Origin of the sequence: Occultella aeris (assembly GCF_902703175.1) — a bacterium.
GTDB lineage: Bacteria > Actinomycetota > Actinomycetes > Actinomycetales > Beutenbergiaceae > Occultella > Occultella aeris.
In genome coordinates this window covers 1-56,343 of record NZ_CACRYJ010000048.1, presented here as the reverse complement: position 1 = coordinate 56,343, position 56,343 = coordinate 1, and the positions used below count along the sequence as shown (strand labels likewise).

General features: G+C 69.9%; 55 protein-coding genes and 2 tRNA genes (1 of these 57 only partly in view). 29 read left to right on the top strand and 28 right to left on the bottom strand.

Features of this window, described 5'->3' with window-relative positions; translation table 11 throughout:
• Positions 1-102, top strand: the 3' end of a protein-coding gene (locus HALOF300_RS16510) for a LacI family DNA-binding transcriptional regulator (RefSeq protein WP_197522620.1). It extends 993 nt beyond the left edge of the window; 102 of the gene's 1,095 nt are visible here — the last part of the coding sequence; its start codon lies beyond the left edge, outside the window; it ends in the stop codon at positions 100-102.
• On the opposite strand, the gene HALOF300_RS16505 is transcribed toward HALOF300_RS16510, so the two are convergent.
• From HALOF300_RS16505 to ptsP, 9 genes are all read right to left on the bottom strand, one after another.
• The gene (locus tag HALOF300_RS16505; RefSeq protein WP_156742017.1) at positions 77-508 is read right to left on the bottom strand and encodes an HIT family protein; all 432 of its coding nucleotides are present in this window, start codon (positions 506-508) and stop codon (positions 77-79) included. The two genes, HALOF300_RS16510 and HALOF300_RS16505, sit on opposite strands and share 26 nt — an antisense overlap.
• Positions 509-515: 7 nt before the next feature.
• Positions 516-1,853: an ABC transporter substrate-binding protein gene (locus HALOF300_RS16500; RefSeq protein WP_156742016.1), complete on the bottom strand. Its 1,338-nt coding sequence runs from the start codon at positions 1,851-1,853 to the stop codon at positions 516-518.
• 45 nt (positions 1,854-1,898) lie between these two features.
• Positions 1,899-2,783, bottom strand: a complete 885-nt coding sequence (locus tag HALOF300_RS16495) for a carbohydrate ABC transporter permease (RefSeq protein WP_197522619.1) — start codon at positions 2,781-2,783, stop codon at positions 1,899-1,901.
• Position 2,784: 1 nt separating this feature from the next.
• On the bottom strand, positions 2,785-3,747 hold the full coding sequence (locus tag HALOF300_RS16490; RefSeq protein WP_156742015.1) for a carbohydrate ABC transporter permease: 963 nt from the start codon (positions 3,745-3,747) through the stop codon (positions 2,785-2,787).
• Positions 3,748-3,782: 35 nt separating this feature from the next.
• Positions 3,783-4,733: a D-2-hydroxyacid dehydrogenase gene (locus tag HALOF300_RS16485; RefSeq protein ID WP_197522618.1), complete on the bottom strand. Its 951-nt coding sequence runs from the start codon at positions 4,731-4,733 to the stop codon at positions 3,783-3,785.
• Entirely contained in the window at positions 4,730-6,811 is a 2,082-nt protein-coding gene (locus tag HALOF300_RS16480) for an alpha-amylase family protein (RefSeq protein WP_197522617.1), read from the bottom strand. The genes HALOF300_RS16485 and HALOF300_RS16480 overlap by 4 nt, the downstream gene beginning before the upstream one ends.
• A 233-nt stretch (positions 6,812-7,044) precedes the next feature.
• A complete protein-coding gene (locus tag HALOF300_RS16475; RefSeq protein WP_156742014.1) occupies positions 7,045-7,926 on the bottom strand; it encodes an acyl-CoA thioesterase in 882 nt (293 codons plus the stop codon).
• Positions 7,923-8,348: a globin gene (locus HALOF300_RS16470; protein WP_156742061.1), complete on the bottom strand. Its 426-nt coding sequence runs from the start codon at positions 8,346-8,348 to the stop codon at positions 7,923-7,925. The genes HALOF300_RS16475 and HALOF300_RS16470 overlap by 4 nt, the downstream gene beginning before the upstream one ends.
• A gap of 129 nt (positions 8,349-8,477) precedes the next feature.
• Complete coding sequence (gene ptsP, locus HALOF300_RS16465) at positions 8,478-10,166, bottom strand: phosphoenolpyruvate--protein phosphotransferase (protein ID WP_156742060.1); 1,689 nt, start codon at positions 10,164-10,166, stop codon at positions 8,478-8,480.
• A gap of 128 nt (positions 10,167-10,294) precedes the next feature.
• On the opposite strand from ptsP, the gene HALOF300_RS16460 reads away from it, so the two are divergent.
• Positions 10,295-10,534, top strand: coding sequence for a PTS transporter subunit EIIB (locus HALOF300_RS16460; RefSeq protein WP_156742013.1), 240 nt, complete (start codon positions 10,295-10,297; stop codon positions 10,532-10,534).
• Positions 10,535-10,563: 29 nt separating this feature from the next.
• On the opposite strand, the gene HALOF300_RS16455 is transcribed toward HALOF300_RS16460, so the two are convergent.
• Positions 10,564-11,427, bottom strand: a complete 864-nt coding sequence (locus tag HALOF300_RS16455) for a mechanosensitive ion channel family protein (protein ID WP_197522616.1) — start codon at positions 11,425-11,427, stop codon at positions 10,564-10,566.
• 180 nt (positions 11,428-11,607) lie between these two features.
• Between HALOF300_RS16455 and malQ the strand changes: the two genes are divergently transcribed.
• Genes malQ through HALOF300_RS16440 form a run of 3 tightly spaced genes read left to right on the top strand, consistent with a single transcriptional unit; the run spans position 11,608 to position 15,336 of the window.
• Positions 11,608-13,758 (top strand): 4-alpha-glucanotransferase, encoded by a 2,151-nt coding sequence (gene malQ / locus HALOF300_RS16450; RefSeq protein ID WP_156742011.1) that lies wholly within the window; start codon positions 11,608-11,610, stop codon positions 13,756-13,758.
• Positions 13,759-13,760: 2 nt separating this feature from the next.
• Entirely contained in the window at positions 13,761-14,261 is a 501-nt protein-coding gene (locus tag HALOF300_RS16445; protein WP_156742010.1) for a PTS sugar transporter subunit IIA, read from the top strand.
• A gap of 4 nt (positions 14,262-14,265) precedes the next feature.
• A complete protein-coding gene (locus HALOF300_RS16440) occupies positions 14,266-15,336 on the top strand; it encodes an SDR family oxidoreductase (protein WP_156742009.1) in 1,071 nt (356 codons plus the stop codon).
• 125 nt (positions 15,337-15,461) lie between these two features.
• Here HALOF300_RS16440 and HALOF300_RS16435 read toward each other — a convergent pair whose 3' ends face one another.
• The 6 genes from HALOF300_RS16435 to HALOF300_RS16410 form a co-directional block, all read right to left on the bottom strand.
• The gene (locus tag HALOF300_RS16435) at positions 15,462-15,716 is read right to left on the bottom strand and encodes a hypothetical protein (RefSeq protein WP_156742008.1); all 255 of its coding nucleotides are present in this window, start codon (positions 15,714-15,716) and stop codon (positions 15,462-15,464) included.
• Positions 15,717-15,720: 4 nt separating this feature from the next.
• A complete protein-coding gene (locus HALOF300_RS16430) occupies positions 15,721-16,875 on the bottom strand; it encodes an oligogalacturonate lyase family protein (RefSeq protein ID WP_156742007.1) in 1,155 nt (384 codons plus the stop codon).
• Between the two features lie 63 nt (positions 16,876-16,938).
• Positions 16,939-19,113, bottom strand: coding sequence for an ABC transporter ATP-binding protein (locus HALOF300_RS16425; RefSeq protein WP_156742006.1), 2,175 nt, complete (start codon positions 19,111-19,113; stop codon positions 16,939-16,941).
• 30 nt (positions 19,114-19,143) lie between these two features.
• Positions 19,144-20,313 carry an ABC transporter permease gene (locus tag HALOF300_RS16420; RefSeq protein WP_156742005.1) on the bottom strand — a complete coding sequence of 390 codons (1,170 nt, stop codon included), beginning with the start codon at positions 20,311-20,313 and terminating at the stop codon, positions 19,144-19,146.
• A gap of 11 nt (positions 20,314-20,324) precedes the next feature.
• Positions 20,325-21,317 carry an ABC transporter permease gene (locus HALOF300_RS16415; RefSeq protein WP_156742004.1) on the bottom strand — a complete coding sequence of 331 codons (993 nt, stop codon included), beginning with the start codon at positions 21,315-21,317 and terminating at the stop codon, positions 20,325-20,327.
• Positions 21,318-21,357: 40 nt separating this feature from the next.
• On the bottom strand, positions 21,358-23,346 hold the full coding sequence (locus HALOF300_RS16410; RefSeq protein ID WP_156742003.1) for an ABC transporter substrate-binding protein: 1,989 nt from the start codon (positions 23,344-23,346) through the stop codon (positions 21,358-21,360).
• A 450-nt stretch (positions 23,347-23,796) separates the two neighbouring features.
• Here HALOF300_RS16410 and HALOF300_RS16405 point away from each other — a divergent pair, with 450 nt between their 5' ends.
• Both HALOF300_RS16405 and HALOF300_RS16400 read left to right on the top strand, forming a co-directional pair.
• Positions 23,797-27,093, top strand: coding sequence for a carbohydrate-binding protein (locus tag HALOF300_RS16405; RefSeq protein ID WP_156742002.1), 3,297 nt, complete (start codon positions 23,797-23,799; stop codon positions 27,091-27,093).
• Between the two features lie 463 nt (positions 27,094-27,556).
• Positions 27,557-27,889: a hypothetical protein gene (locus HALOF300_RS16400; RefSeq protein WP_156742001.1), complete on the top strand. Its 333-nt coding sequence runs from the start codon at positions 27,557-27,559 to the stop codon at positions 27,887-27,889.
• A 125-nt stretch (positions 27,890-28,014) separates the two neighbouring features.
• Here HALOF300_RS16400 and HALOF300_RS16395 read toward each other — a convergent pair whose 3' ends face one another.
• Positions 28,015-28,965: a phosphotransferase family protein gene (locus HALOF300_RS16395; protein WP_231955472.1), complete on the bottom strand. Its 951-nt coding sequence runs from the start codon at positions 28,963-28,965 to the stop codon at positions 28,015-28,017.
• Positions 28,966-28,985: 20 nt separating this feature from the next.
• Positions 28,986-31,556, bottom strand: a complete 2,571-nt coding sequence (gene pepN / locus HALOF300_RS16390; RefSeq protein WP_156742000.1) for an aminopeptidase N — start codon at positions 31,554-31,556, stop codon at positions 28,986-28,988.
• Between the two features lie 268 nt (positions 31,557-31,824).
• On the opposite strand from pepN, the gene HALOF300_RS16385 reads away from it, so the two are divergent.
• The 5 genes from HALOF300_RS16385 (at position 31,825) to HALOF300_RS16365 (ending at position 35,636) form a co-directional block, all read left to right on the top strand.
• Entirely contained in the window at positions 31,825-32,475 is a 651-nt protein-coding gene (locus tag HALOF300_RS16385) for a mycothiol-dependent nitroreductase Rv2466c family protein (protein ID WP_269455300.1), read from the top strand.
• A gap of 135 nt (positions 32,476-32,610) precedes the next feature.
• Positions 32,611-33,186, top strand: coding sequence for a hypothetical protein (locus HALOF300_RS16380; RefSeq protein ID WP_156741998.1), 576 nt, complete (start codon positions 32,611-32,613; stop codon positions 33,184-33,186).
• A 90-nt stretch (positions 33,187-33,276) separates the two neighbouring features.
• Entirely contained in the window at positions 33,277-34,551 is a 1,275-nt protein-coding gene (locus HALOF300_RS16375) for a glycosyltransferase (RefSeq protein ID WP_156741997.1), read from the top strand.
• Positions 34,552-34,654: 103 nt separating this feature from the next.
• On the top strand, positions 34,655-35,035 hold the full coding sequence (locus HALOF300_RS16370) for a DoxX family protein (RefSeq protein WP_156741996.1): 381 nt from the start codon (positions 34,655-34,657) through the stop codon (positions 35,033-35,035).
• A gap of 208 nt (positions 35,036-35,243) precedes the next feature.
• The gene (locus tag HALOF300_RS16365; protein WP_156741995.1) at positions 35,244-35,636 is read left to right on the top strand and encodes a rhodanese-like domain-containing protein; all 393 of its coding nucleotides are present in this window, start codon (positions 35,244-35,246) and stop codon (positions 35,634-35,636) included.
• Positions 35,637-35,726: 90 nt separating this feature from the next.
• Here HALOF300_RS16365 and HALOF300_RS16360 read toward each other — a convergent pair whose 3' ends face one another.
• Entirely contained in the window at positions 35,727-37,733 is a 2,007-nt protein-coding gene (locus tag HALOF300_RS16360; protein WP_156741994.1) for a M13 family metallopeptidase, read from the bottom strand.
• 68 nt (positions 37,734-37,801) lie between these two features.
• On the opposite strand from HALOF300_RS16360, the gene HALOF300_RS16355 reads away from it, so the two are divergent.
• Complete coding sequence (locus tag HALOF300_RS16355; protein WP_156741993.1) at positions 37,802-38,251, top strand: ribose-5-phosphate isomerase; 450 nt, start codon at positions 37,802-37,804, stop codon at positions 38,249-38,251.
• Positions 38,252-38,327: 76 nt separating this feature from the next.
• Here the strand turns inward: HALOF300_RS16355 and HALOF300_RS16350 are convergent, their stop codons facing one another.
• Positions 38,328-39,080 carry a hypothetical protein gene (locus HALOF300_RS16350; RefSeq protein ID WP_156741992.1) on the bottom strand — a complete coding sequence of 251 codons (753 nt, stop codon included), beginning with the start codon at positions 39,078-39,080 and terminating at the stop codon, positions 38,328-38,330.
• Between the two features lie 27 nt (positions 39,081-39,107).
• Between HALOF300_RS16350 and HALOF300_RS16345 the strand changes: the two genes are divergently transcribed.
• Positions 39,108-39,452, top strand: coding sequence for an MGMT family protein (locus HALOF300_RS16345; RefSeq protein WP_231955470.1), 345 nt, complete (start codon positions 39,108-39,110; stop codon positions 39,450-39,452).
• Here the strand turns inward: HALOF300_RS16345 and epsC are convergent.
• Together epsC and cysK are read right to left on the bottom strand one after the other, a co-directional pair.
• Positions 39,443-40,024 (bottom strand): serine O-acetyltransferase EpsC, encoded by a 582-nt coding sequence (gene epsC / locus HALOF300_RS16340; RefSeq protein WP_156741990.1) that lies wholly within the window; start codon positions 40,022-40,024, stop codon positions 39,443-39,445. The two genes, HALOF300_RS16345 and epsC, sit on opposite strands and share 10 nt — an antisense overlap.
• Before the next feature lies 1 nt (position 40,025).
• Positions 40,026-40,961, bottom strand: a complete 936-nt coding sequence (cysK, locus tag HALOF300_RS16335) for a cysteine synthase A (protein ID WP_156741989.1) — start codon at positions 40,959-40,961, stop codon at positions 40,026-40,028.
• A 237-nt stretch (positions 40,962-41,198) separates the two neighbouring features.
• Here cysK and HALOF300_RS16330 point away from each other — a divergent pair, with 237 nt between their 5' ends.
• On the top strand, positions 41,199-41,843 hold the full coding sequence (locus tag HALOF300_RS16330; RefSeq protein ID WP_197522615.1) for a PadR family transcriptional regulator: 645 nt from the start codon (positions 41,199-41,201) through the stop codon (positions 41,841-41,843).
• Entirely contained in the window at positions 41,840-43,051 is a 1,212-nt protein-coding gene (locus tag HALOF300_RS16325) for an FAD-dependent monooxygenase (RefSeq protein ID WP_156741987.1), read from the top strand. Before HALOF300_RS16330 ends, HALOF300_RS16325 begins: the two co-directional genes overlap by 4 nt.
• 14 nt (positions 43,052-43,065) lie before the next feature.
• Here the strand turns inward: HALOF300_RS16325 and HALOF300_RS16320 are convergent, their stop codons facing one another.
• Together HALOF300_RS16320 and HALOF300_RS16315 are read right to left on the bottom strand one after the other, a co-directional pair.
• Positions 43,066-44,106, bottom strand: a complete 1,041-nt coding sequence (locus HALOF300_RS16320) for an SdpI family protein (RefSeq protein ID WP_156741986.1) — start codon at positions 44,104-44,106, stop codon at positions 43,066-43,068.
• A complete protein-coding gene (locus tag HALOF300_RS16315) occupies positions 44,103-44,459 on the bottom strand; it encodes a GntR family transcriptional regulator (RefSeq protein WP_156741985.1) in 357 nt (118 codons plus the stop codon). The genes HALOF300_RS16320 and HALOF300_RS16315 overlap by 4 nt, the downstream gene beginning before the upstream one ends.
• 379 nt (positions 44,460-44,838) lie before the next feature.
• On the opposite strand from HALOF300_RS16315, the gene rpsN reads away from it, so the two are divergent.
• From rpsN to rpmF, 3 genes are all read left to right on the top strand, one after another.
• A complete protein-coding gene (gene rpsN, locus HALOF300_RS16310) occupies positions 44,839-45,144 on the top strand; it encodes a 30S ribosomal protein S14 (RefSeq protein WP_154793389.1) in 306 nt (101 codons plus the stop codon).
• A 44-nt stretch (positions 45,145-45,188) separates the two neighbouring features.
• Positions 45,189-45,446 (top strand): type B 50S ribosomal protein L31, encoded by a 258-nt coding sequence (locus HALOF300_RS16305; RefSeq protein WP_154793390.1) that lies wholly within the window; start codon positions 45,189-45,191, stop codon positions 45,444-45,446.
• Between the two features lie 107 nt (positions 45,447-45,553).
• Positions 45,554-45,724 (top strand): 50S ribosomal protein L32, encoded by a 171-nt coding sequence (gene rpmF / locus HALOF300_RS16300; protein ID WP_154793391.1) that lies wholly within the window; start codon positions 45,554-45,556, stop codon positions 45,722-45,724.
• 164 nt (positions 45,725-45,888) lie between these two features.
• Here the strand turns inward: rpmF and HALOF300_RS16295 are convergent.
• Positions 45,889-45,962, bottom strand: a tRNA-Gly gene (locus HALOF300_RS16295).
• 67 nt (positions 45,963-46,029) lie between these two features.
• Between HALOF300_RS16295 and HALOF300_RS16290 the strand changes: the two genes are divergently transcribed.
• Positions 46,030-46,103: transfer RNA gene (locus tag HALOF300_RS16290), tRNA-Pro, on the top strand.
• A 97-nt stretch (positions 46,104-46,200) separates the two neighbouring features.
• Here HALOF300_RS16290 and HALOF300_RS16285 read toward each other — a convergent pair.
• Positions 46,201-46,809: a GNAT family N-acetyltransferase gene (locus HALOF300_RS16285; RefSeq protein ID WP_231955469.1), complete on the bottom strand. Its 609-nt coding sequence runs from the start codon at positions 46,807-46,809 to the stop codon at positions 46,201-46,203.
• A gap of 17 nt (positions 46,810-46,826) precedes the next feature.
• Entirely contained in the window at positions 46,827-47,417 is a 591-nt protein-coding gene (locus HALOF300_RS16280; protein WP_156741983.1) for a carboxymuconolactone decarboxylase family protein, read from the bottom strand.
• A 102-nt stretch (positions 47,418-47,519) separates the two neighbouring features.
• Between HALOF300_RS16280 and HALOF300_RS16275 the strand changes: the two genes are divergently transcribed.
• Positions 47,520-47,894, top strand: coding sequence for an ArsR/SmtB family transcription factor (locus HALOF300_RS16275; RefSeq protein ID WP_156741982.1), 375 nt, complete (start codon positions 47,520-47,522; stop codon positions 47,892-47,894).
• A complete protein-coding gene (locus HALOF300_RS16270; protein ID WP_156741981.1) occupies positions 47,891-48,433 on the top strand; it encodes an SRPBCC family protein in 543 nt (180 codons plus the stop codon). The genes HALOF300_RS16275 and HALOF300_RS16270 overlap by 4 nt, the downstream gene beginning before the upstream one ends.
• An 18-nt stretch (positions 48,434-48,451) precedes the next feature.
• On the opposite strand, the gene HALOF300_RS16265 is transcribed toward HALOF300_RS16270, so the two are convergent.
• The gene (locus tag HALOF300_RS16265) at positions 48,452-49,531 is read right to left on the bottom strand and encodes an NAD(P)H-dependent flavin oxidoreductase (RefSeq protein WP_156741980.1); all 1,080 of its coding nucleotides are present in this window, start codon (positions 49,529-49,531) and stop codon (positions 48,452-48,454) included.
• Between the two features lie 120 nt (positions 49,532-49,651).
• On the opposite strand from HALOF300_RS16265, the gene HALOF300_RS16260 reads away from it, so the two are divergent.
• The 7 genes from HALOF300_RS16260 to clpX all read left to right on the top strand — a co-directional run bounded on the left by HALOF300_RS16260 (position 49,652) and on the right by clpX (position 55,956).
• Positions 49,652-50,032 carry a VOC family protein gene (locus HALOF300_RS16260; RefSeq protein WP_156741979.1) on the top strand — a complete coding sequence of 127 codons (381 nt, stop codon included), beginning with the start codon at positions 49,652-49,654 and terminating at the stop codon, positions 50,030-50,032.
• Between the two features lie 35 nt (positions 50,033-50,067).
• Positions 50,068-50,865 carry a MerR family transcriptional regulator gene (locus HALOF300_RS16255; RefSeq protein WP_197522614.1) on the top strand — a complete coding sequence of 266 codons (798 nt, stop codon included), beginning with the start codon at positions 50,068-50,070 and terminating at the stop codon, positions 50,863-50,865.
• A 54-nt stretch (positions 50,866-50,919) separates the two neighbouring features.
• Complete coding sequence (locus HALOF300_RS16250; RefSeq protein ID WP_156741978.1) at positions 50,920-51,225, top strand: hypothetical protein; 306 nt, start codon at positions 50,920-50,922, stop codon at positions 51,223-51,225.
• A gap of 258 nt (positions 51,226-51,483) precedes the next feature.
• Positions 51,484-52,989: a trigger factor gene (gene tig, locus HALOF300_RS16245; protein WP_156741977.1), complete on the top strand. Its 1,506-nt coding sequence runs from the start codon at positions 51,484-51,486 to the stop codon at positions 52,987-52,989.
• A gap of 177 nt (positions 52,990-53,166) precedes the next feature.
• A complete protein-coding gene (locus HALOF300_RS16240) occupies positions 53,167-53,784 on the top strand; it encodes an ATP-dependent Clp protease proteolytic subunit (RefSeq protein WP_174791059.1) in 618 nt (205 codons plus the stop codon).
• A gap of 76 nt (positions 53,785-53,860) precedes the next feature.
• Positions 53,861-54,493 (top strand): ATP-dependent Clp protease proteolytic subunit, encoded by a 633-nt coding sequence (locus HALOF300_RS16235; protein WP_156742057.1) that lies wholly within the window; start codon positions 53,861-53,863, stop codon positions 54,491-54,493.
• Positions 54,494-54,672: 179 nt separating this feature from the next.
• Positions 54,673-55,956, top strand: a complete 1,284-nt coding sequence (clpX, locus tag HALOF300_RS16230) for an ATP-dependent Clp protease ATP-binding subunit ClpX (protein WP_156741976.1) — start codon at positions 54,673-54,675, stop codon at positions 55,954-55,956.
• Positions 55,957-56,343 lie beyond the last annotated feature (387 nt).

Sequence of the window (56,343 nt, the reverse complement as noted above, 5' to 3'; positions counted from 1 at the left end):
GCGTCGGATGAGCAGGTCGTCGACCCGGAGCTCGTGATCCGCGCCTCGACAGCGCCCCCACGTGGGGCGGCGACGGCTACGGCCACCGCGACCGCAGGCTGAGCGCGATCCGGTCCCGTTCCTCCTCGCCGAGTGGGGTGTCCTGCGCGTTGTAGGCACCAATCTTCGCGCCGCGCCGGTCGGCCGGCAGATCCGCCATCCGCGGAACCAGGCTGAAGTGCAGATGCCGGATGCCCTCGGAGAACTGCATCACATAGGAGCGGTCCGCACCCACGGCGTCCACGAGCGCCCGTGTCCCCGCCCGCAGCACCGCGCCGAGTTCGGCCGCCTCACCTTCGGTCAGGTCTGCCAGCGATTCGACATGCCGCCGAGGAAAGACGAGCATCCAGCCAGGGAGGGCGCTGCGGTGCGCTATCACCCGCCAGTGCTCGGTCACCCGGACCCGCTCCCGGGGAGGCAGGGCGGACTCCGGTCGGGCATTCCCGGCGCAGAGCGTGCACTCGGTCATCGTCGCGTCACGAGCCCGTGAGGTAGCCGGCGGCATCGGAGACGAGGCGTGCGACCGCCTCGGTGACCGTGGCCTCGCCGTAGGCGATCTCCTCACCGATCCTGGTGAGGGCGCCGTTGAACTGCTCGGAGCCCTCCGGCCGGATGGGGAACGGCCGGGCCGGGTGCTGCATCTCCCGCGAGATCTGTTCGATGAAGGCGGTCTCCGCACCTTCGAGGTCGGGAGTGAGCCCGTCACGGATCTCGGAGGAGGACGGTGCGCCCTGGTTGAGTCGGGTGACATCGGCCGCAGCAGCGTCGTTGATGAAGAAGTCGATGAGTGCGGCGGCGACCTCGGGGGAGTCGGTGTTGGCCGCTGCGCTGATCAGGATCGGCGGGAAGAACCACCAGTCGTCGGTTGAGTCGGCGAAGGCGGGGGTGCTGAACAGGCCGAGCGGTGCCTCGGTGAGACCCGAGACGATCGTGAAGTGGTTCGTGCTGGACAGCCGCATCGCGGAGGTCCCGAGGACCAGGAAGTCGCCGGACCAGCCGGCGCCGTTGGCCTCGCTCTGGGAGTCGGCAGGCGGCAGCACACCCTCGTCCCGGAGCGTCTTCCAGAAGACGAACCATTCCTCGATCGCGGCCGGGTCGGCCGCGAGGGTGCCTTCGGGGGTGAACAGTTCCCCGCCTGCCTGTCGGATCCACGCCTCGAGGTGCCGGTGCGTGTCATCGAGCGTCGGGTCGTTGATCCCGAAGACGCCGGCGGCGGGGTCTGCCGCCTCACGGGCGGCAGCAGCGAGATCGTCCCAGGTCGCGATGTCGCCGCCGGAGACGCCGGCGGCGCCCAGCAGGTCCTCGGCCGTGATGAGCGCCTGACCGACGTAGTGCGTCGGCAGCGCGAACACACCATCGCCGACCGTCCCGCTGGCGACGCCGGCGTCACCGATCGCGCTGACATCGATCACGTCGTCGAGGTACTCGGAGAGGTCGAGCAGCGAACCGCCGGCGCCGTAGCGGCCGACGTGCGTGTCCCGCATCCATAGGACGTCCGCGAGGTTCCCGGCCGCGGCGGCGGTCGCCATCCGCTCCAGGTAGGGACCGAGGTCGGCGAACTCGGATCGGGTCGTGACGCCCTCGTGGTCGGCTTCGAACAGCTCGAGGGCGGCGTCATAGAGCTCGGTCCGGCTAGCGTCGCCCCACCAGGTCACGGTGAGGCTCGCGTCGCCGTCGGACTCCGACCCGGAACCACCGCCGCCGAATCCGGCACAGCCGGCGGTGGTCAGGAGTGCGCCGGCTGCGGCGGTGCCGAGGAAGGAGCGACGGGACAGGGGTGGGTTCGGGTCCAACGGGTTCGACGGGTTCAACATGGATTTCCCTTCAGGAGCGTCGTTGCTGGTGGCGGGCCGAGCCGGTTACTTCAGCCCGGTGGTGGCGATGCCGTTGATCAGGTGCTTCTGGGCGAACAGGAAGACGAGGAAGAGCGGCAGGATCGACAGGATCGACATCGCGAACATCGGGCCCCACGAGGAGGCTCCGGTCGAGTCCAGGAAGGCGTTCAGCGCGATCGGCGCCGTGTAGAGGGCGCGATCGGAGATGTACAACAGCGGTCCGAGGAAGTCGTTCCAGGTCCAGATGAAGGTGAAGATCGCAGCCACTGCGAGGGCGGGCCGCATCAGGGGCAGGATGATCCGCCAGAACACACCGAACGGTCCGCAGCCGTCCACGGTCGCGGCGTCGTCGAGGGTCCTCGGCAGGCCCCGCATGAACTGGACCATGAGGAAGATGAAGAACGCATCGACAGCGAGGAACTTCGGCACCACGAGCGGGAAGTACGTGTTCGTCCAGTCGATCGACTGGAAGAGGATGTACTGGGGCACGAGGGTGACGTGGAACGGCAGCATCAGCGTGGCGAGCATCGCAGCGAAGAGTGTCTTCTTGAACCGGAAGTCGAGCCGCGCGAATGCGTAGGCGGCCAGTGAGCAGGACAGGAGGTTCCCGAGCACCGAGATCGCCGCGATGACGAATGAGTTCAGGAAGAATGTCGAGAACGGGATGCCGAGCGCGTCCCAGCCCTGCGTGAAGTTCTCCGTCGTGAAGGTCGCGGGCCACAGGCCGGGGTCGGAGAAGATGTCGGACTCCGGCTTGAAGGCGCTCGCCACCATCCACAGGAGCGGATAGACCATGGCGACGCCTCCGAGCAGGACGACGCCATGCAGGACGATCCGACGCCACGGGCGACGTTGCGGCCTCACGGCCGCGGCGCGCATCACGGCGGGTTGCGTTGTTGTCGAAGTCATGTCATTCCCCGTCGTAGTGGACCCAGTACCGGGAGGTGAAGAAGGCTGCGCCGGTGAACAGGCCGATGACGACCAGCAGGAACCACGCCATCGCCGAGGCGTAGCCCATGTCGAAGTCGGTGAACGCCTTCTGGTAGAGGTACAAGGTGTAGAAGAGCGTGGAGTCGACCGGCCCGCCGGAACCGCCGGAGATGATGTAGGACTGCGTGAATGCCTGGAAGGCATTGATCATCTGCAGCACCAGATTGAAGAAGATCACCGGGGTGAGCATCGGCATGGTGATTCGTCGGAACCGCCCCCACGCATTCGCACCGTCGACGCTGGCTGCGTCGTACAGCTCCTGCGGTACCTGCCTCAGGCCGGCCAGGAAGATGATCATCGGGGAGCCGAACGTCCAGACATTCAGCACGATCAACGTCCCGAGCGCCCATTCGGGTGTGGCGATCCAGTTCGGCAGGTCGGTCATCCCAAGGGCACCGAGCGCCGTGTTGACGAGCCCGGAGCCGCCGAAGATCTGACGCCAGAGCAGCGCGATCGCCACGCTGCTGCCGAGCAGGGAGGGCAGGTAGTAGACCGAGCGGTAGAAGGCCAGGCCGCGCAGACCCCGGTTCAGCAGGGTCGCGAGCGCGAGCGCGAACGTCAGCTGGAGCGGCACAGAGACGAGTACGTACTTCAGGGTGACCAGGCACGCGCTGAGGAAGCGTGGGTCGTCGGTGAACATCCGGACGTAGTTGTCGAAGCCGACGAACGACAACCGGCCGAGCAGGTTGTAGTCGGTGAAGGACAGGTACAGCGACGCGATCATCGGCCCGAGGGTGATCCCGAAGAGCCCGACCAGCCAAGGCAGCAGGAACAGCCAGGCGGCCCACCTGCGCTTGCGCCGGCGGCGTCCCCGCTCGGGGAGGTCGCCGGTCGGGGGGACGGCGACGGTGGTCCCCGGGGGTGATGCGGTGTTCACGCTCATCAACGCCTCCTTTGGCGTAGCGGTGCCGGCTCCGGTCAGTACCCGGCGGCCTTGTCGACGATGTTCGCCAGCGGAGCGCCGTCCAGGAAACGCTCGAGATTTGCGAGGAAGATCTCGCCGCCGCGTGCGGCGGTTGCCCCGGTGGTCGCTCCGTTGTGCGGTGTCACGACGACGTTCGGCAGGTCCCAGAACGGACTCTCCGGCGGGAGTGGCTCGGTCCCGTGTGCGTCCAGGCCGGCTCCGGCGATCCAGCCCTCCTGCAGTGCTCTCAGGAGTGCCGCGTCGTCGGCGATCCCGCCCCGGGAGATGCAGATGAAGTAGGCGTGAGCGGGCATCGCCCGGAACGCGGCTCCGTCGAACAGCCCTTTGGTGTCGGCCGTCAGCGGCGCCGTGACCACCACGAAGTCGGCCCGTGCCAGTACCTCGTGGAGCCGTTCCGGTGCGAACAGTTCGTCCACGCCGGGCACGGGGCGCTCGACCCTGCGGCGGACGCCGAGCACGTGCATGTGGAAGGCCTTCGCCTTCGCGGCGAGGTCCGCACCTGCGTTGCCGAGCCCGACGATCGCGACCGTGCGGCCGTTGAGCTCACCGTGGGTGAACCGGTCCCAGCGGTGCTCGGCCTGGGCGCGCTGCCAGCGCGGTACGTCCCTGCTGAGCATCAGCATCAGCAGCATGGAGTGCTCGGCGAGTGGGATCCCACCGTTCCCGGTCGAGCTCGTCAGGGTCACGTCGCTGGCGAGCATCTCCTCCGACAGGTCGGCGTTCGCTCCCGCGGCCCAGCTGTGCACCCAGCGGGTGTTCGCCGCGGCCGTCAGCTGGCCCGGTCGCAGGGTGCCCGCGATCGCGGTGGCACGTGCCAGTGTGTCTGGGCTCGCGTCGGTGGCACTCGACACGATCTCCAGGACGCCACGGCCGGCCAACAGGGCCTCGGCGCGACTGCGTACCTGATCGTCGAGCGATCCGAAGGCGACGATGTGCTCGGTCAACTGTTCTCCTTGGTTGTGATCGTGATGACGTCGAACGTCTCGATGGCTGGCAGCAGCAGCTCGCCGGCAGGCGTCACCGGCACGTCCTGACCTGCTACGAGGGCCGTCGCCGCGGCGATGTGCAGCCCGCGCGGTGGCGTGATCCGAACGCCGGTGATCGGGATCGGGGGTCCGTAGGACCGTCGGCGCAGCCCGCTGTGGTTGATCAGGTGCACGACGATGCGCCCGTCCGCCGCGCGGTGCACGGTGTGTTCGAGCTGCTCAGGTGCCCAGAGGCGAAGGCAGCCCCAGGGATCACCGTCAGGGCCGGTCCGAGCACCCGGCACACTGCTCAGCAGCACGTCGCGGATCTCCCCTGTGCCGAGCCTGTCGTAGGTGCGACCGGCGGTCCACGGCAGGTAGGTGGCTGAGCCGACCCCGTAGGAGCGGGTCGCGAGGCCCGGTTGGTCGGTGGCCCGCTGGCCATAGGCCAGCTCGGGAGGCCCGTAGGGGGCCGGGCCGATGATGGTGAGCCAGCGGTCGATGTCCGCGTGCCAGGCCATGGTGCGCCGGGCGCCGAGGATGGGGACGGTGGGAGCCGTGTAGACGCCACTGTCGGCGGTGGACTCCAGTCCCGCGCTGACATAGGTACCCTTCAGCGACTCGACGTCGCCGACCACGGCGAGCTCCGCCGTCGCCGGCATCGACTCCAGCTGCACCCGGCCGCCGCTCATGCCGCTCGAGCCGGTGGCGACGAGCGTGCCGCCGGCCTCGACGAACGCGTCCAGGGCCTCGGCGGCGGCGGGAGGCAGGGGCCCGACGTCGGGGAGCACGAGCACGCCGAACCGAGCCAGCGAACCGTCCACGGCGAGCCGCGCGACCTCCTCCAGGGCAAGCACGTCGGCGGCCAGGTGGACCTCGGCGAGGGCGTCGAACCAACCGTGGAACTCCTCCGTCGCCCCGGCGGCATCGGCGGCTTCCCGGCCGGCAGCCGGCGGTCGGATAAGGGCGAGCGGCGCGATCGGACGGATGCCGGCATAGAGGTCCTGGTGATCACGGTGGAAGCGGGTGATCGCCCGGGCCGCGGGGAGCCCGGCGTACGGGATGTCCCCGGGCACGCCCATGATGTACGTCGACGGGGTTCCACCACGCGCGATCGTCTGGGCGAAGTAGGTGGCGAAGTGATGGGGTTCCTCGGCGGCCATGCGGTAGGGCATGTCCACGAACGCGACCGAGTTCACCAGGACCGGGGTGTTCTCGTGGGCCGTGCGGGAGGCGCTCACCGCGGCGGACGTCGCGTACGGCCACAGCGGACGTCCGATGGCGTTGTTCGCCTCGTGGAAGACGATGTCGCTGGAGTCACCGAGGATCAGTGCGGCCTCCGGCCGGCGGGACTTGATGTGGTCACGGATCCGCTCGGTCAGGGTGGCGACCGTCTCCCGGGCGTAGGCACGCCAGCGCCCGTACTCGGCGTCATCCGGACCCGCCGGCAGCCGCGCGTCACCGGCGAAGGCCGCGAAGCCCGCCACACACGCGTCGCAGTGACAGACACCGTGGTAGGTGCCCGCGTAGTCCACCTCGTTGAAGCCGAACCAGTTGCAGAAGAAGCCGTCGACGTCGTAGCGGCCGAGCACCTCGTCCAGGACATCGAGGGTTCGCTCCTGGTAGTAGCCGGCACTCGGGCACGTGCTCACCAGCCCCTGGTAGAGCTGGCGGCCGCCGTCCGCGTTCCGGAAGCACCACTGCGGGAAGAGGTCCGCGATCCGTGGGGCGATCTTGGAGAAGTCCATCCGCGCCATGAGTCGGATCCCACGGTCCTGGGCGCCCCGGAGGCAGTCGCCGAGCAGGTCGCCGCCCGGCCGGCGGGCCAGCAGCGGGTTGCGCGTCTGGAAGTCGAGATCGGTGGGATAGAAGGACACGATGCCGCCGGCGTTGACGAGCCAGGTGTCGGCGCCGTGGTCCTCGATGGCGTCGAGCACGGCCGCCACGTCGAAGCCGACATCGGTCTCGCGCAGATTGGTCTGGAACATCCGGAACGGTGAGTGCCACCAGCGGGTGGTCGGCTCCTGGTGCTGCTCCAGCGTGGACGTGGTCGTCACTGACCGGCTCCCTGTAGATCGTCGCGGCCCTGATCGGGCACGCACCGAAACTAGATCGATCTAGTAGGGATGTCAAGCCCATGCGACGCATGAAGAAGGTGAATCGTCCGTCGGGTACTAGATCAATCTAGTTCCCGCTCGGCGAGAACGCGCCGTGATGGGTGAAGACGTGTGGCCCGCTGCACAGCGGCGCGCGACCGGGCGCCCAATGCGGGAGCGCGTACGGACCAGGCCTATTCGCTTGGGATCTCCGGGATCCTCAACATGCCCTCCTGGGCGATCGTCGCGACCAACAGGCCGGAACGGTCGAATACCTTCGCGACACCGAGACCGCGTCCACCGCTGGCGGACGGCGAGGACTGCGCGTACAGCAGCCAGTCGTCCAGGTCGACGTCGCGGTGCCACCACATGGCGTGATCGAGGCTCGCCACGCTCGCGCCCTTGGTCCGCCAGCTGAGTCCGTGGCGACGCATGATCGGCTCGAGCATCACCTGGTCGCACGCGTAGGCGAGCATCGCGCGCTGCTGCAGCTGGCTGCCGGGCACCTCGGCCCGCGCGCGCATCCACAGGTACTGCGCGTCGGTCTGTTCGGCGGCCGGCTTGGTGAACAGGGCGCCGTCGACATGCCTCATGTCGAAGGCACCGTTGCGGTAGAAGAACGCCGCGATCGGGTGGTCGAGCGCGTTGAAGAACTCGACGGAACTGGCCAGCTCCTCCGGCTGCGGTACCTGCGGCATGGCCTCGGCGTGGTCGAGGCCCTGCTGCGGTTCCTGGAAGGAGGTGATCATGGACAGGATCGGCTTGCCGAACTGGATGGCGTGGGTACGCCGGGCACTGAACGAGCGGCCGTCACGCATCCGCTCGATCGAGAACGTGATCGGCTCGTCGAGGTCGCCCGGGCGGAGGAAGTAGCCGTGCACCGAGTGCGGGAGCCGGTCCTGCGCCACGGTCCGCCCGGCGGCGAGCAGTGCCTGGGCGAGCACCTGGCCGCCGTAGACCCGTCCGTGGATCTGCGGCAGGGACCGGCCGGTGAACGTGTCCTCGTCGACCTGGTCCAGTTCCAGCGCGGACAGCACGGCCTCGAGTGGGCGGGCCGGCTCCACTTCCTTGGTCACTGCGGCCCCCCGGGCTCTGCGGTGTTCACCAGGGAGAAGGCCGCGCGCTCGAGGTAGTCGAGCAGGGTGGCCTCGTGCAACGGTGCCAGGCCGGCCTCCTTGACCGCGACGGTCATAAGCTTCAGCCACCGGTCGCGGGCCGTGGGAGTCACCGGGTAGGGCGCGTGCCGCATCCGTAGCCGCGGGTGCCCGCGGGTGTCCGAGTACGTGGTCGGGCCACCCCAGTACTGCTCGAGGAACATCCGCAGCCGCTCCTCCGCCGGACCGAGGTCCTCGGGCTCCGGGTACATCGGGAACATGATGTCGTCGGTAGCGACCTGCTCGTAGAAGCGGTGCACGATGCGGCGGAACGTGGGCTCGCCGCCGATCGCCTCGTAGAAGGAGTCCGGCCGGCGGGCCGGCGGCGCATCGGCGCCGCGCAGACCGAGGCTGCGGCGTCCGGCCGGCTGGGGCGAGGCGGGGGAGGAGGCGGTACTCACCCGGTCAGCCTAATGCTCGCGCGCTCGCCGGCTCGCTCTGGCAGCCTGCCCGACGGCGGTGGGTGGCAGGCGTCACAGGCCCAGTTCGGCGAGAGCCGGCAAGGCGTCGCGGGCGGTCAGGCGGGCCGCGTCGGCGTTGTCGGTGCCGAGGGCGAGGGTGGCCGCGCGGCGGCACTGCTCGAGGGACGTCGCGGCCAGGACGGCGGCGACGTCACCGAGGGCTCGCGGGGTCATCGACAGGCTGGTCACGCCCATGCCGACCAGCACGGCGGCCAGTGCGGGATCGGCCGCCGCCTCGCCGCAGACCCCGACGGGCCGCGACTGGGCCTGCCCGCCCTCGCAGGTGGTTCTGATCAGGGACAGCACGGCCGGGTCCCACGGGGTCGACAGTGGCGCCAGGGCACCGAGCAACCGGTCTGCGGCCAGGGTGTACTGCGTGAGGTCGTTGGTGCCGATCGACGCGAACGCGGCTCGGGCCAGGATGGGGCCGGCCAGCAGCGCGGCGCTGGGCACCTCGACCATCACCCCGGCGGTCTCGAGGCCGTGCCTGGCGCACGCGGCGACGAACTCCTCGGCCTCGCCGACCCGGGAGACCATCGGCGCCATCACCCACACCTGGGCGGAGTGGGCAGCCGCGGCCGTCGCGATCGCGGCGAGCTGGTTCTCCAGCACGTCCGGGTTCTTCCAGGAGGTGCGGAAGCCGCGGACCCCGAGCGCGGGGTTCGCCTCGTCCGTGGGATTCAGGAACGGCATCGGCTTGTCCGCGCCGGCGTCGAGCGTGCGCACCACGACCTTCTTACCGGCGAACGCGGCGAGCACGGTGCCGTACGCCTCGACCTGCTCGTCGATGCTCGGCTCGGTGTCGCGGTCCAGGAAGCAGAACTCCGTGCGGAACAGTCCGACACCCTCGGCGCCAGCCGCCGCCGCGGGCTCGGCCTGAGCCACCTCGCCGACGTTCGCGAGCAGCTCCACGCGGTGCCCGTCACTGGTGGCGCCCCGCCCGGAGAAGGTGCGGGCCTCGTGGTGCTCGCTCGCCTGGGCGACCTCCTCGGAGGTGGGCACCAGGACCACGGCGCCCGATCCGCCGTCGACCACGATCACGGCGCCCTCGACGATCAGCGCGGCCGCCTCCCCGAGGCCGACGACGGCCGGGATGCCGAGTGCCCGGGCGAGGATCGCGGTGTGGGAGGTGGGCCCGCCCTCGGCGGTGATCAGGCCGCGGACCACGGCGGGGTCGAGCTGCGCGGTATCGGCGGGCGCGAGGTCCTGCGCCACCAGGATGAACGGCTCGGTGCGGGCCGGCACCCCCGGCGTAGGGACGCCGGTGAGCCGGGCGACGATCCGGTCCCGGACGTCGTGGACGTCCCGGACCCGCTCCGCGAAGTACCCGCCGAGCTCCTCGAACTGGGCAGCGACGGCGGCCGCCGCCTCCCACAGTGCCCGTTCGGGGCTGACCCGCTCGGTCGTGATGCGCTGCCGGGCGTCCTTGATCAGCGTGGGGTCGGTGGCGATCTGGGCGGTCGTCTCCAGCACCTCCTTGGCGGTGCCGGTCAGGGTCTGCGCCCGGGCCCTGAGCTCGGTGGCGACGGCGTCCGCGGCGGTCGTGAGGGCCGCCTCCGAGTCCTCGGGGGCAGCCGGGGAACGCCGCAACGGCGGCTCCGGTACCCCGGCGGCGAGGCGCACGGTGGGCCCGGCGGCCCGTCCGGGGGAGACGCCGACGCCCTGCAGCCTGGTGCCCCCGGCGGCCTCGGCGCTGTCCATCTCGACGTTACTCACGGTGGTCCGCCTTCCGTCGCACGGGGTTCGTCATATTGTGGCCAGCGCGCTGGGGGGCGGGCACCGGTTGTAGAGTGTCATTCATCACAGGACGATGCTTGTTGGGAGAAGAAGTGAGCAAGGCCGAGGACATCCTCGCCGCACTGGGAGGCGACGCGAACGTTGTCGACCTGGAGCCGTGCATCACCAGACTCCGGGTCGAGGTGAATGACCCGGCGCTCGTGAACGAGGAGGACCTGCGCACCCACGGTGCGTTCGGTGTGGTCCGTTCCGGCCGCGTCGTGCAGGTCGTGGTCGGCCCGGAGGCGGACGACCTCGCTGCCGACATCGATGGGCTCCGCCCAGGCAACTGAAGCCGGCGGCCCGGCCCGGCGAAGGCGCCTCACGGGGCGAGTTCGATGCCACGCTCGGCGAACGCCACGGCGATCCGGTGGCGCAGTTCGCTCGCGATCGACAGGTCATGGTCGGCGCTGACTCGCACCCGCCAGGTGAGAGCGACCAGGTCGGCGGTGACCTCCTGGATCAGGCACTCCGGCTCGAGGTGACTGACGACGTCCGCGTAGAGGTCCTCGTTTCGCATCTGCGTGGTGAGCTCGCTCAGCGTGGTCCGCACCAGGGTGAGGTCGGTGGTGCGCGCGACCCTGAGCTCCACCACCGCGTAGGCCCAGCCCTGCGTCAGGTTGGCGACCCTCAGGATCTCGCCGTTTCGGACGTACCAACGGCGGCCGTCGTCGTCACGGATGAGGGTGACCCGCAGACCTACCTCCTCGACCACACCGGAGGCGAGGATCCCGCCGCCGGTGCCGAGTTCCACTCGGTCGCCCACACCGTACTGGTCCTCGATGAGCATGAAACCGCCAGTGATCACGTCCTTGACCAGTGCTTGCGCCCCGAAGGCGACGGCGATGCCGACCACGCCGGCGGAGGCGATCAGGGGTGCCACGTTGACCCCGAGGGTGGTCAGGATCATCAGCACCGCGACGCTCCCGATGAGCGCGGTGGTCGTCGAGACGAGCACCGTCCGGAGCGTCTCTAGGCGCTGCTTGCGGCGCGGGTTCGGGGCGACCCCGAACTTCTCGGGGGCCAGTCGCAGGCCCTTCGCCTCGGTGGCGATCAGCCCGCGCACGGTCCGGGAGATCAGGAAGCGCACGATGACCGTGGTCAGGCTGGCCACCACGATGATGATCAGGACCGTCAGCGGCGCACCGGTCAGCGCGGCGACGACGTCGGGTGTGGGGGTCTTCACGTCCGTCAGCCTAACCAGCACCTCCGAGGATCCTTCCGCACCAGGTCTGCCTCCCCAACCGGGTACCACCCCTCGGGTCCCGGGCGTTGCCACGCGGACTATTGCCGCGCGCTCTGGCAAGATCAGGGCAGGAGTCGTCCCGCCACCATCTCGCACTGACTCAGGAGCCTGGAAGCCCACGTGAACGATCAGGACAAGAGTGACGTCCTCAGTGACAGCCTGCGGGCTCTCGCGGCCGCGCATGGCGTCGCCACCGAGTTCTGGGACTTCCACGGGAACCATCGTGCGGTGAGCGCCGGCACCATCACCGCGGTGCTCGCCGCGATGGACGTGCCTGCCGGCAATCCGCGCGAGGTCGAGCGCTCCCTGGCCGCGTGCGACCTCGCGCCCTGGCGCCGCGTGCTGCCGCCGAGCGTGGTGGTGACGGCGGGCATCGAGTCCCGGGTGCCGGTCCACGTCCCGGACGGCGAGACGGTGCATCTGCGGGTGGACCTTGAGGACGGCGGTTCCCGCGCGCTGGAGCAGGTCGACGACTGGGTCGAGCCGCGGCTCGTGGACGGCCGCTCCATCGGGCGCGCCACGTTCCTGCTGCCGATCGACCTGCCGCTCGGGTGGCACACGCTGGTCGCGACCGTCGGATCCGGCGGCAGCGAGGTTGGTGCCGTCCTCGCGGTCACCCCCGCCGTGCTCGAGGTTCCGCCGCTGCGCGACGATCTCGGTCACCGCGCCTGGGGGCTGATGGCGCAGCTGTACTCGGTCCGCTCGCAGCGGTCGTGGGGAATCGGGGACCTCGCCGACCTCACCGAGCTGACGTCACTGAGCGGCGAGCTGGGCGCCGACTTCCTGCTCATCAACCCGCTGCACGCTGCCGAGCCGAGCACGCCGATGACGCCGTCGCCGTACCTGCCGGCCACCCGCCGGTTCGTCAACCCGATCTACATCCGCCCCGAGGACATCCCCGAGGTGGGCTACCTGCCCACCTCCCAGCGCACCCTGCTGGAGTGGGGCATCGAGGAGATCCAGGACACGAACACCGAACCCGGCCCCCTGGACCGGGACGCCGTCTGGGACGTGAAGAAGCCCGCCCTCGAGACCATCTACACCTCGGGCCGGTCCCGGTCCCGTCAGCGCGCGTTCGAGCGGTTCCGTCGCGATCAGGGCCAAGGACTGGAGGACTTCGCGCTCTGGTGCGCCGTGCAGGAGAAGTACGACGCGTCCAACTGGCCGCTCTCGGTGGAGCAGAGCAGCCCGGCGCGAACTCTCGCGCTGCGCCGGGAACTGGCGCACCGGGTGGACTTCCACTGCTGGCTGCAGTGGATCGCCGACTCCCAGCTGAAGCGCGCGCAGGAGACTGCGCTGGCATCCGGCATGCGGATCGGGGTGATGCATGACCTGGCCGTCGGCGTACACCCGGAGGGGGCCGACGCGTGGTCCCTACGCGAGGTGCTCGCCCGTGGGATCAGCGTCGGGGCGCCGCCGGACATGTACAACCAGCAGGGTCAGGACTGGTCCCAGCCGCCGCTGCGCCCCGACGTGCTCGCCGAGCAGGGTTACGCGCCGGTGCGGGACATGGTGCGGACGGTCCTGCGGCACGCGGGCGCGCTCCGGGTCGACCACATCATCGGACTGTTCCGACTGTGGTGGATCCCGCAGGGCGCCGGCGCGGCCGAGGGCACGTACGTGCGCTACGACCACGAGGCGACGATCGGGGTGCTCGCCCTCGAGGCGCACCGGGCCGGGGCGATCGTCATCGGTGAGGACCTCGGCACCGTGGAGCCTTGGGTCCGGGACTACCTGAGCGACCGGGGCATCCTCGGCACCTCCGTCCTCTGGTTCGAGCGCGAGAACGACCGACCGCTCCCGCCGGAGCAGTACCGATCCCTCGTGCTGTCGACCGTGACCACCCACGACCTGCCGCCGACCGCCGGATACCTGGCCGAGGAGCACGTGGACCTGCGGGACCGGCTCGGGCTGCTGACCGAACCGGTCGCGACCGTGCGCCTGGCCGCCCAGGTCGAACGGGAACGGATGCTCGAGGCCTTACGGCAGCGGTTCCTGCTGCCCGAGGACCCCACCGAACGGCAGATCGTCGAGGCGCTGCACCGGTACGTCGCACAGACGCCGTCGGTGCTGATAGGGGTGGGCCTCGCCGACGCGGTGGGGGAGCGCCGCGCCCAGAACCAGCCCGGCACCGACACCGAGTACCCGAACTGGAAGGTGCCCCTGGCCGACGGCGGGGAGAAGGTCGTGTTGGTCGAGGACCTCGCCGGCAATGCCCGGTTCGCCTCACTGGTGGCCGCGCTGACGCAGGAACTGCGCGAGCAGGCCTAGCGATGGCAGCGACGGACGCGAACCAGCCGGCCACGCCCGCCGTCGGTGCCGTCACGGTCCTGGCGCCGCTGCCGGGTCGCTCGGTCGCGCTGGCCGAGGTGCCCGATCCGGTGTTCGCCGATGCGATCGTTGGCCCCGGGGTCGCGATCGACCCGCACCGTGAGGGGGAGGTCGAGGTGATCGCCCCGATCGGCGGAACCCTCGTCAAGGTGCACCCCCACGCGTTCGTGGTCGCGGACGGCAACGGTCACGCCGTGCTGGTGCACCTGGGGATCGACACCATCCAGCTCGCCGGCGACTCCTTCACGGTGCACGTCGCCGAGGGCGCGGACCTGGTCGCGGGACAGCTCGTGATCACCTGGTCGCCGCAGGCCGTCGTCGACGGCGGCCGTAGCCCGATCTGCCCGGTGATCGCCCTGGACACCAGGGCCGCGAGTCTCACCGAGCGCGTGGAGCTCGGCGACGTGCTCGACGCCGGGGATCCGCTCTTCGACTGGGCTTGACGCCATGCGGTGCCTGCTCACGGGTTTCCCCGGCTTCATCGGAACCCGGCTCGTCCGGGCGCTGCTCGAGGATGACGACGTCACGGTCGACGCATTGGTCGAGCCACGGATGCTCGACCGAGCCCGGGCCGCGGCACGCGAGTTCGGCGGCCGGGTCCGGGTGCTCGAGGGCGACATCACGGTGGCTCGGCTCGGGCTCGACGAGGCCACCTACGTCGACCTGGCCGCGACCGTGGCGCGGGTCTACCACCTGGCCGCGGTCTACGACCTCGCCGTCTCCGAGGCACTCGCCACCCGGGTCAACGTCGAGGGCACCAGGCACGTCCTCGACCTCTGCCGTGGCAGCGCCCGGCTGGAGCGCCTCCACTACGTCTCCACCTGCTACGTCGGGGGCGAGCGGACCGGTGTGGTCCTCGAGTCCGAGCTGGACGAGGGTCAAGGCTTCAAGAACCACTACGAGGCCACGAAGTTCGCCGCGGAGGCCCTCGTCCGGGCGTCGATGCCTCGGGTGCCGACGACGATCTACCGGCCTGGCATCGTCGTCGGTGACTCACGCACGGGCCAGACGCAGCGGTTCGACGGCCCGTACTTCATCCTGTGGTTCATCCACCGGATGAACCGGTTCGGCCTGACGGTCGGGGCGATGGGCAGCGAGGACGCCACGTTCAACGCCGTGCCGGTCGACTTCGTCGTCGATGCGATCGCGGCGTGCTCGCGCGATCCGGAGACCGTCGGGGCCACTCTGCACCTGGCCGATCGGGACCCGTTGACGACCGCCGAGTTCGTGCGGCTGCTGTCCCGGGAGCTCACCGGCCGGGACCCCCGCGGGCCGGCCGTCCCGGACCCGCTGATGCGCGCGGCGCTGAGGCTGCGCCCGGTCCGGCGCCATCTCGGCGGCACCCCGTACGAGTCCCTGGTGTTCCTGAGCCACCCGGTGCGCTACGACACCACCGAGGCCACCCGGCACCTTGCCCGCAACGGCCTGGTGTGCCCGCCGTTCGCGGGGTACGCGCCGGTCATGGTCGACTTCTTCCGCCGCAATCTCGACGACGAGTCGCTGCGCGCCCCCGTGTGAGGGCGGGGCGCGCAGCGCTGACTCACCGGGCGGCGCGGACCAACGCTGCGACCGTGCGGTGCGTTCGACGATGACGTCCTCGCTGCCGGGGATCCCCTCTTCAACCGGGTCCGAGCCTGCTCGCGTCAGCCCAGCGGAAGGCCCAGGGACGCGATGCCCACGGTCGCGCCGGCGGTCATCGACTCGTTCGCCGCGATCCCGATCGCCGAGCTGCGTGGGCCGTCACGCCAACTCGCTTTCGCCGAAGACGTTCCGGTCGCGGCGCAGTTGACTGCGGTCAGGTACTGGGACAGCACGATCCGACGCTCGAGTTCGGCCGCGCGCATGTCCTCTACGGCGCTCAGGTCGATGGCGGCACCGCGATCGATCGCTCGGGTCATCGGACTACGCCGCGGGCAGGGTCTCGAAGTCCGGAACGTCAACGAGGTAGAGATTCCCGTAGCCTCGGGAATCACTGGTGAACAGGATCTGGTCGCCACCGTCGCTGACCGTGGGATGCACGTGCACCGCCTGAGTGTGGAATGACCCGCGGTGTCGGTGGATCAACCGTGGGCCCTCGAACACGTCCCCGTTGCGGCGCCAGACCATCAGCTGCGGGTTCGTCTTGGTGCCGTCTCCCACGATCGTGTCCAGGTCCCTGCTGTGATAGTGCATCGAGCTCTCGACGAGGGGTGCCTCCCACTGGTTGCTCCCGTCGTACCGGACGGCGCCGTGGAAGGGGTCGCTCTGGTCCAGGCCGGACCAGCCGTGGTAGCCGATGTGTACGCCGTCGCGCAGCCAGTACTCGTGGCCGACTCGCTCACCCTCGGCCGTCGGACGGATCCTCGAGGTGCTCCCGTCGCGCAGGTCGAGCAGCCAGATGCGGTGGTCGACCAGGTGCCACGGGCCCTCGTGGCAGAACGTGAGCAGATGTGGGTGGACCGGCGAGGTGTTCACGTGCCCGATCCAGGACCTGTCCTCGTGGACGATCTCGGCGGTGCCGTCCGCGGTCGAGATCCGCAGGATGCGTGAGAGCGGCCGCGCCTCCCAGTACTCCCGGAAGCCCACGTAGCCGTTGCCCATGTCCATCCGGAACCGGTCCGAGAGGTCCTCGCTGTAGCTGACCATCACGTGCGCGCCGTCCGCCGTCACGTTGGTCGTGCCGCCCTCCCCGAACGTGGTGGGCGTGGTGTGCAGGACCCGCTGTTCCAGTGTGCGTAGGTCGATCGCGACGAGTTCGCGGCCGTGCCAGAAGTAGGCCTCGGCGCGGGTCGGGTTGACGCTGGTGGAGTGGAACAGGTTGGACTCCACGTGCGCCCCGTCGGGCAGGTCGGTCAGCTGCCGGAACTCCTTCGACGCCAGGTCCATCGAATACAGGTTCGTGGCGTTCGCGCGGTCCGAGGCGAACAGCAGGGACCGGCCCTCGTCGTACCAGCCGGGGTTGGTGAAGTAGGTGTGGTGGTGGTGGGCCTTGTGGTCGGTCAACTGCGTGATCGTGACCCCCGTTACAGGGTCGTCGAACTGACGGGCTTCGCTGGGGAAGGTGTCGCCCCTTGCCATGGTGTGCTCCTTGAGTTGCGGATCTGTCGTCGGCTGGGTCGGGCGGAGGGTTCGGACCCCGGCTCACTCGGAGGGGTCGGACCGGGACATGCCGGTCAACTGGAGTTCCTCGGCGAAGTGGCAGGCCGCCCGGTGGTCGGTGCCGAGGAGCCGGAGCTCGGGCACGTCGGAGGCACACTTGCGCTCCTGGACGTGTGGGCATCGGGTATGGAACAGGCACCCCGCCGGCGGGTTCGCCGGGTCCGGCAGGTCGTCGGTGCGGGTCCGCTCGCGCTCGCGGTTGCGGCGCTGCGGGTCGGGCACGGGGATCGAGTCGAGCAGGGTCTCGGTGTAGGGGTGCAGCGGGCGGTCGTAGAGGTCGCTCGTCCGGGCCTGCTCGGCGACCTTGCCCAGGTACATGACAGCGACCCGGTCGCTGACGTGTTCGACGACGGAGAGGTCGTGGGAGATGAAGAGGTAGGTGAGGTTGAACTCCTCGCGGATCTCGTCGAGCAGGTTCAGGATCTGGGCGCGGATCGAGACGTCGAGGGCGGAGACCGGCTCGTCCGCGATGACGAGCCGGGGCTGGGTGATCAGGGCCCGGGCGATGTTCAGGCGTTGCCGCTCGCCACCGGAGAACGCGTGCGGGTACCGGCGCATGTACTCGGGTCGGATCCCGACCCGGCGCAGCATGTCCGCGACCCGGTCTCGGAGCTCGGAACCGCGGGCGAGCTTGTTCACCTGCAGCGGTTCGCCCACGATCTGCTCGACGGTCATTCGTGGGTTCAACGACGAGAACGGGTCCTGGAAGATCGTCCGGATCTGCGTGCGCAGACCCTTCAGTTGCCGGCTGCTCAGCGAGGCGAGGTCGACGGCGTGGCCGGGGTCCCGATGGAACAGGATCTCGCCCGACGTCGGGCCGAGCAGCCCGGCGATGCACCGGCCCAGCGTGGTCTTGCCACAGCCGGACTCGCCGACCAGGCCCAGGGTCTCGCCCTCGCGGATGACCAGATCGACGCCGTCCACGGCATGGACCGTGCCGGTGCTGCGCCGGAACATGCCCCCGCCCAGCGGGTAGTGCTTGGTGAGGCCGCGGACCTCGAGCAGGGTGGCGGCCTCCTCGTCCGGGGTGGGGTTGGTGCGCTCGGTGACCTCCAGCCGTGAGGTGACTGCCACGGTGGGTTCGGGAATCGCAGTGGCATCCTCGTGGCTGTAGAGGTGACAGCGGGCCAGGTGGTCGTTGCCGAACATGCTCGCCGGTGGCACCTCCTGGTCGCAGATCCCGGGCATCGCGGAGCTGCAGCGGGTGCGGAACGTGCATCCGGTCGGCCGGTTTCGCGGGCTGGGCACCATGCCGGCCACCGTGGGCAGTGGTTGACCCTGCCGGTTCGGCCGGCCGTCCGGGATCGACTGCAGCAGCGCGCGGGTGTAGGGGTGCTTCGGCGCACGGAACAGCTCGTCGACCGGTGCCTGCTCCACAGACTTGCCCAGGTACATCACGGTGACCTCGTCGGCGATCTCCGCCACCACGCCCAGGTCGTGGGTGATGAACAGGATCGCCATCCCGAACTCCGCCTGGAGTTCACGGAGCAGATCGAGGATCCGGGCCTGGGTCGTCACGTCGAGTGCGGTCGTCGGCTCGTCGGCGATCAGCAGTGCAGGGTTGCAGGAGAGTGCGATCGCGATCATCACCCGCTGGCACATCCCGCCCGAGAGCTGGAACGGGTAGGAGCCCAGACGGGCCGCGGCGTTCGGGATGCCGACCCGTTCGAGCAGGCCGACGGCCCGCTCGCGCGCCTCGTCCTCGGTCACGTCCTGGTGGAGCCGAATGACCTCCATCAACTGCGCTCCCACGGTGTAGAGCGGAGAGAGCGAGGCCATCGGCTCCTGGAAGACCATCCCGATGTCGCCACCCCGGATCTGGCGCAGCTGCTCGCTCTCGCCGTCCAACTTCGCGAGATCCACCAGGTCCTTGCCGTGCGGCGACCAGAGAATCTCCCCACCCGCGATCCGCCCGGGTGACTCCACGACCTGAAGGATCGAGCGAGCCGTGGCGGACTTCCCGCAGCCGGACTCACCGACCAGGCACATCGTCGTTCCCGGCCGGACCGTCAGGTCCACGCCGTCGACCGCCTTCACGACGCCGTCCGCGGTGTCGAAGTGGGTCTCCAACCCTCGGATCCGAAGCAGCGGCGTCGGCCCGTCGGTCCCGACGCCCGAGCGGTCGGGCGAGAGGGTCGGGGTGATCACGTTGTTCATGGTGCAACCTTCGATTGTCGCGGGGGCAGGTCAGTTGTTGTACGGATCCGCGGCGTCCCTGATGCCGTCGCCGAAGAAGTTCATGGCGAGGACGGTGATGACTACCGGGATGCCGGGCAGCAGGATCCACGGCGCGGTCGAGATGGCACGGACGTTCTGGGCCTGCTCAAGAAGGACCCCCCAACTGACCGTGGGCGCCTGGAGGCCGAGTCCGAGGAAGGAGAGTCCGGTCTCGGCGAGGATGATCGCCGGGATCGAGAGCGAGAGGTTCGCGATGATGTGGCTGGTGAAGGAGGGCAGCATGTGGCGGAACATGACTCGCATCTGGCTGCCCCCGTCGGCGATCGCGGCCAGAACGTACTCCTCGCCGCGCACCGCGAGGAACTTTCCGCGTACCTCCCGGGCCATGCCGACCCAGCCGACCAACGAGATGACGACAGTGAGCCCGAAGTAGCGCTGCAGCGGCGTCCAGGTCGGTGGCACGGCGGCGAAGAGCGCCATCCAGAGGGGGATCGTCGGGATGGACATGATCAGTTCCATCAGGCGCTGGATCAGGTTGTCCACCCGGCCGCCGAGGTACCCGGACACCCCGCCGATCACAATGCCAAGGATCAGCGAGAAGAACACCCCGACCAGGCCGATCGACATCGAGATCGTCGTGCCGTGGATGATCATCGAGAAGAGGTCTCGGCCCGTCGCGTCGGCGCCGAGCAGGAGCATAGGCCCGGTGTCGTAGTCGACGGGGCCGATCAGGTGCCGGTCCCATGGGATGAACCCGAGCAGCTCGTACTCCGGTCCCTGGACAAAGAGGCCGATCGGGATCACGTTCTCGGGATCCGGCGTGAACTGCAGTTCGAGCGTGTCCGGGTCCTGGTCCAGGGTGAGGCCCAGGACGTGCGGCTGGAACGAACCGTCGTGGACGAGGTGGATCGGCTGCGGGGGTGCGTAGGTGTAGTCCGCGTTGTGGGCGCTGGACGAGTACGGGGCCAGGAACGGCGCGAAGATGGCGACCAGGTAGATGAAGATGGTGATGGCACCACACACCTGCGCGACCTTGTGCCGTTTGAAACCGCGCCAGACCAGGCGCCACTGCGAGGCGACGGCGAGGTCCTCGGCACCATCGGTGCGCTGGGCTTCCGGTTCGAGGGCGGTGGCCGGCCCTGCGCCACTGCCCGGGAGAGGAATTCGGGGATCAGTCATGGAGCGGGTCCTTAGTATCGGAATCGGACACGCGGATCGAGCCACGCGAGTGCGAGGTCGGAGATCAGCGTGCCGATCACCACGAGGATGGCGCTGATCAGGAGCACGGATCCGGCGAGGTACATGTCCTGGGCCATCAGGGCGTTCAGCAGCAGCGGCCCGGTCGTGTTCAGGTTCAGCACCTGCGACGTGATCGCGTCGGCCGCTATCAGGCCGGGCAGGATCCACCCGATGGTCGAGAAGAACGGATTGACCGCCGCGCGGACCGGGTACTTGACGGTCATGCGCCGCGAGGGGATCCCACGGGCTCGGGCCGCGGTCACGTACGGCTTGCGGATCTCGTCGAGCAGATTGGCCCGAAGGATCCGGATGTTGCCGGCGGTGCCCGCAGTGCCCCAGATGACCACCGGGATCCACAGGTGGGCCAGGGCATCCCCGAACTTGGCCAGGCTCCAGGGCGCGTCGCGGTACTCCGGTGAGAAGAGCCCGCCGACGCTCTGGCCGAAGTACGTCAGCCCGATCCACATCAGGACGAGCGCGATCAGGAAGTTGGGTACCGCCAGCCCGAGGTAGCCCACGAACGTGAACACGTAGTCACCGGCCGAGTACTGCCGAAGGGCGGAGTAGACGCCGATCGGGAAGCTGATGGCCCAGATGAACAACAGGGTCAGAACGGAGAGCGTGACCGTCAGTGGAAGCCTCTCCTGGACCAGGTCGCTCACCGGGCGCCCGTAACTGAAGGAATCGCCGAAGTCGCCGTGGAAGATGATTCCGCTGATCCACTTCCAGTACTGGATGTACCACGGGTCGTTCAGGCCGTACCGCTCGTTGAGCCGGGCGAGCTCGGCCGCGTCGAGCGGCCGGTCGCCCGCCGCCGCCAGGGATGCCTGCACCGTGGTGAGGTAGTCGCCCGGCGGCAACTGGATGATGATGAACGTGATCAGTGATATCGCCAACACCGTGGGTATGAGCACGAGTATCCGGCGAAGGATGTAGCGCAGCATTTCGGATTCCTAGGGAAACGTCGGTTCAGGCAGGTCGCGGTCAGGCGAAGTACCAGCTGGGCGGGTCGACGTGCCCCGGCGAGAAGTACAGGGGCGACTCCGGGTAGGAGTCGACGACGTTGCGCAGGTGGTTCTTCGCGATCGCGTACCCGTCACCGGGAAGCGCGGTGCCGATGGCGTAGAACTGGTCCTTGGCGATCTCGAGGATGGAGCGGAAGAGGGCGTCGCGTTCCTCCGGGTCGGACTCCAGCTCCATCTGCTTGGCGAGATCCATCTGCTCGCGGACCACCGCGGGTGGCTCCTCGCCGGTCGGGCTGGCGCCGTCGCTCGTGTACCACTCGGCCCAGCGCACCGCGTAGTTGGACTCGCTCCACGAGGGGAACCACCAGCGCAGCTCGTCCTGTTCGGTGCGGAAGCCGCCGTCGCCACCCCAGACGTTCGCGTCATGCTGGTTGGCCGAGGGGGACTTGCGGTCGTAGAACAGGCTCCGCTCAAGCGTGTTGACGGTGGCCTGGATGCCGACCTCCGCCCACGTCTGCACAACGAGGCTCATCGCCTGGATGTGTTGGGTGGTCCCGGCGGTGACGTCCACCTGGAAGCTCAGCCTCTGGCCGTCGGGTCGGAGCCGGAAGCCCTCGCCGTCCGTCTCGGTCAGGCCGGCCCGGTCCAGGTGCTCGGCCGCGAGTTCGAGGTCGAACTCGGTGTACTGCTTGGCGTACTCCTCGTCGTAGAAGTCGGAGTTCGAGTGCGGCGCCGCCTGCCACGGCTCGCCCTGACGCTGGTAGACCGTGTCGATGATGTCTTGCCGGTTGATCGCGTAGGACAGGCCGATCCGGAAGTCCTTGTTCTGGAAGACCGACCGCATCGCCGCGTCCCGGTGGTTCAGGTTGAGGGCGATGATCATCTGGTTCATCGAGGTGGGCTCGACGGTGACGAACCGGAAGTCACCGCTCTCGCGCGCGTCGGCCAGCACCGGGCGGTTCGGGTCGTTGTTGAAGTTCCTGGCGTGGAAGTCGATCTCGCCGTTGACCGCCTTGAGCAGCATGACCTCGTCGTTCTGGACGATCTCGAACTCGAGGAGGTCGATGAACGGGAGCTGGGCGCCCTGGTCGTCGGTCTTCCAGTAGTAGGGGTTGCGCTCAGCGACCACGACGGTGCCCTCGTTCAGCGGGCTGGTGATGCTCCATGCCGCGAGGGTGGGAAGGTCCGGGTTGTCGTAGTAATTCTTGCGGTCGGACCAGTAGTCCATCCAGTCGCTGAAGCCGGCGGCCACGGCGATGTTGTTGGCCTCCGGGTTGAGGTCCGGGATGAAGTCCTGCAGGTAGTGCTTCGGCCAGCCGAGGAGGTTCTTCGGCTGTTCGCCACGGCTGGCGGTGACCAGGAAGTCGGCGCGCGTCCCGGTGTAGGTCAGCTTGACGGTGAAGTCGTCGACCCGCTCCGCTGTGCACGGCTGGTCGTCCGCGGTCAGGAACTCCGGGATGGTCGGGTAGAGGGTGTTGTTGAAGAAGACGTCTTGGATTGCGAACATGACGTCGTCCGCGGTAACCGGCTCGCCATCGGACCAGCGCAGGCCTTGCCGCAGATGCAGGACGAACTCGGTCGCGTCCTCGTTGACGTCCACTGACTTCAGCGTGCCGGGTGTGCCGAACTCGTCGAGCTGCGGCGTGGCGCGCACGGTGGGTTCGTAGTGGATCATGCGGTCCAGCCACCCGCGGTCTTGATCGAGGATCACGCCGGCGAACTCACCGCCGTACGTGCCGTACTCCGTCGTGGGAACGACGAGCCGGTCCTCCGCGATGGGCATCCGCTCATCCATCGGCGGCAACTCGCCCGCCTCGACTCGCTCGGTCAGCAGAGGGGACTCCAGCGGCCGGTCGGCGGGCGGGGTGGCGTTTTGCGACTCGGTCTCGCCGCCCTCGTCCGGGCTGCACCCGGTGAGCGACAACGTGGCGAACCCGATGATTCCGCCGCTGCCTACGATGAGTTGTCGGCGACTGATGATGGCCGGGTTGGTCGGCGATGTGGGCACGGAATGTCCTCCTTGACGGGCGTGCATGGCACAGGTCGACACACGTGCGAGGGCACGTGGATATATCACGATGAGCCGGCGATTGATTCGTTTCAATACCAGCGCAGCCGAACCCACTTCCACAAGTCCTTGTGATGGGAACCGGTTGCTCCTACCCAAACACGTGCCGCGCTTTGGCGTCAAGACATCCCGGCGCTTGCGACCGCGAGAGAGCGCTTTCAGCCGCGTGATTCCAACGAAAATCTTGGGTTTGAACCGGCTGTGATCCGTCCAAGGGCCCTGGTATACCGGTTTCTGAGAAATCGCTGTCCAGGCGTTGACAGCCGAATTGAGTCATCGCTAGTGTCCGCCGGGAAGCGAATTCCATGCCCGTTCTGTCGGCATCATCGCTGACACGGGGGAGAGGTATGACGAGGTACCGTGAATCTTCGCAATAATCAACATGCCCATGTGCCCGGGGCATGGTCCCGGGCGGCTCTTTGTCTGACACTGCTTCTGTCGGTCCTCGCGCTCACGGCGCCACCGGCGCGGGCGGACTACGCCGAGCTTCCCGCGTTCCCGGGCGCCGAGGGCTTCGGCTACGCCGCCGCAGGCGGCCGAGGCGGCGAGGTCTATCACGTGACCAGCCACGAGCTGACCGGCCCCGGCACGTTCCATGACGCCCTGACCACCGCCGGTGCGACGCCGCGTACGGTCGTCTTCGATATCTCGGGCGACCTGGAGATCCCGCAGATCGTGCTGCGGGACAAGGCGTACATCACCATCGCCGGTCAGACCGCTCCGGGAGACGGCGTGACCGTGTGGGGCGGGAACATCCGATTCATCGACAGTCACGACATCGTGATCCGGTATCTACGCTTTCGGCTGGGCGCCGGCGCGGGCGTCCAGGACGACACGATGTACTTCGAGGACTGCCAACGGGTGATGATCGACCATTCGTCGTTCTCCTGGGGCACCGACGAGGTCCTCTCGATCAAGAGCAAGGACTACGACAACCCGGAGTCGATGGAGATCACGGTGCAGTGGTCCATCATCTCCGAGGGGCTCCTGACGCACTCCATGGGCGGTCTCATCGAGATGAACACGATCTCCATGCACCACAACCTGTACGCCCACAACAACGACCGGAACCCGAAGACGAAGGGGCAGATCGACTTCGTCAACAATGTCATCTACAACTGGGGTTCCGACCCGTACGTGGCCGGCGGCGAGTCGGGGACGCTGGGCTTCGGCAACGTGGTCGGAAACTACTTCATCGCCGGCGTGAACTCCGCCTCACCGGAGGATGCGGTGACCCGCGGGAACGAGAACTACAGCGTCTTCCTCCAGAACAACCGGATCGACAGTGACACCGACGGCATCCTGGACGGGGTCGATGCCGGCGCCGGCATACTCGAGCCGGAGCGCCCGAGCGTGGTGGTCGACCAGCGGTTCGAGTACCCCCCGGTGCATACGCAGGGGCCGGACCAGGCCTATGAGTACGTCCTGGCCCATGCTGGTGCCTCGTTGGTGCGTGATGCCGTGGACACCCGGGTGATACGCGACGTGCGCAACCAGACCGGAGCGATCATCGGCGACGAGAACGACGTCGGCGGCTACCCGGTCCTCGCCGGCGGCGACGTCCCGACCGACACGGATCGGGACGGCATGCCGGACGCGTGGGAGCGGGGCAACGGGCTCGACCCGACCGATGCCGCGGACCGCAACGGTGACACCGATGGCGACGGCTACACGAACCTCGAGGAGTACCTGAACGAGCTTGCCGCGCCGGGATTCCCGGCCGACTACCCGATGACTCTGCTGCCCTGGACTGCCGATCCGTTCGAGCCGCCCGTGGCACCAGAGCCCGAGCCCGAGATCCGGCCGGTCCTCGACGGGGAACTGCTCCGCAGCGTCGTGATCAACGACACGACCAGCAACGGGCAGGCGAACGCCGCCTTCTGGTCGGTGCAGGAGGACCTCCGGCTCGGCGACTTCGTGGCCGGCGACCGGATGACCGGCAGCAACGCCTACACGTTCGAGGCTGTCCCAGACGAACTGCTCGGCCTGGAGTGGATCCGCTCGGCGGTGGGCAGCCGCGGCGCGACGAACGACGACGTGGTCTCGTTCTACCTCACCGCGGACACCGACGTGTACGTCGCCCACGACACCCGCATCTCCACGAAGCCGGAGTGGTTGACGTCGGCCTTCGAGGAGACCGGGCTGATCATCACCGACTCGCAGCCGGTTGACTGGGAGGTCTATCGGCAGACCCTCCCGGCCGGCTCCCACGTGGTGATGGGGCCGAACAACGGTGGCTCGAGCATGAACTACTTCGTCCTCGTGGCGCCGACAGCCGACGGCGTCCAGGCGCCGGGCGAGGCTCCCGCGCGCCTCGCGGCCACCGTGTCCGTCGAGGGAGGCGCGGCGCTGACCTGGGACCCCGTCCCCGAGGCGAGTTCCTACCTCGTCTACCGCTCGTCGTCGCTCGACCCGAACTGGCGGGTGATCGGCGCGGCCTCGACGACCGCGTTCGGTGACGAGGCGATGGAGTTCGGGATCGGGTACCAGTACGCCGTGTCGGCCGTGAACGCCGGCGGCGAGTCGGTCCACTCGACCCCGGTCGACGTGGTCGCCTACGATCCCGCCGTGCCCATCCCCGCGGTGCCGGCGGCACCCGAGCCGGTGGCACACAGTTACTCGGTCGAGTTGACCTGGGCCGAGGTCGAGGGGGTGCTGGGCTACACGGTGTATCGCGCCGCGACCGACGGCGACTTCGCGGCGCTGGGCTCCGTGGGTGCCTCGGCGTTCGTGGACGAGGCGGTCGAGCCGGGAACCACGTACCGGTACGCCGTGTCGGCGACGTCCTCGGGCGGGGTCTCTGACCGTTCGGCGGCCGCCACGGTGACAACCGGCCCGGTGCTGGAGCCGGCGGGCACGCCCGAGGGCCTCGCGGCTGGCACCGTGACCGCCACGGCGTTCGCCCTGACCTGGGCGCCGGCACCGAACGCCGATTCGTACCACGTGTACCGCGTGGCCGACGGCGACAGCACCTTCGAGCGCATCGGCACGACCACGTCGCCGGCGTACAGCGACGATGCGCTCAGTGCGTCCGCGACCGGCTACAGCTACGCCGTGTCCGCGAGCAACGAACTGGGCGAGTCCGACCGGAGCGCACAGATCCGCGTCGAGATGCCTCTCGCGCAACGGCTCGACGACCTGACAGTGACCCGGGTGGGCGACACGTTCGTCGGGCTGACCTGGACCTCGCACGGCGGCGCGAGCCAGCATGTGATCTATCGCTCCAGCGAGGGTGCGGATCTCGTCGAGGTGGGCACCGCGAAGGTCGACACCTTCTACGACCGCACGGCCGAGCCGGACACCGAGTACACCTACGTTGTCCGGGCGCTGAACGCCGCCGGAGAGTCGGAACCCTCCGTACCCGTGACGGTGGTGACCTGGCCGCACCAATGGGACCCGGACACCGCCTACACCGGCCACGAGCGGGTCACGCACGCGGGCAGCGTGTACGAGGCCCAGTGGTGGACGCAGGGCAGGCAGCCCGGGGATCCGACCGGGCCTTGGGCCGAGGTTGGCGAGGAGATCGCCATCGGTGACCAGGTGGGGACCCGGTGGACGCCTTCCTGGATCTACACCGGCGACGAACTGGTGGTGTACCAGGGTCAGCTCTACCGGGCGCAGTGGTGGAACCGGAACCAGGAACCGGGCGCGGCGAACGGACCCTGGCGATCGGTTCCCATCGGGTAAGCCCGCGCGAGCAGCTTGAGCCCCGAAGGCAGCCACCACCGATCAGGACCCGGTGTGCCGCCGGCGGTGCCGGTCCTCGCGCCGCTGCCCGGCCGGGCCCTCGCGCTTGCCGAGGTCCCGACCGGGTGTTCTCCGAGGCGATCGTCGGTCCCGGGGTGGCGATCGATCCCCACCGCGAGCGAGGTCGAGGTGATCGCCCCGATCGGCGGGATCCTCCTGTGCACCCGAATGCGTTCGTGGTGTCGGACGCGCCGTGCTGGTGACCTGGGCATCGACACGGTCAACTGGGCGGGGACGGCTTCACCGTGCACGTCGCCGAATGCGCCGGTGTGGCCGCCGGGCAGCTCGTCACCACGTCGTCGCCGCAGGCCGTCGGCGACGGCGGACGCAGCCCGGTCTGCCCCGGTGATCACCTTGGACACCGGGTCCGCGGCCCTCAGCGTCCACACGGTCGGCGGGCGAGGTGCACCTGGCCGATCCGGACCCGTTGACGACCGCCGAGTTCGTGCGGCTGCTGTCCCGGGAGCTCACCGGCCGGGACCCCCGCGGGCCGGCCGTCCCGGACCCGTTGATGCGCGCGGCGCTGAGGCTGCGCCCGGTCCGGCGCCGTCTCGGCGGCACCGGGTCCGAGTCCCTGGTGTTCCTGAGCCACCCGGTGCGCTACGACACCACCGAGGCCACCCGGCACCTTGCCCGCAACGGCCTGGTGTGCCCGCCGTTCGCGGGGTACGCGCCGGTCATGGTCGACTTCTTCCGCCGCAACCTCGGGAACGACGAACTGCGGGCGCCGGTCTGAGGGCGGCATGAGGACAGTTGTTCGCTCGCCGAGGCCGGTCCCGCGGGGCCTGTACCGGTCTGACTCGGTGAGTCGAGGGACTCCGCCAGCGTCGCCCGGTTCATCCGCACCGGCGCGGGTCACGCTCACCCGAGCAGCGCCTCGAGCTCCGGAAGTCGGCCGAACATGTCGGGCAGGCCGCGCAGGCCGTCGCGCACGACCTCATGCGACAGCGCGAGGTCTGGGCCGGTGCTCGCCTCGACGTCGGCCAGGCAACGGAGGATGTTCCACCTCGTGTGTCCCAGCCAGCCGGCGATCGTGAACAGGAACCAGCTCGGACCGGACGGCGGCAACGCGCCGCCCCCTGCGACATAGCCGTCGAGGACCGAACGGAAGATGGTGGGCTCGATGTCGTCGAAGCCAGGTCCCTTCGAGAGGCCCAGCGCGGTCGAGCCCAGCTCACCCGCCAGATCCAGCATTCCCGAGAGCTCCCAGTCGAGCACCACCGGCCGGCCGCCTCGAGAAAGCAGGTTCCACGGCTGGATGTCCCGATGGGTCAGTACGACCGGGCCCGGCCGTTCGCAGGTGTCGACGAAGTGGGCGACGGCGAGGAACGTCCCGACCTGTGAGGCGAGTTCGCCGGCCCACGGTTGCCCGGTCGCGGCCGCCCGCTCGGCGAGCTGTGGCCAGTCTCGTGGGGTCGGGTCCTCGACCGGCCGATCGGTCCACTCGATGCCGAGCGCGTGGATGCGGGCGAGAATCTCACCGATCTCGAACGCGGACGACGCCGAGGCCGGTGCTTCGGGCACCCTCTCTCCGTCGACCCACCGATGGATGAGCACCTGGTCGCTTGCCGAGATCGGCTCCGGCATCGGGATGCCGGCGGCGAAGGCAGCCTGTTCGAACCTGAACACATCGCCGGCCCGGTAGGCCCGGCGGCGGTCGAGCAGGTTGAGCTCCTTCACCGCGAAGGACCCTTGGTCGGTGTCCAGCCGATACATCCGGTTGGCGAACCCGCCATGCACGCGGGTCATCGGCCCGATCGGCGTGCCGAGATGCGAGAGATCCATGCCGCGCAGGTAGGACGAACCGGTCATCGGTGGACCTGGGACCCGCCTCAGCGAGCGGCGCGGTCGACCGCCTGGGCCGCCAGGGCGCGGCGCACCGCGTCCCGGGACTCCACCACGAGGCGGCGCAACGAGGGGGTGCGCTCGCCCAGTCGGGCGAGGAACTCATCGGTACGGGCGAGCACGTCGACGCCGGTGGAGGTGTCGATGTCCGCCAGCTGCGCCGGGTAGAGCCCGACCACGATGTTCTGCGCGATCTCGTTCGTGCGCTCGGTCCAGACCCTCTCGAGGCTGTCGAAGTAGCGGTCGCAGAACGGGGCCACCAGGGCCCGGTCGCGGGCCCGACCGAAGCCCTCGATGACCGCCGCCTGCACGGCGTTCGGCAACTCGTCGCCGTCGACGACCGCGGCCCACGCGGCCTCCTTGGCCTGCGCCGTCGGGATCGCCGCCCGGGCCGCCGCCGCGGCCCGCTGGCCGGCCGCGGTCGAGTCCCGCTCGAGCTCGGCCGCGATCTCGGCCTCGCTCGCGGCGCCGCCGGCAGTGAGCCCGTTCAGGAGGCTCCAGCGCAGGTCGGTATCGATGGCCAGCCCGGCCAGGGCGACGTCGCCGGCGAGCAGACCGCCCAGGGTCTCGATCTGGGCGTCGGTGGTGGCGCGTGCGGCGAACGCCTTGACGAACTGCAGCTGCGAGTCGGACCCTGCCTCGGCCGCCGCGGCGAGCGCCCAGAGTGCGTCCGCGGCGCCTGCTGCTACCCGCTCACGCGCGGCCGGGTCGGTGTAGTACTCGATGCTCGTGGCGAGCTGGCGAAGCAGCACCAGCACCACGGTCGAATCCGTCTCGGCGCCGATGTTCGCCGTGACCAGATCGATGAACCGGCTCGCCGGCCACTCGCCGTCCCGCGTCATGTCCCAGGCGGCCGCCAGCACCAGGCTGCGCGGCAGCGAGTCGGTGAAGTCGCGCAGGTGCTCGACGGCGGTGGCCAGGGAGGCCTCGTCGAGGCGCACCTTGGCATAGGCGAGGTCGTCGTCGTTGACCAGGACCAGCTGCGGTCGGTCGATGCCAACGAATCCTGGCACCGGCGTCGCCGCGCCGTCGATGTCGAGCTCGACGCGATGAGTGCGCACCAGGGCACCGGTGGCGTCGACGTCGTAGCCGCCGACGGCGATCCGGTGCGGCCGCAGCACCGGGTTCGTCTCCGGCGCCTCCTGGGTGATCACGAACGAGGTGATCCGGCCCTGGGAGTCCACCTCGAGCTCGGGCCGCAGCAGCGTCACGCCGGCCTCCTCGAGCCACAGCTTCGACCAGGCGGTCAGGTCCCGGCCGCTGGTGGCCTCGAGCTCGGTGAGCAGGTCCTTCAACTCGGTGTTGGACCGGGCGTGCTTGCGGAAGTACTCCCGGACCCCGGCCAGGAAGTCGTCCTGGCCGACCCACGCCACGAGCTGCTTCAGCACCGAGGCACCCTTGGCGTAGGTGATGCCGTCGAAGTTCACCTCGACGTCCTCGAGGTCGTTGATCTCCGCGACGATCGGGTGCGTGGAAGGCAGCTGGTCCTGCCGGTACGCCCACGACTTCTCCAGCGAGGAGAACGTCGTCCATGCCTGCGTCCACCGGGTCGCCTCGGCAGTGGCGAGCGTCGAGGCGTACTCGGCGAAGGACTCGTTCAGCCACAGGTCGTTCCACCACCGCATGGTCACCAGGTCGCCGAACCACATGTGGGCCAGCTCGTGCAGGATCGTCACGGCGCGCCGCTCGACGGTCGCCTCGGGCACCTTGGAGCGGAACACGTACGTCTCCACGAACGTGACCGCGCCGGCGTTCTCCATCGCACCGGCGTTGAACTCGGGCACGAACAGCTGGTCGTACTTCTCGAACGGGTACGGGACCTCGAACGCGTTCTCGTAGAACGTGAATCCGGCCCGGGTGATGTCCATGATGTTCTCGGCGTCCAGGTGCTGTGCCAGGGAGGCGCGGCAGAGGACACCGAGCGGGATGGTGCGGCCGTCGCTCGAGGTTAGTTCGCCGTCGACCCGGTGGTAGGGGCCCGCCACCAGGGCGGTGACGTAGCACGGCAGCACTCCGGTCGGGGCGAACACCCACGTGGCGCTCGCGCCGTCACCCGTGGCGGTGGGGGTCGGCGAGTTGGAGACCACCTGCCAGCCCGACGGCGCAGTCACCGTGAACTGGAACGTCGCCTTCAGGTCGGGCTGCTCGAACACGGCGAACATGCGCCGGGTGTCGGCGACCTCGAACTGTGAGTACAGGTAGACCTCGTCGTCGACGGGGTCGACGAACCGGTGCAGGCCCTCGCCGGTGTTCATATAGGCGCCGTCGGCGACGACGCGCAGCTCGTTCTCGGCGGCCAGGCCGGTCAGGGTGATCCGGGAGTCGGCGAACACCTCCACCGGGTCCAGCGCAACTCCGTTGAGCACGACCTCGCGCACCACGGGCGCGATGAGGTCGATGAACGTGGACGCGCCCGCGGTGGCGGTGAAGCGGACCGTGGTCGCGGAGCCGAACACCTCGGCACCGCGGGTGAGGTCGATCTCGACCTCGTAGCTGGACACGCTCAGCAGCGCGGCGCGCTCCTGGGCCTCGACGCGGGTGAGGTTCTCTCCGGGCACGGACGTGACTCCTTGATCGACGAGCTGGTGGTATCGACGGTGATGGTGGGCCGGGTGGGCCGTGGTGCGATCCTGCCACTTCCGCCGGCCCGGCCGGAAACCGATTAGTGGGGCCGGGTGCACCGCGTCGGCGCCGGGCCGATCGTGACCGGTGTGCCGACGACCACTGAGCGAGACGGCACCTCACCCCGGAATGCCACGGCAGGGGCCGGTGTTGCCGCCAACGCTGAGAGCGAGTACCCCGCTGAACCCCGTCCGAAGGAGAACCGTGAGCACCGCAACCGAGACAGCCGCCAGCACGACCCGTGAGACCGCCAAGGACGTCGCCGACTTCTGGTTCGACCCGGCCTGCCCCTGGGCCTGGATGACCTCACGCTGGATCAGCGAGGTGGAGAAGGTCCGCGACATCACGGTGCGCTGGCACATCATGAGCCTGTCCGTGCTGAACGAGGACCGCGATCTCGACCCCGGCTACCGCGAGCTGCTCGACAAGTCCTGGGGACCGGTCCGCGTGATCAACGCCGCGCGCGAGCTGCACGGCGAGGAGGTCGTCAAGCCGCTCTACGACGCGATCGGGACCCGGTTCCACCCGGGCGGGCGTGGCAAGGACCGCCACAACGTGCTGGTCGAGGCACTCGCCGAGGTCGGCCTGCCCGCGGACCTGATCCGGTTCGAGGACTCCGACGAGTTCGACGAGTCGTTGCGGGCCTCCCACGCCGAGGGGATCTCCCTGGTGGGTGAGGACGTCGGCACGCCGGTCGTCGCGTTCAACGGCACCGCGTTCTTCGGTCCGGTGATCACCCCAGCGCCCAAGGGCGAGGAGGCCGGCCGGCTCTGGGACGGCGTGGTCACGGTGGCCTCCTACCCGGGCTTCTACGAGATCAAGCGCACCCGCAAGCAGGGCCCGATCTTCGACTGACGCCGATGAGCTCGCCGGCGTCCCCGGCCCTCGCCGAAGGGCCGGGGATCGCGAGCACCCGCGCGGACCGCGTACCGTATGGGAGTTCCCAGGGCCGCGATGGCGGTACCGGTGCCGGTTCTGGAGGAGGAAGTGATGGCGAAACAACGTGCGCTCGGCGGCTGGGCGATCGCGCTCATCGTCATCGACGTCATCCTCATCGGGATCCTCGTCGTGATGCTGGTCACCCACCCGCGTGGTGACTCGGGAACGGACGGTGGCACCGACGGCTCGTCGACCGGTGCAACCGACGGTGAGTCCGGGGCAACGGGCGACACCGAACCCACCACGCAGGCACCCGCCGTCACCGTGCCGGAGGATGCACTGGACGTCGCCGCGTTCTCGTCGCCGAGCCGCAACATCTGGTGCCAGATCGAGGACGACAACGCCACCTGCATGATCGGTGACATCACCTTCACACCTCCGGCCGTCGAGGACTGCGACCCGGCGATCGCCGGCCACTACTGGCGGGTCACCGCCGAGAGCGCGGACCCGATCTGCGGCGCCGAGGCGCCCACCGAGGCGCCGTCCGACCTGCCGGACCTCGCCTACGGCGCCAGCACCGTCGTCGGCGACTTCCTCTGCACGAGCGAGACCGACGGCGTCACGTGCGTGGCGATCAGCACCGGGCACGGCGTGACGATCGCCCGGGGCGGCTCCAGCCAGTACTGAGGTTCGGCCAGTACTGAGGTTCGGCCAGTACTGAGGTCGTCGGTAGGGTCGTGGCGGTCCGGTCAAGCCCGCACCCGACAGGAGACTCCCGTGCCGCTCGCCTATCTGTTCGCCCTCGTCGACGGGGGCGGCACAGTTCCGCCCGAACTCGGCGTCGCGCGGCGGCTGATCGGGCGTGGCCATCGGGTGCGGGTGCTCGGAGAGGACTCCATGGCCGCCGACGTGGCGGCCACCGGGGCCACGTTCGTGCCCTGGCGGCACGCGCCGAACCGGCCCGACCGTAGCGTCGCGCACACCGCCTACCGGGACTGGGAGACCAGCGATCCCCTCGCCCTCGCCCGTGGCATGGCCGACCACATGATCGCCGGCCCCGCGTCCGGCCAGGCCCGCGACGTGGCGGCCGCCATCGAGGCGGATCGGCCGGACCTCGTGCTCGCGTCCTTCACCGCCCTCGGGGCGATGATCGGCGCCGAGGCCGAGGGGGTGCCGTTCGACGTGCTGCTGCCGAACGTCTACACGATGCCGGCGCCGGGGATGCCACCGATGGGGCTCGGCCTGCGGCCCGCCACCGGTCGCCCGGGACTGCTGCGCGACAGGGCCGTGAACGCGATGAGCACCCGGCTGCTCGGACGCTACGGCCTGGACCGGGTCAACGCGGCGCGCGCCGCGCACGGACTCGCCCCGGTAGCCACGATCTGGGACCAGGTCCACCGCGCCCGCCGCGAACTGGTCATGACCAGCCCGGAGTTCGACTTCCCGGCCACCGTCCCGGCCAACGTCCGATACGTCGGTCCGGTGCTCGACGACCCACCGTGGGCCGGCGGGGACCGGACCCCGCCACCCGGCGAAGAGCCCCTCGTCCTGGTCGCGATGTCCTCGACGTTCCAGGATCAGACCGGGTGCCTGCAACGCGTCACCGATGCCCTCGGGACGCTGTCGGTGCGCGGCCTGGTGACCACCGGACCGGCACTCGACCCAGCGCTGATCCACGCCTCCCCGAACGTGCGCGTTGTGGCCGCCGCACCGCACGCCCAGGTGTTCCCGGTGGCGGCCGCCGTCGTGACCCACGGCGGCCACGGGACCGTGATCAAGGCACTGGCCGCCGGGTTGCCCACCGTGGTGCTCCCGCACGGGCGTGACCAGGCGGACAACGCGGTGCGGATCACGGCCCGCGGCGCAGGGATCACGATCTCGCGGGACTCCTCGACGCCGGTGATCGCCCGTGCGATCAACCGGGTGCTCTCCGACCCGGCCTTCGCCAGGGCGGCGCGGACCCTGGGCGCGGCCGTCGCAGCCGATGCCGCCGGCGATGCGCTGATCCGTGAGCTCGAGAACCTCGAGGATGCAACACGCGCCGAGAGTTGAGCGGCACCGGATCACCTCCGGGTGTCAGGTCTGAGCCGCGCAGTCGGTCAGAGGTGTTCACGGGCCGCACCGGCCCGTCCTGACCGAGACGAGGTGGAGAACCATGAACGTCGCCCTCTGGATCGTCGCCGGACTGCTCGCCCTGTTGTTCCTGTTCGCCGGCGCCAACAAGGTGCTGATCCCATACGAAACGCTGTCCAAGGCTCCGCTGTCTGAGTGGGTCAGCCACGTGAGCCCGGGCCTGGTCAAGGTCATCGGCGTCGTCGAGATCCTCGGCGCCCTCGGTCTGATCCTTCCCGCCGTGACCGGTATCGCCCCGGCCCTGGTGCCGGTCGCGGCGCTCGGGCTGGCCACCGTCATGGCGGGCGCCGCCCTTCTGCACGTCCGGCTGCGCGACCCGAAACACCTGACGTTGAACCTGGTCTACCTCGCCCTTGCCCTGTTCGTCGCCATCGGCGCCCTCGCCACCGGACACCCGACCTGAGGCGCTGATGCCGCACGGCTCGGCCGACGCTCGTCTCAACCTGTGAGATGTGCCGCCCGACGGTCGTCACGGACGGCTCGACCTGTTTGGCTGTCACCCATGGTGAACGGAGTGCGGACCCGCGTCATGCGGGCATGTCTGATGTGTTGCTGCGCCTGAGCGCGCCCCCAACACATCCGACCACCCTTGAACACCCTGGAGCCAGCACATGGCCATCACCACCGGCACTACCTGGGACATCGTCCTCAACGCCGTCCCGACCCGCACCACCGTCGAGCAGGCCGTGAGCGCCCGCGCCGCCTATCAGGACGCGCTCCACTCGCGCGCCGTGGTGGTCGACCTGCGCCCGGCGGATGACCGGGCCGGATCCGGAGCGATCCACCCGGATCTCGGCGCCGTCACGATCGAGCCGCGGGAACTGCCCACCTGGCTCGTGCACAGCGGGCGCGGCACGGACGCGATCCTGCTCACCCAGGACGGCACCCTGGCGGCCGAGCTCGCGGCCGGGCTCGACGCCGTCGGGATCGCCCGGACCAGCTACGTGACCGGTGGCTTCACTGCCTGGCGAACCGCCGGGCTCCCGGTGATCACCGCCGGCTGAGCCGGCGGCTACGGCGCGCCGGCGACGGCGCACCGCAGCGGCCCCGGGCCCGTGGGGGGACCCGGGGCCGCTCCTCGGCCTACCAGATGCTCACCAGATCCGGACGCGCTCGGACTCCTCGAGCCACATCCCGTCTCCGGGGCGCACCCCGAACGTCGTGTGGAACTCGTCGATGTTGCGCACCACCGCGTTGCAGCGGACCTCGTCGGGGGAGTGCGGGTCGATCGACAGCAGCCGGATCATCTCCTCGTCGCGGGCCTTCAGACGCCAGCCGCGCGCCCACGAGAAGAACAGCCGCTCCAGGTCGCTCTCCCCGTCGATGACCTCACCCTCGGTCCGGCCCTGCCGCTCGAGGGCGATCCGGTAGGCCTTGATGGCGATGCCGAGGCCGCCGATGTCTCCGATGTTCTCCCCGATGGTCAGGGCGCCGTTGACATGGTGCGAGCCGTTGAGCTGCGCGGGGGAGATGGCGCCGTACTGGTCGATGAGGACCTTGGTGCGCTTCTCGAACTCCTCGCGGTCGCTCGCCTCCCACCAGTCGTGCAGACGACCCTCGCCGTCGTAGCGGCTGCCCTGGTCGTCGAAGCCGTGCCCGATCTCGTGGCCGATGACCGCACCGATGGCACCGTAGTTGGTCGCGGCGTCGGCGTCGGCATCGAAGAACGGCGGCTGCAGGATGGCCGCCGGGAACACGATCTCGTTCATCGCGGGGTTGTAGTAGGCGTTCACCATCTGCGGCGGCATGAACCACTCGTCCCGGTCGATCGGCTTGCCGATCTTGCCGAGCTCGTAGTCCGTCTCGAACGCGCTCGCGGCCCGGACGTTGCCGATCAGGTCCGTCTCGTCCACGACGAGGTCGGAGTAGTCCCGCCACTTCGCCGGGTAGCCGATCTTGGGCGTGAAGGCGTCCAGTTTGGCCAGCGCCCGCTCGCGCGTGGCCGGGCTCATCCAGTCCAGGTCCGTGATCGAACGCCGGTACGCCTCGATGAGGTCCGCCACCAGGGTGTCCATGGCGTCCTTGTGGGACGGCGGGAAATGGCGGGAGACGTAGATCTTGCCGATCGCCTCACCGAGCACCCCCTCGACCAGGGAGACGCCCCGCTTCCACCGCTCGCGGACCTCCTGGGCGCCGGTGAGGGTCCGTCCGTAGAAGTCGAAGTTCTCCTCGACGAACGCCTCCGGCAGGTACGCCGCCCGGGACCGGATCACCCGCCAGGTCAGCCACAGCCGCCACAGGTCGACGTCCTCGGTGGCCCAGGCCTGCGCGAACGCCGCCAGGTAGGAGGGCTGGCGCACGATCAGGTTCGTCATCGCCCCCTCCGGGGCGCCGAGGGCGCCGGCCCAGAGAGCCCAGTCGAAGCCGGGTGCCTGCTCGGCGAGGGCGGCCAGGGTGCTCGGGTTGTGCGTGGCGTGGGCGTCCCTGCTGCGTACGTTGTCCCAGTGGCCGGCCGCGAGCTTCGTCTCCAGTGCCATGATGCGCTCGGCGGCACCGTGAGCCTCCGCCTCGGTGACCACGCCGGCCAGGGCCAGCATCGCGGCGACGTGCGCCACGTAGGCCGTGCGCACCTGCGCGTGGGCGTCATCGCGGTAGTAGGCCTCGTCGGGCAGACCGAGCCCGGACTGGGTGAGGTAGACGACGTAGCGGGTCGGGTCGTCGGCGTCGTTCTCGACGAACAGCCCGACGCCGCCGCCCACCCCGGTGCGCTGCAGCGTACCCAGGGCACGGGTGAGTTGTTCGCGGGTGTGCGCCGCGGTCACCGGCTCGAGGTCCGGCGCCAACGGGTTCGTGCCCAGCGCCTCGATCCGCTCGCCTCCCATGAAGGAGGAGAAGACGGCGGCTATCTTCGCGGCTTCGTCGGCGGCTGGGTCGTCGGCGGGAACGCTCGCGGCCTCGGTGATGATCGTGCGGACATCCTGCTCGGCCTGGTCGTGGAGCAGGTGGAAGGTGCCGTCCCGCCCGCGGTCCGCGGGAATGGTGTGGGAGGCGAGCCAGGAACCGTTCACGTGTCGGTAGAGGTCGTCCTGGGGACGGACGCCGGTGTCCATGGCTGCGCGGTTGGCCTCGTGGGACGTGGCGTCGGCTATTGAGATCGTCATGGACCGAATCTAGTTCACGGCGCCGACGCCTCGCACGGGCGGGTGGGCAGTGCGGCATGATGACCTCCATGCGCATCCACATCGCCGCCGACCACGCCGGTTTCGAGCTCAAGTCCGCACTGATCGCCCACCTCGCCGGGGCCGGTCACGATGTGGTGGACCACGGCGCCGAGGACTACGACGCCCTCGACGACTACCCGTCGTTCTGCTTCGCGGCCGGTGCGGCCGTCGTGGCCGAGCCCGGCACGTTGGGCATTGTCATCGGCGGCAGCGGCAACGGCGAGCAGATCGCCGCGAACAAGGTCACCGGGGTGCGCGCCGCGCTCGCCTGGAGCACCGAGACCGCGAAGCTCGGCCGCCAGCACAACGACGCGAACGTCGTCGCCGTCGGGGCCCGGCAGCACAGCGAGGCCGAGTCGATCGCGATCGTCGAGGCGTTCCTCGCCGAACCGTTCTCGAACGACGAGCGGCACCAACGCCGCATCGACCAGCTCGCCGCCTACGAGGCCGCGCGCTGACGCCCGGCCCGAGTCGATGGGCTCGCGCGCTGACCGGTGGGGCGCACTCCTCGCGCGGGTCCCTGCGCGGGCGTGGTCAGGCCTCGCGCAGGCGGCGGGACAGCACCAGCACGGCCACGTGCAGCGGGATCAGCACGATCACGAGCACGGGCAGGAACTGACAGGCGAACACCCAGAGGCCGAACACCAGGGCACTGGCCACGGTCCAGACCAGCTCACCGACCGGGTGCACGGACGCACGGGTGCGCACCGCGACGTCCCGCGCGGCCTCGCCGGCACGGGACTCCTGCAGGAGCAGGCTGCGCAGGCTGATCGTGCCCACCACCTCGGACCCGGCCGCGCCGAGGTACCAGCCCAGGGCGGCGGCCACCGCCACCGCCGTCGCGGCACCGAGAGCAAGTGCATTCGAGCCGTCGGGACCAGCCGTGCCGGCCCGCGCGACCAGGGCCACGCCGAACGCGGCCAGCGGCGTCAGAGCCGCACCGGTGAGCACCGCCGTCAGCACGAAGGCGCCCTCGCGCCGGCTGCCGGTGCGCGCAGCCCGGACCGAGGCGACCAGCAGACCGAGCGCCGTGGTGAGCGCCCACGCGACCAGACCAGCGAAGACATTGGCTAGGGCCGCCGTCGGTGGGGTGAGAACGAGCAGCGCCGCCAGGGCGAGTACGCCGATACCGACCCGCAGCCATGCGAACCGAGCGAGTGAGGTCAGCCGGGCCTGGACCACAGCACGCTCATCGACGTGGTCGTGCTCGTGGGTGGCGTCGCAGTGCGGGCACACGTAGCCGACGGACTCGTCGGGGGCGGGTGCGGGTTCGGAATGGGTACTCATCGACATCTCATGGGTGATCATAGGCGGGTGAGAGACGTCGCCGAGGACTACGTCGAGGCCGTGCTCGACCTGGTCGCCCAGATCCCGCCGGGCCGCGCGAGCACCTATGGGGTGATCGCCGAGGCCGCCCGCGAGCGCACCGGCAGGGGCAGTGCCCGCACCGTCGGCCGGGTGATGGCCCTGTACGGGTCCGACGTGCCGTGGTGGCGGGTGGTCACCGCGAGCGGTGCCGCCGCTGAGCGGGTGGCGGGGCGCGCCCTCGAGGCGTTGCGCGCCGAAGGCGTCCCGCTGACCGCGCACGACCCGCCGCGGGTTGACCTGCGCGAGGCCGGCTGGGAGCCCGGCGAGGAGACCGAGCCGGCTCAGATGTAGATCGCCGGGTCGATCAGGTCCTCGGGGGAGGCCTCGGCCGGCCGGGGCCGCGGGCGACCGGGCACGCCCACCACCACGTCGCCGTCGGCCACGTCCTTGACCACGACGGCGTTCGCGCCGATCTGCACGTCGCTGCCGATGGTGACCGGCCCGAGGACCTTCGCCCCGGCGCCGATCACCACGTTGTTCCCGACGGTCGGGTGGCGTTTGCCGTGCGACATGGTGCGCCCGCCGAGGGTCGACCCGTGGAACATCAGGACGTCCTCGCCGACCTCGGCGGTCTCGCCGATCACCACGCCCATCCCGTGGTCGATGAAGAACCGCCGGCCGATCACCGCGCCGGGGTGGATCTCCACCCCGGTGAGCGTGCGCGCCAGCTGGGAGATGATCCGGGCCGGCAGCCGCAGCAGCGGCGAGACGTGCCACACCTTGTGCGCGATCCGGTGCAGCCACAGGGCGTGCACCCCGGAGTAGGTCAGCGCGACCTCGACCCGGGTGCGCGCCGCCGGGTCCCGACGGCGCGCCGTGGCCAGGTCCTCCGCGATCAGTGCGCGCAGTGGCAGATGGTGCACGTTATTCGGCGAGGTCCGCGAACAGGATCGTGGACAGGTAGCGCTCGCCGAAGGACGGGATCACGACCACGATCGTCTTGCCTGCGTTCTCCGGCCGGGCCGCAACCTGCAGGGCGGCGTCGATCGCGGCGCCGGAGGAGATGCCCACGAGCAGACCTTCCTCGGTCGCGGCGCGGCGGGCCACCTTGACGGCGGTCTCGGCACTGACGTCGATGACCTCGTCGTAGATCGAGGTGTCCAGGATCTCCGGCACGAAGTTCGCGCCGAGGCCCTGGATCTTGTGCGGACCGGGCTGGCCGCCGTTGAGGATCGGGGACTCGGCGGGCTCGACCGCGATGATCTGCACCCCGGGCTTGCGCTCCTTGAGGACCTGACCGACGCCGGTGATGGTGCCGCCGGTACCGATGCCTGCCACCACGATGTCGACGGCGCCGTCGGTGTCGTTCCAGATCTCCTCGGCCGTGGTGCGGCGGTGGATCTCCGGGTTGGCCTCATTCGCGAACTGGCGCGCCAGGATCGAGCCGGGACGCTCGGCGGCGATGGCCTCGGCGCGGGCGACCGCGCCCTTCATGCCCTCGGCGCCCGGGGTCAGGATGAGCTCGGCGCCGTAGGCCTTGAGCAGCATCTTGCGCTCGTTCGACATCGTCTCGGGCATGGTCAGCACCACGTCGTAGCCGCGGGCGGCGCCGACGAACGCCAGCGCGATGCCGGTGTTGCCGCTGGTCGCCTCGATGATCGTGCCGCCCGGCTTGAGCTCGCCGGAGGCCTCGGCAGCGTCCACGATGGCCACACCGATCCGGTCCTTGACGCTGTTGGCCGGGTTGTAGAACTCGAGCTTGGCGAGCACGGTGGCGTCGACGCCCTCGGTGAGGCGGTTCAGCCGCACCAGGGGAGTGTTGCCGATCAGTGCGGTCGCGTTGTCGAAGATGCGGGCCATGGTTCCTCCGGGTGGCTTCGTCTGGATGGGCGGTCAGCCGCTCGACCGGAGGTCCTCACCGACCGATTGGTTGAACGGACGACTTTCGTTACGCCGTCATCCTTCCACCACCGGGACGCACCACGCACCCCGTCCTGTGGGCAGGAGTGAGGCAACGCCCGACGGCGGCCGGTTGGGTCGGGTGCGTCAGATCACCTAGTCTTGTCAAACTAGTTTTTGCAAACTAGTCTGATGGACATGCCCCGACGAATGACGAACCTGCTCGGCCTCGCCGTGCTCGTCTACCTCGAAGAGCGACCGATGCACGCCTACGAGCTGCATCGCCAGTTGCTCGACCGCGACGCCGCGCAGACCTTCCGGCTGAGCTACGGCGCGCTCTACAGCGTCGTCCGGCAGCTCGATGCGGCGGGCCTCATCAGTCCATCGGGCACCGACCGCGCCGGCCGACTGCCCGAGCGCACCACCTACACGGTGACCGACGAGGGCCGGGCCGAGACCCGCCGGTGGCTCAGTCGCCTCATCGCCGAGCCGCAGCACGAGTACCCCGCCTTCGCGGCCGCGCTCTCGCTCATCATCGTGCTGCCCCCGGACGACGCCCGCACCCTGCTGGAGGCCCGGCTGGAGCGTCTCGAGGACGACGTCGGCGCCATCGCCCAGCAACGCACCGCGATCGTGGCCGGCGGGCTGCACCCGATCTTCGTCATCGAGGACGAGTATCGCGAGCGGGTGCTCGGTGCCGAGGCCGACTTCATCCGTACCCTGCTCGACCGCTTCGACGACCCGGACGCCGGCTGGACCGAGCCTTGGCGTGCCTACCACCAGGGGACGCCGGACGTCGGCGCCTCCGAGAACACCACGGACACCACAGGAGAACCGTCATGACCGCAGCACGAACGGCGCTCGTGATCGGTGGTGGCGTCGCCGGCTCGGCGGCCGCCGTCGCGCTGACGCGGGCCGGGATCGAGGTGAGGGTGGTCGAGGCACGCGAGCGCACCGACCCCGACCGCGGCTCGTTCCTGACGCTCGCGACCAACGGCATCGACGCCCTGCGCGCGATCGAGGCCGGCGGGCGCGTGCTCGAGGCGGGCTTCCCGACGGCGGCGATGACCCTGCGCAGTCATTCCGGCAAGCGGCTCGGCACCACCAGCACCGGTGGCGCGCTCGCCGACGGCACAGTCAGCCAGACCATCCGCCGAGCCGATCTGGTCAGTGCGCTCCAGGCAGAGGTCGAGGCACGGGCGATCGAGATCCGGTACGGGCGTCGCCTGGTCGGGCTGGACGCCGGCCCGCGGCGGGTGCGCGCCGAGCTCGACGACGGAAGTGTTGCGGAGGCAGACCTCCTGGTGGGCGCGGATGGCATCTACTCCACTGTGCGTCGGTTGGCGCTACCGGGGGCGCCCGAGCCCGCCTACTCCGGCCTGGTGACCACGGGTGGGTACGCGCCCGGACTGACGCCGGGTTCGCCGCCCGGCGACTACGAGATGATCTTCGGCAAGCGCGCGTTCTTCGGCTTCGCGGTGGCGCCCGGCGATGAGGCGTGGTGGTTCGTGAACCTGCCCCAGCGCCGCGAACCGGCGCGCGGCGAACTGGCCGCGGTCAGCGAGGCGCAGTGGCGTGCACGGTTCGCTGAGCTGTACGCGGACGACGCCGGGCCGGCTCTGGAGATCATCGCCGCCACCGCTGACTTCGCGCCGATGACGCCGATCCAGACGATTCCTCGGCTGCGACCCTGGTCCTCGGGCCGGGTCATCGTGATCGGCGACGCCGCCCACGCGCCGTCGCCGACGTCGGGTCAGGGCGCCTCGCTCGCCATCGAGGACGCGGTGGTGCTCGCCATGTCGCTGCGTGACCGCAACAGTGTCGAGGAGGCGTTCGCCCAGGTCGAGACCGTTCGCCGGCCGCGCGTCGAGGCGATCATCCGGATGGCCGCCCGGATCAACAACAACAAGGCGCCCGGGCCCGTCGGCAGGCTCGTTCGGGACGCGGTCCTGCCCCGGATCCTCGGCTCGGCGATGGCTCAGAACGGCGCCAACAAGGCCTCCGAACACCATCTCGACTGGGCGGCCGACCTCAGTCAGGGCAGCCGCTGACCCACACCCCGCGATCAGGCGAGCGGCCCGCCCGAGGAGGATCCGCCGTCGGGCATCGGGGTCCGTGCCCGGACGGCCACCGTGTTCAACAGGGCGGCGCCGCGCTCGGCGTCGGGGACCGTCACCACGACGACGCGCCCGCCGGTTCGTTGGATGCTGATCGCCGGGCCCTTGCGGACGACGAGGCCGGTGCGGCCGCGCACATCCGTGCGCAGGCCCCAACCGCCGAACTCCGCGAACGGGGCGATGGTGATCGCGTCCGCGCGCTCCACCTCGTCCGCCGGCACCCGGATGCGGGGCCACCCGTAGAGGCCGCGGGCGGTGAGGCCGCGTGCGTCCACCCGCACCGACCAGGAGGTGGTGGCGGCGACCAGGGCGGCCGTCGCGGCCAGGATAGGGATCAGCCACCACTGGCCGGTGAGCACGCCCAGGATCGCGCTGCCGGCGAGCACCACCACGACGAGCGTCCACAGCAACCACGAGCGTGCAGCAGTCACCGTCCGGATCCAGACGGCGGTCTCGGTCGGCCCGAGCGGGAGCCGGGCGGCATCGGCCGGGAGTTCGCCCGTGGCCGCCTGCGGGGGATCGGATCCGGCCAGGGCGCCGGCGACCGCGCCGACGACGGCCAGCGCGAGCAGGCCAAGAGCGATTGTGGCTCCCGGGTCACCGGCCTGCTCGGCGGTCGGGACGTCCAGCTGCACCCAGCACATGCCCACGAGCAGCACCGCGTACATCGCCGCCATCCCCGCCGAGATCCCCACGATCATCCGGCGGTTCAGGGCACTGCGGCCGCTGACGATCGAGAGGGTCGCGGTCACGACGAGGGTGGCCAGGCCGAGGATCAGCATCGGCGCGACCAGCTCGGCGAACGAGCCGGTCCGGTCCACGCCCGAGATGCCCCAGTGCACGGCTACCGGGTCGGGCAATCGGTCGCGCCAGGACAGCACGAGGGCGCAGGCGCCGCCAAGGAGCAGAGCGGGCAGCACCGCGCCGAGCACGATCGCGCGGCCCCGGTGTGGCAAGGGCGTTCGGGTCTGTCCGGCAGCAACGGTCATCGGGTCTCCTCGTGGGTGAGCAGGCCCGCGAGGGCCTGACGGGTCAGTCCGAGCCGGTCGCCCTCGGCGGCCAGGGTGTCCAGCGCGGCGCGCAGGTCCCGGAAGTCCCGGCCGCCACTCGTCGAGACCGTCGCGCCGCGGCCGCGGCGGACCTCGAGCAGACCCTCCTCGCGCAGGGTGCGGTAGGCGTGCAGGACCGTGTGGACATTCAGGTCGAGGGACTCGGCCAGCTCGCGGGCGCTCGGGAGCCGCTCGCCGGCGCCGAGCTCGCCCCGCACCACCGCGAGCCGGACCGCCGTGGCGATCTGGTCGAACAGCGGCACGGCGCTGGTGGGGTCGACCGTGATGAGCATGGTCTCATCATATTGTTCTAGTTGTACTAGAACAACCTGCGGCGAGCGATAGGCGGCAGGGTGAGGGATCCGTCACACCTCGCGCGCCCGGGCGGATGGCAACCGGGTGCGAGGTGTCCCGCGAGCGGAATCTTGGGTATCATCTCTGAGGCGCATCGTGACCTCGAAGGTTCGGTGTGCCCACGGGTGGCACGCCCGCGACCGGGATTCCGGCGCAGACGTTGACAGCCAGGTTAGTGGGGAAGCGCCCGTCATCGGGATGGCGACCTCACCCTCACCGACATGAGCGCCGGGGTGACCCGGGGGTCGGGCGTGTGGGGGAGCAGGAGCAAGGTGCCACCAGAGCGCACACCGTAATCGCAAGGAGCAGAGGACACGCATGGCGAAGAAGTCCAAGATCGCCCGCGACGCGCAGCGTCGCGTGATCGTGGCACGGTACGCCGAGCGCCGCGCCGAGCTGAAGAAGACGTCGGTCAACCCGAACGTCGCCGAGGCCGAGCGGGACGCGGCCCTGGCCGCTCTGCACGCCCTGCCCCGGAATGCGAGCCCCACGCGTGTGCGCAACCGGGACGCAGCGGACGGACGCCCCCGTGGCTACCTTCGCAAGTTCGGACTCTCGCGGGTCAAGCTCCGTGACATGGCACTGCGCGGCGAGCTGCCGGGCGTGACGAAGTCCAGCTGGTAATCACCGCACAACCCCCCATGCAGCGAACTAGGTAGGAAGCAGACATGAAGAACGACATCCACCCGGATTACCACCCGATCGTGTTCCGGGACATCTCGGCGAACTTCTCGATCCTGACGAAGTCGACCCTGACGTCGGACGCCACGGTCGAGTGGGAGGACGGCAACACCTACCCGGTGGTCGACGTCGACATCTCCGCGGCCTCGCACCCGTTCTACACGGGCAAGCAGAAGATCATGGACACCGCCGGCCGCGTCGAGAAGTTCCGTCGCCGCTACGCCAAGTCCGGCGACCAGGCCTGATTTCTCCGACGGGGCCCACACCGGGTCACCGACGGTCTGTGCATCACGCATCGGCGTGAGGCAGTTCACGACGATGCTCCATCGAGGACGGAAAGGGAGGTAGAGCCATGGCAGTTCCGAAGCGGAAGATGTCGCGCAGCAACACGCGTGCGCGTCGCTCACAGTGGAAGATGACGGCGGCGGACCTCGTACCTGTCCGCGCCGGCGGGCGCGAGGTCAAGGTGCCGCGGCGCCTGGCTCGCGCCGTCGAGCGTGGCCTGGTCGACGCCGACGACTGATCCACCAGCGCAGCCTGGCGATGGTCGCTCCCTCCTCGTGAGGGGGCGGCCATCGTCGTGTCTGCCCGACGGCGGAGCCGCCCCGCGTGATCGGGCGGCGGCCCCGTGGGGCGCGAGCACGCACGAACGCCCGGGCCGCGAGGCGGCCCGGGCGTCCGGGGTTCTGGAGCGGGTGACCGGGATCGAACCGGCACCATCTGCTTGGAAGGCAGAGGCTCTACCATTGAGCTACACCCGCAATGACTCGCCCCCAAGGATACTGGGTCAACGGGAGTGCTCGGTCATCGCTAGACTCAGACCACCAGCGGGGTGTGGCGCAGCTTGGTAGCGCATTGCGTTTGGGACGCAAGGGTCGCAGGTTCAAATCCTGTCACCCCGACGAGGAAGAAGGCCAGACGGCGCAAGCCGTTCTGGCCTTCTTCGTTTGCGGTGACACGATGCCGGGCTCCTGTCACCCCGACCGGCGACCTCATCCCCTACCCCGCGGCCTGCCCTCCGGGTGCCAGCGACGTCAGGTCCCGGCGCATCAGCCAGCGCGTCATCCCGCCCGAGGTCGAGGTGGTCCGGGCGACGCGCTCGAACCCGGCCGCCTCGAACAGCGCCGTCGTGCCGACGTAGGCGAACGCCGAGCTGATCCGCGCGCCCTCCGGGTCGATCGGGTACGCCTCGAGCGCCGGCGCTGCCCGGGTCGCGGCGTAGGCCACTGCGCCCTCGAGCAGCTGGGCGGCCAGCCCTTGGCGTCGGAACGGTGGCCGGATCACGAAACAGATGACGCTCCAGACGGGGACGTCATCCACGGTCGGAATCGTGCGTGAATGAGTGAGGCGGTGATGGCTCGCCCGCGGGCTCACCGAGCACCAGCCCGCCGGCTCGCCGTCGACGTAGGCCACGACGCCGGGCGGCGTGCCCTCCTCGGCGTACCTGCGCAGTCGGGCGGCCCGGTCGGATCCGCGCAGGCTCTGGTTCTCCCGGTTCGGCAGCCGGTAGCTCAGGCACCAGCACACCGGTGCGTCCGGATCCTTCGGCGCGAGGATCGTGACGACATCGTCGAAGCGCTGGGCCGTCGCCGGCACTACCTCGGTCACGCCCGAGTCTGCGCCGTTCATGCGCTGCCGATCGGCCGGCCGACCACCATGCCCTCGAGCGCCTCGGAGTCGAACGTCGCCGCCGTCTGCGGGTCGAGCCGGGCGCCGAGGCCGTCGAGGACGGTCGTGAAGAACAGCCGCGCCGCGACGGCGTGCACGACGTCCGCGATCTCGGCGTCGGTGAACCCCGCATCCCGGAGCGCGTCGACGTCCGCGGCACCGACGGTGGACGCGTCCTGGGCGATCTTCGTCGCGAACGCGTAGACGGCAGCGTCCTGAGCGGAGAGGGTCTGCCCGTCCGGAGCCAGGCCGAGCTGGTCGACCGTGTCGCCGTCGCCGCACACGTCCCGCAGGAACATGCTGTGGGCCACCGTGCAGTACGTCGAGCGCCGGGCGCGCGCGGCCGCGATTGTCACGAGCTCGAACCGGCGCCGATCCATGCCCCCGCGGATCGTCAGGTTGAGGTTCGCCCACGCGCTCGCCACGTCCGGCCGGGTCGAGAAGCAGCCGGCGTAGTCGGGCAGGAAGCCCCAGCTGCTCCGCTGGGAGTGGTACCACTCGGCGAGCGCACCCTCGGCCGCGCTCTCGGCCGTCGTGTCGATGAACATGGCCCATCGTCCCGCCGCGCATCCGCGCGTACAAGAGGGACGAGCGTGACCGCTGCCGAGCATTGCTCGACAGGAATATAACCACTCGGATATGTTTAGGGAATGATGTCGATGTGGTCAGCGGTCGGGGACCCGAACAGGCGAGCGATGCTCGGGCTCCTGCGGGTGAGGCCGCGCACCGTGACCGAGCTCGTGGACGAGCTGGGACTCAGTCAGCCAGGCGTCTCCAAGCACCTGCGGGTGCTGAAGGAGGCCGGGCTGGTCTCGGCCCGGCCGGAGGGCGCTCGCCGCCACTACCGCCTGGAGCCGGAGCCGCTGCGCGAGCTCGAGGACTGGCTCGGCCCGTTCCGCGCGTTCTGGAACGCGAGCCTCGACGCCCTCGAGGACCACCTCGACGCCCGGGCGCAGGAGCCTGAGCCGGTTCCGTCCGCATCGGGACCCACGACCGAGAGCAACCGACGGAAGGACCCCCGATGACAACCGAACGTGGAACCTACGAGCAGATCGACGGGCAGTACGCCCTGCGGTTCGTGCGCGACCTCGCCCACCCGATCGAGCGGGTCTGGGACGCCGTGACCACGCCCGAGGGACTCGCAGCATGGTTCCCATGCCGGATCGAGGGCGACCTGCTCAGTGTCGGCGCCACCCTGCGTTTCGTCTTCGATGACGACCACCCGGAGGTCGATGGCACCGCCGGCGGCACCGTGCTGCAGGTGCAGCCGCCGACGACGCTCCGGTTCAGCTGGGAGGCCGAGGAGCTCCGCCTGCTGCTCGAGCCGCACGGGCAGACGGGCTGTCGCCTCACCTTCATCGACCTGATGCCCGAGGACTACACGCCGGGCGCCGCGCGGACCGCCGCGGGTTGGCACGTCTGCCTGGATGAGCTCAGCGAACACCTCGTCGCCGGTGCCGGCACGGCGCCCGGCCCCGAGCCGACGCCGCAGTGGCGTGCCCGGTACGAGGAGTACGTGGCGGATGGCGTGCCACACGGTGCGCCGGTTCCCGGCGCGGACTGAGACGCCGCCGAGCCCCGGTCACAGCCGAGCCAGGGCCTCGCGCGCCAGGGTCCGGGTGAGTTCGGCGGCACTCAGGCCCGCGTACCTGGCGCTGAGCGTCCCCGCCTGACCCGACCACAGCGACATGAAGTCGGTGGATCCGGCCGGCTCCGTCGCCGACCGCAGCGGCGCGAGCGCCCCGCCGGCCCGCGGGAACGGCGGCGTCGCCTCGCTCATCGGCCCGAGCTCGCGCATGGCCCGGTTCACGATGCCGCGTGCGGGACGGCCCGTGAACACGTTCGTGAGCGCCGTCGCGTCGTCCGCGTTCTGCTCCAGCAGGGCCTTCCGATGCCCGACGGCGATGCGCGCCTCGGGTGTGTACAGGTAGGCCGTGCCGATCTGGACCGCGGCGGCGCCGAGAGCGAGGGCGGCCACGATGGCGCGCGGGTCGCCGATGCCGCCGGCTGCGATCACCGGCACGTCCACGGCGTCGACCACTTGTGGCACGAGCGCGAACGTGCCGACCTGGGTGCCCACGTCCGTGGACAGGAACATGCCACGGTGCCCGCCCGCCTCCGCGCCCTGCGCGATGATCAGGTCGGCGCCGCGGTCAGCGAGCCAACGTGCCTCGGCCACGGTGGTGGCGCACCCGAGCACCTTCGCGCCGGTGGCCCGGACACGCTCCAGAAGCGCCGCCTCGGGCAGCCCGAAATGAAAACTGACTGCCTCGGGACGGAACTCCTCGATGATCTCGCACGCTCCGCCGTCGAACGGGTTCCGGTTCGACGCCACCGGCGTGACGGAGGGATCGAGACCGGCCTCGACGTAGTACGGCGCCAGCCGGGCCCGCCAGGCGAGGTCCGCCACCGGGTCCGGCTCGGGCGTGGTGTGGCAGAAGAAGTTCAGGTTGATGGCCGCGTCGGTGCGTGAGCGGATCTCCGTCAGCTCGGCGCGGATGCGGTCCGCCGGCAGCAGCGCGCACGGCAGCGACCCGAGGCCGCCCGCCTGCGCGACCGCGACCGTGAGGTCGGCCAGGACCGGCCCCGCCATGGGTGCCAGCACGATCGGTGCGGAGATCCCGAACAGGTCCAGGATCCGGGTGTCCGGCCACGACGTCATGACGGCGATCGTAGTCACGCCGGCCGAGCTCTCGCCGAGGGCTTGCACCTCACGTGACGTGAGGGCCTAACGTCGTCACCAGCGAGGTCGACCGCCCCGCATCGGACGAAGGAGACCGAGATGACCCGCCTGATCCCATACCTGACCGTGCATGACGGCGCCGCCGCCGTGGCCTTCTACGCCGCCGCGTTCGGGGCGCGGGAGACTGGGGAACGCTACGACGACGATGGGAAGATCGGTCACGTCACCCTCGCCATCGCCGGCGACGTGTTCTACCTCTCCGACGAGTACCACGACTACGGCGCGTACGCCCCCGCAACCCTGGGACACAGCACGGCGGCGATCGTGCTCGGCGTCGACGACGTCGATGCGGCCTACGCCACCGCGGTGGCCGCCGGAGCGACCGTGGACCGTGAGCCCAGCGACTCCGGCGACGAGCGCCGCGGCTGGCTGGTGGACCCGTTCGGGCACCGGTGGGCGCTGTACACCCCGAAGGGCTGACCGTGGCCGGGGGCGGCTCGCCGGACGGTTGGCGGGTGGGCGAGCTCGCCGAACTCTCCGGGCTCACCATCCGCACGCTGCACCACTTCGACGACGTCGGTCTGCTGCGCCCGGAGCGCACCAGCGCAGGGCACCGCGTCTACCGTCGCGAGCACGTCGAACGGCTCTACCGGATCAGCGTGCTGCGCCGGTTCGGCACCCAGCTCGACGAGATCGGCCGTGCTCTGGATGACCCGACCTGGAGTCTGGACGATGCCCTACGGGGGCACCTGACCGCCCTCGAGGACCAGGTGCTACGCACCGAGCGGATGCTCCATCGGCTCGAGGGCGTCAGCGTGGACCCGGCTCTCGGCGCTGCGCCGCGCGAGAGCGACGGCGGGGGAGACGTCGACGTCTGCCGCCGGCTGCTCGCGGTGCTCGAGGACACCGCCGTGGCTCGGACCGAGCCCCTGCGCCGGATCGCCGTCCTCGTCTACGACGACCTCGAGCGGGCCCACGAGCACCTCGTCCGGGTGTTCGGGCTCGAACCCGGACCGGTGCACCGGGACGCGCACGGCGCCGTCGTCCAGGCGGAGGTCCGCACCGTCGACGGGCTCGTCATGCTGCACCCGGTCGCGCCGCGGTGGCGGCTCGCGTCACCCGCCGCCCTCGGGGCCGCAACGGGCATGCTCGTGGTCACCGTCAAGGACGTGGACGCCCACCACGCCGGCGTCGTCGCCCGCGGTGGCACGATCACGTTCGAGCCCACCGACCAGCCCTACGGCGTCCGGGAGTACGGTGCGCTCGGACCCGAGGGCGAACCGTGGTCCTTCTGGACGCCACTCGGCCCCTGAGGACGGACCAGTCGTCCTTGTGCGACCCGACGGAGGCTGCCAGAATCCACCCCCATGAGTTCGGACGGCCCACTGACCTTGTGTTGCCTGCTCTGGGCGACGCCCGGGAACGAGGCGGACCTGTCCGTCTACGAGGACACGGTGATCGCGCTCCTCGTCGACCACGGCGCGCAGATCGTCCAGAGGGCCGTCTCCGGCGGCGCCGACGGCAGCCCGCACGAGGTGCAGGTCTACCGGTTCGGCGGCCAGGCCGACCTGGACCGCTACCTCACGGACCCGCGCCGCACGGCCCTGGCCGCCGAGCGGGACCGGGTGGTCGCGCGGACCGACCTGTTCCCGGTCACCCTGCGCGAGGGATAGTAGGTCAGCAGCCGGCGGTCCGGGCGGCGGCGGCGATCGCCGGTCAGAGCGCGGCCACTCGGGCCTGCTGACGGGGGGTCTGGGCTCTGCGTCACGCCGCATACCGGTCTCCCACCGGCGGGGTAGACTAGGGGCCGCTGTTCGCTTCGCCGTGCCCTCACGTGTCTGCGGACGCCAATGACGAACGAAGAGGCGGCGACGCCGCCGAGTGCGTTCGCGCGACCTGCCCGACAGACACCCATGAGTGGAGAACACGTAGTGAAGAGCGCCGTCGAGAACCTCGAGCCGACCCGGGTCAAGCTGACCGTTGAGGTCACGCCGGAGGAACTCAAGCCGAGCATGGACCACGCCTACTCCCACATCGCCGAGCAGGTGAACATCCCCGGCTTCCGCAAGGGCAAGGTGCCGCCGCGCATCATCGACCAGCGGGTCGGCCGTGGCGCCGTCGTCGAGCACGCCGTCAACGACGCGCTCCCGGCGCTGTACCGCCAGGCCGTGACCGAGGCCGAGGTGCGCCCGCTTGGCCAGCCGAGCATCGAGGTGACCTCCGTGCCGGGCGTCGCCACCGAGGGTGCGGACTCCGACGCGCTGGTCTTCACCGCCGAGGTGGACATCCGCCCCGAGATCGCCCTGCCGGAGCTCGACGGCGTGACGCTCACGGTCGAGGACGCCGAGGTGTCCGATGAGGACGTCGAGGAGCGACTGACCACGCTGCGTCAGCGTTTCGCGACCCTGGTCTCGGTGGACCGCGCCGCCAAGACCGGTGACTTCGCCACGATCGACCTGCGGGCCACCATCGGCGAGGAGGAGATCGACTCCGTCTCCGGCGTCTCCTACGAGATCGGCTCCGGCAACATGCTCGAGGGCCTCGACGAGGCCCTGACCGGCCTGACGGCGGGGGAGACCACCACCTTCAAGGCGCCGCTGGCCGGCGGCGAGCGCTCCGGCGAGGAGGCCGAGGTCACGGTGACCCCGACCGCCGTCAAGGAGCAGGAGCTGCCGGACGTGGACGACGACTTCGCCCAGACCGCGTCCGAGTTCGACACCGTGGCAGAGCTGCGCGAGAACCTGCGCGAGCAGGTCGCAGATGCCAAGTCGAACAACCGCGCCGTGCAGGCCCGCGACCAGTTGCTCGAGCACCTGCTCGCGAACACCGACTTCCCGCTGCCGGCCGGCGTGATCGAGGACGAGATCCACCGCCACCTCGAGAACGAGGGCCGACTCGAGGACGACACCCACCGCGAAGAGGTGCGCGTCGAGGCCACGGACACGCTCCGCCGTCAGCTCCTGCTCGACACCCTCGCCGAGAAGGTCGAGGTCAAGGTCGGTCAGAACGAGCTCATCGAGTTCCTGCTCCGGACCGCCCAGCAGTACGGGATGGACCCGAACGAGTTCATCCAGCAGGCCGACACCAACGGCCAGATCCCGACCTTCGTGGCCGAGTTGTCCCGGAACAAGTCGCTCGCGGTCGCACTGCGCCAGGTGAAGATCGTCGACGGCGCTGGTGCGGAGGTCGACCTGACCGACTACATCGGCTCCGACGAGGAGGACGCCGTCCAGGCCGCCGTCGCCGCTGCGCAGGCCGCTGCCGACGGGGCCGTCGAGGCCGGTGGCATCGAGACCGTCGAGGTGGATGTCGACGACCTCGAGTCCGCCGACAGTGCCGACTCCGCGGACAGTGCCGACTCGGCCGACAGTGCCGACTCGGCCGACAGTGCCGACAGTGCCGACTCGGCCGAGGACGCCGAGGACGCGAAGGCCTGAGCCTCACCGCACCCCGCGCAGGAGGTCCCGCACCCACCCGGGTGCGGGACCTCCGCCGTCCCCGGCCGGCCCGGGCGTGCGCCAACAGCGAAACCAGCGATCTGCGGGCAGATACCGACGGCACTCGGCGTTAGTGTCATGCGCAGGGACAACAACCGACGATCAGGAGCACGAACCGTGAGCGAGATTCCCAAGGCCGCACAGTCGGACCAGCCGGGACTGGGTCTGGGCGACCATATCTTCAACCGCCTCCTCAAGGAGCGGATCATCTGGCTCGGATCCGAGGTCCGCGACGACAACGCGAACCAGATCTGCGCGCAGATGCTGCTGCTCGCGGCGGAGGACCCCGAGAAGGACATCTGGCTCTACATCAACTCCCCGGGTGGTTCGGTCACTGCAGGCATGGCGATCTACGACACCATGCAGTACGTGCAGCCGGACGTCGCCACGGTGGCGATGGGTATGGCCGCGTCGATGGGGCAGTTCCTCCTCGCCTCGGGCACCAAGGGCAAGCGCTACGCGACCCCGCACGCCCGCGTCATGATGCACCAGCCCTCCGGTGGCATCGGCGGCACGGCGACGGACATCAAGATCAACGCCGAGCTGATCCTCCACATGAAGAAGGTCATGGCCGAGCTGACCGCCGAGCAGACCGGCAAGACCGTCGAGGAGATCGACCGCGACGCCGACCGCGACCGCTGGTTCACTGCGGCCCAGGCCCTCGAGTACGGCTTCATCGACCACGTCGTCACCGATGCCGCGTCCGTCACCGGTGGTGGCGGGACCACCGACTGACGCCCGCCGATCATCGATTCGTAGGAGAACACTTGTGAACCTTTCCCAGCAGGCGGCGAACTTCGGCGGGCGGGCCATGCCCGCGCCCACGTCGCGCTATGTGCTCCCGCAGTTCGAGGAGCGGACCGCGTACGGTTTCAAGCGGCAGGACCCGTACACCAAGCTGTTCGAGGACCGCATCATCTTCCTCGGCGTGCAGGTCGACGACGCGTCCGCGGACGACATCATGGCCCAGCTCCTCGTCCTGGAGAGCCAGGACCCGGACGGCCTGATCACCCTGTACATCAACTCACCGGGTGGATCGTTCACCGCGATGACGGCGATCTACGACACGATGCAGTACATCAAGCCGCAGATCCAGACGGTCTGCCTCGGGCAGGCCGCGTCCGCGGCCGCCGTGCTCCTCGCCGCCGGTTCGCCCGGCAAGCGGCTCGCGCTCCCGAACGCCCGTGTGCTGATCCACCAGCCCTCCCTTGAGGGTGGCGGCTACGCACAGGCCTCGGACATCGAGATCCACGCCGCCGAGGTGCTCCGCATGCGCGAGTGGCTCGAGGACACCCTTGCGCTGCACTCGGGCAAGCCGGTGGAGGACGTCCGCACCGACATCGAGCGGGACAAGATCCTCTCCGCCGCGGGCGCACTCGAGTACGGCCTGGTGGATCAGGTGCTGGAGAGCCGCAAGGCCCCGCAGTTGCCGGCCGGCAAGTGACCCGGAGCGCATGACCCGAACGGCCCGACGCGTGACGACACGCGGCGGGCCGTTCGCGCACCAAAAGACGTGGCGCACGTAGTGTGAAATGGTTGTTGTCGAGGATCGATGACGCACAATGGAACGACGGCGGATCGCCGGGCGACCAGGTTGACCAGCAGATCGGAGAGGTGAGGCGCATGGCTCGGATAGGGGAGGGCGCCGACCTGTTGAAGTGCTCGTTCTGCGGAAAGAGCCAGAAGCAGGTCATCAAGTTGATCGCCGGCCCAGGCGTCTACATCTGCGACGAGTGCATCGACCTCTGCAACGAGATCATCGAGGAGGAGCTCGCCGAGGCGAACGAGCTCGGCCTGGTGGACCTGCCGAAGCCGAGGGATATCTTCGAGTTCCTCGAGCAGTACATCATCGGCCAGGAGGGCGCCAAGAAGTCGCTCGCGGTGGCCGTCTACAACCACTACAAGCGGGTCCAGGCCGGCCCGTCCGCGGCCTCCACCACCGGCGACGACGCCGACGTGGAACTCGCGAAGTCCAACATCCTGCTCATCGGTCCGACGGGTTGCGGGAAGACGTATCTCGCCCAGACCCTCGCCAAGATGCTGAACGTGCCGTTCGCGATCGCCGACGCCACCGCGTTGACGGAGGCCGGCTACGTGGGCGAGGACGTCGAGAACATCCTGCTCAAGCTGATCCAGGCCGCAGACTTCGACGTGAAGAAGGCTGAGACCGGGATCATCTACATCGACGAGATCGACAAGATCGCCCGCAAGAGCGAGAACCCCTCGATCACCCGGGACGTCTCCGGTGAGGGCGTGCAGCAGGCACTGTTGAAGATCCTCGAGGGCACCCAGGCCTCCGTGCCGCCGCAGGGTGGGCGCAAGCACCCGCACCAGGAGTTCATCACGATCGACACCACGAACGTGCTGTTCATCGTGGCCGGGGCGTTCGCGGGCCTGGACGAGATCATCTCGGCCCGGGCCGGGCGCCGCGGCATCGGCTTCGGTGCCCCGTTGCACAGCGCCGACGACGTCGACGTGATCGACGACGTCATGCCCGAGGACCTGCTGAAGTTCGGGCTGATCCCCGAGTTCATCGGCCGGGTGCCGGTGATCTCCACCGTCTCTCCGCTCGACAGTCCCGCCCTGGCGCAGATCCTCACAGAGCCGAAGAACGCACTGATCAGGCAGTACCAGCGCATGTTCGAGATGGACGGCGTGGAGCTCGAGTTCACCCCGGACGCGATCGAGGCGGTCGCGGACCAGGCGATCCTGCGCGGCACCGGCGCCCGTGGCCTGCGGGCCATCATGGAGGAGGTGCTCCAGTCGGTGATGTTCGACGTGCCCAGCCGTGAGGACATCGCCCGCGTCGTGATCACCCGCGAGGTGGTCCTCGAGAACGTGAACCCGACCCTGGTGCCCCGCGAGGCGCCCCGGTCCAAGCGGACCCCGCGCGAGAAGAGTGCCTGAGCGCACCCGACGATGACGCCGCAGTAGCGGCTGAGCACCACCCGCCCCCGCGGAGCCGCTGGGCCGGGTGGTGTTCCCGTTCCACGTCCGGAACCGATAAGCATCCGCTATCGATGGGTTGGCGGATCGTTGTTGGACGCGGGCGCCGTGCCCCTGCGAGCATCGACGTCATGACTCGGAGCACCCTGAACCGGCCCGCCGCCACGCGGCGTGGGTCCCGGGCTGCCCGGATGCGGTGTCGGGAGTGTCCCAGCGGGCGCGCCCGAATGTCCTGCTGTCGGCCCTGACGCCGACCCGCCGGGCACGTGCCCGCCCTGCGGCCACTCGGGCACCGGCCCGACGCCGCCGCCGGTGAACCCCGGCCCTCCGCCCACCGTGCCCCCGCAC

Excerpts from the sequence above, each read along its gene's own strand:
- HALOF300_RS16305 (WP_154793390.1), top strand. The coding sequence starts at position 45,189 with ATGAAGAACGACATCCACCCGGATTACCACCCGATCGTGTTCCGGGAC.
- HALOF300_RS16275 (WP_156741982.1), top strand. The coding sequence starts at position 47,520 with ATGATGTCGATGTGGTCAGCGGTCGGGGACCCGAACAGGCGAGCGATG.
- clpX (WP_156741976.1), top strand. The coding sequence starts at position 54,673 with ATGGCTCGGATAGGGGAGGGCGCCGACCTGTTGAAGTGCTCGTTCTGC.
- HALOF300_RS16250 (WP_156741978.1), top strand. The coding sequence starts at position 50,920 with ATGAGTTCGGACGGCCCACTGACCTTGTGTTGCCTGCTCTGGGCGACG.
- HALOF300_RS16320 (WP_156741986.1), bottom strand. The coding sequence starts at position 44,106 with ATGACCGTTGCTGCCGGACAGACCCGAACGCCCTTGCCACACCGGGGC.
- HALOF300_RS16445 (WP_156742010.1), top strand. The coding sequence starts at position 13,761 with ATGGCAGCGACGGACGCGAACCAGCCGGCCACGCCCGCCGTCGGTGCC.
- HALOF300_RS16430 (WP_156742007.1), bottom strand. The coding sequence starts at position 16,875 with ATGGCAAGGGGCGACACCTTCCCCAGCGAAGCCCGTCAGTTCGACGAC.
- ptsP (WP_156742060.1), bottom strand. The coding sequence starts at position 10,166 with ATGGACAGCGCCGAGGCCGCCGGGGGCACCAGGCTGCAGGGCGTCGGC.
- rpsN (WP_154793389.1), top strand. The coding sequence starts at position 44,839 with ATGGCGAAGAAGTCCAAGATCGCCCGCGACGCGCAGCGTCGCGTGATC.
- HALOF300_RS16435 (WP_156742008.1), bottom strand. The coding sequence starts at position 15,716 with ATGACCCGAGCGATCGATCGCGGTGCCGCCATCGACCTGAGCGCCGTA.
- HALOF300_RS16495 (WP_197522619.1), bottom strand. The coding sequence starts at position 2,783 with ATGACTTCGACAACAACGCAACCCGCCGTGATGCGCGCCGCGGCCGTG.
- HALOF300_RS16415 (WP_156742004.1), bottom strand. The coding sequence starts at position 21,317 with ATGCTGCGCTACATCCTTCGCCGGATACTCGTGCTCATACCCACGGTG.
- HALOF300_RS16425 (WP_156742006.1), bottom strand. The coding sequence starts at position 19,113 with ATGAACAACGTGATCACCCCGACCCTCTCGCCCGACCGCTCGGGCGTC.
- HALOF300_RS16500 (WP_156742016.1), bottom strand. The coding sequence starts at position 1,853 with ATGTTGAACCCGTCGAACCCGTTGGACCCGAACCCACCCCTGTCCCGT.
- HALOF300_RS16360 (WP_156741994.1), bottom strand. The coding sequence starts at position 37,733 with ATGACGATCTCAATAGCCGACGCCACGTCCCACGAGGCCAACCGCGCA.
- HALOF300_RS16395 (WP_231955472.1), bottom strand. The coding sequence starts at position 28,965 with ATGACCGGTTCGTCCTACCTGCGCGGCATGGATCTCTCGCATCTCGGC.
- HALOF300_RS16420 (WP_156742005.1), bottom strand. The coding sequence starts at position 20,313 with ATGACTGATCCCCGAATTCCTCTCCCGGGCAGTGGCGCAGGGCCGGCC.
- HALOF300_RS16365 (WP_156741995.1), top strand. The coding sequence starts at position 35,244 with ATGGCCATCACCACCGGCACTACCTGGGACATCGTCCTCAACGCCGTC.
- HALOF300_RS16380 (WP_156741998.1), top strand. The coding sequence starts at position 32,611 with ATGGCGAAACAACGTGCGCTCGGCGGCTGGGCGATCGCGCTCATCGTC.
- rpmF (WP_154793391.1), top strand. The coding sequence starts at position 45,554 with ATGGCAGTTCCGAAGCGGAAGATGTCGCGCAGCAACACGCGTGCGCGT.
- HALOF300_RS16440 (WP_156742009.1), top strand. The coding sequence starts at position 14,266 with ATGCGGTGCCTGCTCACGGGTTTCCCCGGCTTCATCGGAACCCGGCTC.
- HALOF300_RS16490 (WP_156742015.1), bottom strand. The coding sequence starts at position 3,747 with ATGAGCGTGAACACCGCATCACCCCCGGGGACCACCGTCGCCGTCCCC.
- cysK (WP_156741989.1), bottom strand. The coding sequence starts at position 40,961 with ATGGCCCGCATCTTCGACAACGCGACCGCACTGATCGGCAACACTCCC.
- HALOF300_RS16355 (WP_156741993.1), top strand. The coding sequence starts at position 37,802 with ATGCGCATCCACATCGCCGCCGACCACGCCGGTTTCGAGCTCAAGTCC.
- HALOF300_RS16260 (WP_156741979.1), top strand. The coding sequence starts at position 49,652 with ATGACCCGCCTGATCCCATACCTGACCGTGCATGACGGCGCCGCCGCC.
- HALOF300_RS16235 (WP_156742057.1), top strand. The coding sequence starts at position 53,861 with ATGCCCGCGCCCACGTCGCGCTATGTGCTCCCGCAGTTCGAGGAGCGG.
- HALOF300_RS16330 (WP_197522615.1), top strand. The coding sequence starts at position 41,199 with ATGCCCCGACGAATGACGAACCTGCTCGGCCTCGCCGTGCTCGTCTAC.
- HALOF300_RS16315 (WP_156741985.1), bottom strand. The coding sequence starts at position 44,459 with ATGCTCATCACGGTCGACCCCACCAGCGCCGTGCCGCTGTTCGACCAG.
- HALOF300_RS16350 (WP_156741992.1), bottom strand. The coding sequence starts at position 39,080 with ATGAGTACCCATTCCGAACCCGCACCCGCCCCCGACGAGTCCGTCGGC.
- HALOF300_RS16280 (WP_156741983.1), bottom strand. The coding sequence starts at position 47,417 with ATGTTCATCGACACGACGGCCGAGAGCGCGGCCGAGGGTGCGCTCGCC.
- HALOF300_RS16325 (WP_156741987.1), top strand. The coding sequence starts at position 41,840 with ATGACCGCAGCACGAACGGCGCTCGTGATCGGTGGTGGCGTCGCCGGC.
- HALOF300_RS16265 (WP_156741980.1), bottom strand. The coding sequence starts at position 49,531 with ATGACGTCGTGGCCGGACACCCGGATCCTGGACCTGTTCGGGATCTCC.
- HALOF300_RS16370 (WP_156741996.1), top strand. The coding sequence starts at position 34,655 with ATGAACGTCGCCCTCTGGATCGTCGCCGGACTGCTCGCCCTGTTGTTC.
- HALOF300_RS16505 (WP_156742017.1), bottom strand. The coding sequence starts at position 508 with ATGACCGAGTGCACGCTCTGCGCCGGGAATGCCCGACCGGAGTCCGCC.
- HALOF300_RS16270 (WP_156741981.1), top strand. The coding sequence starts at position 47,891 with ATGACAACCGAACGTGGAACCTACGAGCAGATCGACGGGCAGTACGCC.